Source organism: Micromonospora sp. LOL_014 (assembly GCF_048060245.1).
In the GTDB taxonomy this organism is placed as follows: domain Bacteria; phylum Actinomycetota; class Actinomycetes; order Mycobacteriales; family Micromonosporaceae; genus Micromonospora_E.
On sequence record NZ_JBHMIP010000041.1, the window covers coordinates 1 to 43,753 of the forward strand.

The 43,753-nt window shown below is 69.2% G+C and carries 42 protein-coding genes and 1 pseudogene; 21 read left to right on the forward strand and 22 right to left on the reverse strand.

Annotated features, from left to right (window positions below):
- Together ACFHW1_RS26445 and ACFHW1_RS26450 are read right to left on the reverse strand one after the other, a co-directional pair.
- Positions 1–1,994: hypothetical protein (locus ACFHW1_RS26445; protein WP_416616373.1), on the reverse strand; the 1,994-nt coding region annotated here is incomplete at its 3' end.
- Complete coding sequence (locus tag ACFHW1_RS26450; RefSeq protein WP_416616374.1) at positions 1,991–2,311, reverse strand: hypothetical protein; 321 nt, start codon at positions 2,309–2,311, stop codon at positions 1,991–1,993. The genes ACFHW1_RS26445 and ACFHW1_RS26450, both read right to left, overlap by 4 nt.
- 1,170 nt (positions 2,312–3,481) lie before the next feature.
- On the opposite strand from ACFHW1_RS26450, the gene ACFHW1_RS26455 reads away from it, so the two are divergent.
- Both ACFHW1_RS26455 and ACFHW1_RS26460 read left to right on the forward strand, forming a co-directional pair.
- On the forward strand, positions 3,482–3,721 hold the full coding sequence (locus ACFHW1_RS26455) for a glycosyltransferase (protein WP_416616376.1): 240 nt from the start codon (positions 3,482–3,484) through the stop codon (positions 3,719–3,721).
- Positions 3,722–3,735: 14 nt separating this feature from the next.
- Complete coding sequence (locus ACFHW1_RS26460) at positions 3,736–4,239, forward strand: hypothetical protein (protein ID WP_416616377.1); 504 nt, start codon at positions 3,736–3,738, stop codon at positions 4,237–4,239.
- 77 nt (positions 4,240–4,316) lie between these two features.
- Here the strand turns inward: ACFHW1_RS26460 and ACFHW1_RS26465 are convergent, their stop codons facing one another.
- The 5 genes from ACFHW1_RS26465 to ACFHW1_RS26485 form a co-directional block, all read right to left on the reverse strand.
- Positions 4,317–6,326, reverse strand: a complete 2,010-nt coding sequence (locus tag ACFHW1_RS26465) for a hypothetical protein (protein WP_416616379.1) — start codon at positions 6,324–6,326, stop codon at positions 4,317–4,319.
- On the reverse strand, positions 6,323–7,474 hold the full coding sequence (locus tag ACFHW1_RS26470; RefSeq protein WP_416616381.1) for a purine phosphorylase: 1,152 nt from the start codon (positions 7,472–7,474) through the stop codon (positions 6,323–6,325). The genes ACFHW1_RS26465 and ACFHW1_RS26470 overlap by 4 nt, the downstream gene beginning before the upstream one ends.
- A complete protein-coding gene (locus tag ACFHW1_RS26475) occupies positions 7,471–8,229 on the reverse strand; it encodes an NUDIX hydrolase (RefSeq protein ID WP_416569231.1) in 759 nt (252 codons plus the stop codon). Before ACFHW1_RS26475 ends, ACFHW1_RS26470 begins: the two co-directional genes overlap by 4 nt.
- A 167-nt stretch (positions 8,230–8,396) precedes the next feature.
- Positions 8,397–9,074, reverse strand: a complete 678-nt coding sequence (locus ACFHW1_RS26480; protein ID WP_416616383.1) for a response regulator — start codon at positions 9,072–9,074, stop codon at positions 8,397–8,399.
- Positions 9,071–10,153 carry a sensor histidine kinase gene (locus tag ACFHW1_RS26485; protein ID WP_416557507.1) on the reverse strand — a complete coding sequence of 361 codons (1,083 nt, stop codon included), beginning with the start codon at positions 10,151–10,153 and terminating at the stop codon, positions 9,071–9,073. The genes ACFHW1_RS26480 and ACFHW1_RS26485 overlap by 4 nt, the downstream gene beginning before the upstream one ends.
- Positions 10,154–10,702: 549 nt before the next feature.
- On the opposite strand from ACFHW1_RS26485, the gene ACFHW1_RS26490 reads away from it, so the two are divergent.
- From ACFHW1_RS26490 to ACFHW1_RS26515, 6 genes are all read left to right on the forward strand, one after another.
- Positions 10,703–11,737 (forward strand): lysylphosphatidylglycerol synthase domain-containing protein, encoded by a 1,035-nt coding sequence (locus ACFHW1_RS26490; RefSeq protein WP_416557508.1) that lies wholly within the window; start codon positions 10,703–10,705, stop codon positions 11,735–11,737.
- Between the two features lie 166 nt (positions 11,738–11,903).
- On the forward strand, positions 11,904–13,232 hold the full coding sequence (locus ACFHW1_RS26495; RefSeq protein ID WP_416557513.1) for an aspartate aminotransferase family protein: 1,329 nt from the start codon (positions 11,904–11,906) through the stop codon (positions 13,230–13,232).
- Entirely contained in the window at positions 13,229–14,287 is a 1,059-nt protein-coding gene (locus tag ACFHW1_RS26500; RefSeq protein ID WP_416557509.1) for an NAD-dependent epimerase/dehydratase family protein, read from the forward strand. Before ACFHW1_RS26495 ends, ACFHW1_RS26500 begins: the two co-directional genes overlap by 4 nt.
- A 48-nt stretch (positions 14,288–14,335) precedes the next feature.
- Positions 14,336–15,307: a decaprenyl-phosphate phosphoribosyltransferase gene (locus ACFHW1_RS26505; protein WP_416557510.1), complete on the forward strand. Its 972-nt coding sequence runs from the start codon at positions 14,336–14,338 to the stop codon at positions 15,305–15,307.
- A 56-nt stretch (positions 15,308–15,363) separates the two neighbouring features.
- Positions 15,364–16,410, forward strand: a complete 1,047-nt coding sequence (locus ACFHW1_RS26510) for a glycosyltransferase family 2 protein (protein ID WP_416557511.1) — start codon at positions 15,364–15,366, stop codon at positions 16,408–16,410.
- Positions 16,407–17,639, forward strand: coding sequence for an endonuclease/exonuclease/phosphatase family protein (locus ACFHW1_RS26515; RefSeq protein ID WP_416616385.1), 1,233 nt, complete (start codon positions 16,407–16,409; stop codon positions 17,637–17,639). Before ACFHW1_RS26510 ends, ACFHW1_RS26515 begins: the two co-directional genes overlap by 4 nt.
- Before the next feature lie 210 nt (positions 17,640–17,849).
- Here the strand turns inward: ACFHW1_RS26515 and ACFHW1_RS26520 are convergent.
- Positions 17,850–18,284: pseudogene (locus ACFHW1_RS26520) on the reverse strand (tetratricopeptide repeat protein); the annotation flags it as partial.
- Between the two features lie 98 nt (positions 18,285–18,382).
- On the opposite strand from ACFHW1_RS26520, the gene ACFHW1_RS26525 reads away from it, so the two are divergent.
- Positions 18,383–18,526, forward strand: coding sequence for a hypothetical protein (locus ACFHW1_RS26525; protein ID WP_416557371.1), 144 nt, complete (start codon positions 18,383–18,385; stop codon positions 18,524–18,526).
- 32 nt (positions 18,527–18,558) lie between these two features.
- Here ACFHW1_RS26525 and ACFHW1_RS26530 read toward each other — a convergent pair whose 3' ends face one another.
- Positions 18,559–19,266 (reverse strand): GTP cyclohydrolase II, encoded by a 708-nt coding sequence (locus ACFHW1_RS26530; RefSeq protein WP_416557370.1) that lies wholly within the window; start codon positions 19,264–19,266, stop codon positions 18,559–18,561.
- 146 nt (positions 19,267–19,412) lie between these two features.
- Between ACFHW1_RS26530 and ACFHW1_RS26535 the strand changes: the two genes are divergently transcribed.
- Positions 19,413–20,105 carry a RibD family protein gene (locus ACFHW1_RS26535; protein WP_416557369.1) on the forward strand — a complete coding sequence of 231 codons (693 nt, stop codon included), beginning with the start codon at positions 19,413–19,415 and terminating at the stop codon, positions 20,103–20,105.
- 35 nt (positions 20,106–20,140) lie between these two features.
- Here ACFHW1_RS26535 and ACFHW1_RS26540 read toward each other — a convergent pair whose 3' ends face one another.
- The 5 genes from ACFHW1_RS26540 to ACFHW1_RS26560 form a co-directional block, all read right to left on the reverse strand.
- Entirely contained in the window at positions 20,141–21,160 is a 1,020-nt protein-coding gene (locus tag ACFHW1_RS26540; protein ID WP_416557368.1) for a lysylphosphatidylglycerol synthase transmembrane domain-containing protein, read from the reverse strand.
- Between the two features lie 146 nt (positions 21,161–21,306).
- A complete protein-coding gene (locus ACFHW1_RS26545; protein WP_416557367.1) occupies positions 21,307–22,134 on the reverse strand; it encodes a class I SAM-dependent methyltransferase in 828 nt (275 codons plus the stop codon).
- A 72-nt stretch (positions 22,135–22,206) separates the two neighbouring features.
- A complete protein-coding gene (locus ACFHW1_RS26550) occupies positions 22,207–23,283 on the reverse strand; it encodes a glycosyltransferase family 4 protein (protein WP_416569248.1) in 1,077 nt (358 codons plus the stop codon).
- Positions 23,280–23,678 carry a 6-pyruvoyl trahydropterin synthase family protein gene (locus ACFHW1_RS26555; protein ID WP_416557366.1) on the reverse strand — a complete coding sequence of 133 codons (399 nt, stop codon included), beginning with the start codon at positions 23,676–23,678 and terminating at the stop codon, positions 23,280–23,282. The genes ACFHW1_RS26550 and ACFHW1_RS26555 overlap by 4 nt, the downstream gene beginning before the upstream one ends.
- 3 nt (positions 23,679–23,681) lie before the next feature.
- Entirely contained in the window at positions 23,682–24,665 is a 984-nt protein-coding gene (locus tag ACFHW1_RS26560; protein WP_416557365.1) for a zinc-dependent alcohol dehydrogenase, read from the reverse strand.
- A gap of 247 nt (positions 24,666–24,912) precedes the next feature.
- Between ACFHW1_RS26560 and ACFHW1_RS26565 the strand changes: the two genes are divergently transcribed.
- Complete coding sequence (locus tag ACFHW1_RS26565; RefSeq protein WP_416557364.1) at positions 24,913–25,146, forward strand: TM2 domain-containing protein; 234 nt, start codon at positions 24,913–24,915, stop codon at positions 25,144–25,146.
- A 54-nt stretch (positions 25,147–25,200) separates the two neighbouring features.
- On the opposite strand, the gene ACFHW1_RS26570 is transcribed toward ACFHW1_RS26565, so the two are convergent.
- Complete coding sequence (locus ACFHW1_RS26570; RefSeq protein WP_416616387.1) at positions 25,201–30,000, reverse strand: family 43 glycosylhydrolase; 4,800 nt, start codon at positions 29,998–30,000, stop codon at positions 25,201–25,203.
- Between the two features lie 220 nt (positions 30,001–30,220).
- Here ACFHW1_RS26570 and ACFHW1_RS26575 point away from each other — a divergent pair, with 220 nt between their 5' ends.
- Genes ACFHW1_RS26575 through ACFHW1_RS26585 form a run of 3 tightly spaced genes read left to right on the forward strand, consistent with a single transcriptional unit; the run spans position 30,221 to position 33,016 of the window.
- Positions 30,221–31,741, forward strand: coding sequence for a hypothetical protein (locus ACFHW1_RS26575; RefSeq protein ID WP_416557362.1), 1,521 nt, complete (start codon positions 30,221–30,223; stop codon positions 31,739–31,741).
- A gap of 45 nt (positions 31,742–31,786) precedes the next feature.
- A complete protein-coding gene (locus ACFHW1_RS26580; protein WP_416557361.1) occupies positions 31,787–32,260 on the forward strand; it encodes a DUF4878 domain-containing protein in 474 nt (157 codons plus the stop codon).
- A gap of 42 nt (positions 32,261–32,302) precedes the next feature.
- On the forward strand, positions 32,303–33,016 hold the full coding sequence (locus ACFHW1_RS26585; protein ID WP_416557360.1) for a 4'-phosphopantetheinyl transferase family protein: 714 nt from the start codon (positions 32,303–32,305) through the stop codon (positions 33,014–33,016).
- Here the strand turns inward: ACFHW1_RS26585 and ACFHW1_RS26590 are convergent.
- Entirely contained in the window at positions 32,988–33,587 is a 600-nt protein-coding gene (locus ACFHW1_RS26590) for a DUF1707 SHOCT-like domain-containing protein (protein ID WP_416557359.1), read from the reverse strand. The two genes, ACFHW1_RS26585 and ACFHW1_RS26590, sit on opposite strands and share 29 nt — an antisense overlap.
- Complete coding sequence (locus ACFHW1_RS26595) at positions 33,584–34,123, reverse strand: NUDIX domain-containing protein (RefSeq protein WP_416557358.1); 540 nt, start codon at positions 34,121–34,123, stop codon at positions 33,584–33,586. Before ACFHW1_RS26595 ends, ACFHW1_RS26590 begins: the two co-directional genes overlap by 4 nt.
- Before the next feature lie 184 nt (positions 34,124–34,307).
- Here ACFHW1_RS26595 and ACFHW1_RS26600 point away from each other — a divergent pair, with 184 nt between their 5' ends.
- The gene (locus ACFHW1_RS26600) at positions 34,308–35,234 is read left to right on the forward strand and encodes an acetamidase/formamidase family protein (protein ID WP_416557357.1); all 927 of its coding nucleotides are present in this window, start codon (positions 34,308–34,310) and stop codon (positions 35,232–35,234) included.
- A 14-nt stretch (positions 35,235–35,248) separates the two neighbouring features.
- On the opposite strand, the gene ACFHW1_RS26605 is transcribed toward ACFHW1_RS26600, so the two are convergent.
- Positions 35,249–36,316: an acyltransferase family protein gene (locus ACFHW1_RS26605; protein WP_416616389.1), complete on the reverse strand. Its 1,068-nt coding sequence runs from the start codon at positions 36,314–36,316 to the stop codon at positions 35,249–35,251.
- Between the two features lie 99 nt (positions 36,317–36,415).
- Positions 36,416–36,832 (reverse strand): MerR family DNA-binding transcriptional regulator, encoded by a 417-nt coding sequence (locus ACFHW1_RS26610; RefSeq protein WP_416557355.1) that lies wholly within the window; start codon positions 36,830–36,832, stop codon positions 36,416–36,418.
- A 52-nt stretch (positions 36,833–36,884) separates the two neighbouring features.
- Between ACFHW1_RS26610 and ACFHW1_RS26615 the strand changes: the two genes are divergently transcribed.
- Both ACFHW1_RS26615 and ACFHW1_RS26620 read left to right on the forward strand, forming a co-directional pair.
- Positions 36,885–37,481 carry an NADPH-dependent FMN reductase gene (locus tag ACFHW1_RS26615; RefSeq protein ID WP_416557354.1) on the forward strand — a complete coding sequence of 199 codons (597 nt, stop codon included), beginning with the start codon at positions 36,885–36,887 and terminating at the stop codon, positions 37,479–37,481.
- Positions 37,478–38,722, forward strand: coding sequence for an erythromycin esterase family protein (locus ACFHW1_RS26620; RefSeq protein WP_416557353.1), 1,245 nt, complete (start codon positions 37,478–37,480; stop codon positions 38,720–38,722). The genes ACFHW1_RS26615 and ACFHW1_RS26620 overlap by 4 nt, the downstream gene beginning before the upstream one ends.
- Before the next feature lie 5 nt (positions 38,723–38,727).
- Here the strand turns inward: ACFHW1_RS26620 and ACFHW1_RS26625 are convergent, their stop codons facing one another.
- Both ACFHW1_RS26625 and ACFHW1_RS26630 read right to left on the reverse strand, forming a co-directional pair.
- Positions 38,728–38,940 (reverse strand): phosphotransferase-like protein, encoded by a 213-nt coding sequence (locus ACFHW1_RS26625; protein WP_416557352.1) that lies wholly within the window; start codon positions 38,938–38,940, stop codon positions 38,728–38,730.
- A 2-nt stretch (positions 38,941–38,942) separates the two neighbouring features.
- Entirely contained in the window at positions 38,943–39,164 is a 222-nt protein-coding gene (locus tag ACFHW1_RS26630) for a phosphotransferase-like protein (protein WP_416557351.1), read from the reverse strand.
- A 294-nt stretch (positions 39,165–39,458) separates the two neighbouring features.
- On the opposite strand from ACFHW1_RS26630, the gene ACFHW1_RS26635 reads away from it, so the two are divergent.
- The 3 genes from ACFHW1_RS26635 to ACFHW1_RS26645 all read left to right on the forward strand — a co-directional run bounded on the left by ACFHW1_RS26635 (position 39,459) and on the right by ACFHW1_RS26645 (position 40,822).
- Positions 39,459–39,773: an NADPH-dependent FMN reductase gene (locus tag ACFHW1_RS26635; RefSeq protein ID WP_416557350.1), complete on the forward strand. Its 315-nt coding sequence runs from the start codon at positions 39,459–39,461 to the stop codon at positions 39,771–39,773.
- A gap of 68 nt (positions 39,774–39,841) precedes the next feature.
- Positions 39,842–40,165 carry a hypothetical protein gene (locus tag ACFHW1_RS26640; protein ID WP_281554162.1) on the forward strand — a complete coding sequence of 108 codons (324 nt, stop codon included), beginning with the start codon at positions 39,842–39,844 and terminating at the stop codon, positions 40,163–40,165.
- 6 nt (positions 40,166–40,171) lie between these two features.
- Positions 40,172–40,822, forward strand: a complete 651-nt coding sequence (locus ACFHW1_RS26645; protein ID WP_416557349.1) for a nucleotidyl transferase AbiEii/AbiGii toxin family protein — start codon at positions 40,172–40,174, stop codon at positions 40,820–40,822.
- 52 nt (positions 40,823–40,874) lie between these two features.
- Here the strand turns inward: ACFHW1_RS26645 and ACFHW1_RS26650 are convergent, their stop codons facing one another.
- On the reverse strand, positions 40,875–41,294 hold the full coding sequence (locus ACFHW1_RS26650) for a UTRA domain-containing protein (RefSeq protein WP_416557348.1): 420 nt from the start codon (positions 41,292–41,294) through the stop codon (positions 40,875–40,877).
- A gap of 256 nt (positions 41,295–41,550) precedes the next feature.
- Here ACFHW1_RS26650 and ACFHW1_RS26655 point away from each other — a divergent pair.
- Positions 41,551–43,753: NB-ARC domain-containing protein (locus ACFHW1_RS26655; RefSeq protein ID WP_416616392.1), on the forward strand; the 2,203-nt coding region annotated here is incomplete at its 3' end.

The following is a 43,753-nucleotide window of genomic DNA, read 5'->3' on the forward strand; positions in this document are numbered from 1 at the left end:
GTGGCGGCGTCGAGTGCCGTGGTCAGCTGGTCGGGATTCAGATAGGGCGCCAGGCCGGTCAACGCCCTCGCCCGTGGATGCTCGTCAGCGATTGTGGTGGCGATGTCGAGTGCCGTGGTCAGCTGGTCGGGATTCAGGTGGGGTGCCAGGCCGGTCAACGCCTCCGCTCGTACGTTTTCGTTGGTGATTGTGGTGGCGGCGTCGAGTGCCGTGGTCAGCTGGTCGGGATTCAGATAGGGCGCCAGGCCGGTCAGAGCATCGCTGCGGTGCAGTTCGTCGGCTAAACGGCGGGCGTGTCCTAATGCCCGTCGGACGTTCCATATCCGCTCTTCGACAAGAGCGCACAACAGGTCCGGGTTGATGTTATTGGTGACGGTGTGCACGCTCGCATACATCAACGCGTACCTAAACTCCAGTCCGAACCCAGCCAAGAGCGTACCTACTCCTTGCTGTTCGTTGGTAGCTGCTTCCGCAACCTGACGAGCTAGATTGATGTCTGACAGATAGTCATCGAGCGTCGACGCCCGGTCGTGTGCATCAAACCAGAGATTAATCCGTCGACTACCCGCCGCCGGGTGGTCGCAGAATAGCAATCGATGCAGGTCTTCACCGCGATCTGCTTGCACCAGGTGCCGAGCAGTATGTCGTAACGCGTATCCGCCATCTCGATCTGCCAACTCCGGCTCGACGGCGAGCTTATCCAATCCGTGGTCCAATCCGCCAAACAAATTTAGGTACGTGTCCGCCACGGCGCCATGCGCGCCGACCATTGCCGAGGCGAACTCAATCGCCACAATATGCCAATCGTCTGGATGCTCACCCATGCGAGCTGGCGCCAATTCGCCAGAGAGGAACTGCCGAAAGCTGGCATGGTAGATCGCATACTGCCGCGACATAGTTCCGTGAACTGTCAAAAATGGCCGCACCCAGTAGTCAACACACCGCCGCACTAGCCTTTTGTCACCGATGTCAGCGAATCGCGATAACATCGATACGTCGACCGGCTCGCCCACCACAGCCAGGGCTGCCAATACGGCTCGGAGCTGGGGCCAGTGCGAGGACTTCTGCCATTGATGAACCTGTCGACGGTAGAAACCCCACAGGTCATCTGGCAGGTTCTCGACATCGTCTGCGCGCCGCAAGCCATAGCGAATCTCGGCTAGCAGATATCGCAGGTATACCCATACGCCACCGCACCTCCTTGCCAGCACCTCGCAAAACTCTTGCGTAGAGATGCCCGACTCGGCCAGCCTGGCGATCATTACGTCATCTGAGGCTAGGTGCGCCAGATACCGATGCAGGTCGTGTTGGTTGCGCTGATCGGCTGCCGCGATACGCAATGTAGTCGCTGGACATGCGGCCTCACCCCGTTGGTAACCCGTCCGGTATGTCGCGACCACGAATATCCCCGGCGGCAACACCGGTGGCAGTTCCAACGGCAGCCGGCCTGACGGTGCTTCACCCAGCTCGTCAAGCCCGTCAACAACCACTACCAGTCGGCCACCCGGTCCCGGTGCGGCCTTAGCCAACAAGGAAGCGAAGCCAGGTCCTGTCACAGCCCAGTCGGGCAACATTCCACCCGGTGCTACCGACCTCGCTAGCCCTTGCGTCGTGATCAACTGTGCTGCAAGGTTCTGCATGGCGGATATGGCGCCGCCGCTAGCCTGGCGGCTGAAGTGCGCAACATAGCCTCTTGTTTGCACAAGCCAGGCCGCAAGTGCGGTCTTACCCAAGCCCGCGTCTGCCTCAATCCAGATATAGCCGCACGGCCTGCTTCCGAGAAACTGATCAAGCTGTGCAATCAGCCATTCCCTTCCAACGAAGGTGGACGCCTCCACGTCGGCGAGCACCTGTGCTGGATCGAGATGCGCCACTTCCAGCGGGATCGACGCCGCGCCGAATGACAGAGAGTCGACTACGCCCGATACGGCGAGGTTTACCCCGCCCGTGTTCTTCTGATCTATTCCGCCTGAGCGACGGATGCCCTGTGTCACTTCATCTCATTAGGCAGTCGAACGTCACCAATCACACCCGTGCTGGCCACATTCACGCCACCGGTGTTGTTCTGCGAGATGGAACCACTGCGGGCCGTCCTGAGACCAGCAGCCGGCGCACCCGCAATCGAAGTGCCCGACGGACGCCGCCACGCCAACCACGCGACCGCCAACCCGGGTACCCCGAGCGCCGTCGAGATGAAGAAGCCCACTACCGAGACCCACTGGCCCGCCCGTTCAACCCCCTGATCACGGAGGAACAGCGCGAACCCGCCCAGTGCCAACGCAGTCAGCAGCAGCCCCGCTGCCACGATCATCCTCAGTGTCCTACTCATCACACTCTCATAATCGCGAGTCGGGACAACCATCCACACCGTCCGAACAGCCAGCACCAACGTAGCCGCCAATGTTCATCAGATCCACGCCATGAGTAGGCCACCATCGAGACGATCAACAGTGGATAACTTGGCTCCCGATGCCGACCGCCGGTCCAGACAGCTGCCACGCCCAGCGATCGAACGAGCCTGCGGACCGGCGGCAACCTCCTGGTTGGTCGTGCCGCTGGAGTGCAAGTAGGCCGGATAAATCAGGGACAGCCCCAGGCAGCCAGGGCCTGCGTGACCTGGCCGGTTGGCCTAGTGCGGGCCGGTGCCCGGCGATCTTCAAGCTGACACTCCGGGCGAGGTCCTCCGACGACGCCCATTACTCGGTTGCTGTCGACAGCAGTGGTGACAGCAACCGGACCGGACGTGGGGAGTCAGGGAAGGTGAGTATCGGACCCAAGCGAGGTCAGAGACTTGCGCGGATGGGGCCGGACGTAGTGCGCAGAGCTTGCAAGCGAGAGTTTATGGCCAAGCCGTGCGCAGGCTCTGTGGCAAGTTTGACCGAGGTCGCTGACGCTGGGACCGAGCGTCTAACTGAGCGTCAATCAGGGTGATCTACCCCGGACGTCGGCGGACGGTGGCGGACGTCGGAGCACAGGTCAGCGGCTGTTCTGGGACGGGCCACGGGGCCATGATCGTTACTTGACACGGAAGAGGTCACTGGTTCAAACCCAGTATCGCCCACCAGCCGTACAAGCACGTCGCAAGCCCGTTGCCGGACATCTGGTAACGGGCTTGTTGCTGTCCGTCCTTGCCGGGGAGCGCAGGGGGAGCGTGGCCGCTTTCCAGAGGTGACGTCTTTCGTTAACCGGTTGTCCTGCTCCACACGGGCTTGGCTTGGGCGACCTCGGGAGAGGCGGGTCAGGTGGGGCGGCGCGGTCGACTTGTGCGGAAGTTCGACATGAAGATGGGCCGCACCGCCCCCCGGGTCGCCGCGTCTTGCCGACGAGTAGACCCGCTCACGCAGTCACCTATGGGAAGATCCGATCCGCGTCGTCGCGCGTCTGGGCCCGGAGAAGGGCGTCACGCAGCTGCTCGCCGCCGCCAGCGTCTGCATCGTGCCTTTCCCTGGCCGAGACGTTCGGCCTGGTCGCCCTCGAAGCAATGTCCGTCGGCACCCCCGTCATCGCCCTCGACGTCAACCACCTCCCGACGCTCATCGGCGACGGCGACGGTGGCGTCATCGTCGCGCAGACCAGCGGTCACGCAGGGCTGTGGCGCGCCGCCGACCAGCTCCTGCACGACCCGGTACGCTACAAACGCATCTCCAGGGTCGGCTACTACCGCGCGCGGGACTATCGACCCGCCCACATCGCTGGCCAACTCCTGAAGGTGGTGAGCTGATGGGCGGTCGCCCCATGCAGCCAACGCTCCCGATCCCCGCCGACACCGCAGCCGCCGTGCCGCTGCTGCTCGTCGATGGACACAACCTCCTGTGGGGAGCCACCTTCGGCTTCCCCGCACCGATCTACTCCCGCGACAAGACCCGCCTGCTCACCGGGCTGTTCGCCTTCTTCGCCCTGCTACGGGTCGCGATCCGCAACGAGATCCCCGGCGGCAGCCCCGAAGTCATCGTCGTCTGGGACGGCGAACACGGCTCGCAGGCCCGGCAGCAGGAACACGACGGGTACAAGGCCAGCCGACCCACCGACGACGACGCCCTGCTACCGCTGCGGTGGACCAAGATCACAGCACTCGCCGTCCACCAGTCCCAGCCCATCACCGAGCACTTCGGCCCCATGGCGGAAACCCTGGCCCGCCTCCACGGCGGACGCGCCGGTGTCCGGTACGCCGAAGCCTTCGCCCCCGTACCCGTCCTCGGTCGACTCCCCACCACCCCACTCGTACTAACAGGGCATTAGGGGTAATAATGTGCAAATTACCACCATTCTAGCCGGCTGCAACTTCACCAAGCGGGCAAGTTGGCATTCAAAGCGGGTCAGTCCTCCATCGCCGCGACGAGCCGTCGTAGGCCGGCGCGTTCCCGGCGGTTCTCGTGGGTGATCCACTCCTTGCCCTCGGCGGCGATGCCTTCCAGCAAATGCAGAGTGCGATCGAGGCCCGAGGCGTCGAGGGAGACCTGGGAGGCGATGCGGTCGTCGTCGCCGAGCTCCGGCATGCCTGGCCACTCGCCAGTGATCGTCAGCTCGTCGCGGGGATTGTTCGTCAGGGTCAGGGAGAGCTTCTTCTCGCCGTTGCGGGCATCGACGACGTGCGCCGCCACGACCGAGTTGTACTGGTATGTGAGGCGCTGCTGGTCGCCGAATCCCGTGGTCTCGAAGTCGAGGGTGACTGTGACCTGGCGGACGCCGTCCTTGGTGAGTAGGAAGAGGAAGAGTTTGTATCGCGAGTAGCGCCATGGTCCTTTGCTGACTCGGGCCCGCTTGCACCCGGGCACGGGTGCCTCGATGAATGCGTGCGCTATGACGTCCTGCGCGGCTAAGCGGTAGTGCCGCAGCGTGTCCTGGACAAGGGTCTTGCGATCGCAGTCGAGCCAGTGCGCCATCTCCGCGTCGGTCGGCTTCGATTCCAACTTGCGCACCCACCTGTCGTACGCCGCGCACCGGTGCTCATAGTCGTGCCGGACCCGGACCACGTCGTCCCGGTAGCGGTGGCGCTCGAGCAGGATTGCATGCCAGCCCTGGATGGCGAGGCGAGCCCCGGCCACGACGCCGGCCGTCGCGATCGCCGTCGTGAACGGTGCTTCGACGAGGGCCTGCCATAGGAGAAGTGGCCCGGCAATGACCAGGGCGAACACGGCCGCGCCGAGGGCGGCCCACGTCGGGGGTGGCACTCGCGAGTTCTCGGGATCTGTTGTGAGCTCGCCGCTGAGCCACCGCCGTTTGACGTCGCTGGCGAGGAATCTCACTAGCCAGGCGACCCGCTTGGCGTCGACCGATTGCTCGCGATACAGCTCGACCAGCTCGTTGCGCAGCGACTGCCGGATGCCCGCCGTTTCCGCCAGCCACGTCTCCCGGGCCAGGCCCTGCGGCAGGTAACGTCCGAAGTAGCGGTCGAACAGGGAGTCCATCGCTGAGGCGAACCGGTCGGACTGTGCGGGAACACGCTGTGGTGTGAAGGTGAAACGTTGGCGGACCATTCGCCGTCGATGCTGAGCGAGTTTGATCGTGAATCTCGCCCGGACCGCCACGACGGCGGCTCCAAGAGCGACCATCAGGTAGCCGGCCGAGCGGGGCCACGAGTGCGTCAAAGCGTAGTTGATCACCAATAGGCCCGTGACGAGGAGCAGTGCCGAGCCGCCGATGGCGCGCAGGAAGTCCGCCGCGCTGGTGCGGAGTGGGTGCGGCGGAACCTGCCGAGGAGGTATCGGCTTGGGCTGGAAGAACTTCCAGACGCGCTGCGTCCGGTCGTTGGCCGTCCTGTCCCGCCGCGCGGCCGCGAACGTCTTCTGCCAGGTCCAGTCCTGGTGCGGGCCGGCCAGGAAGACCTCGAGATGGTTGAGGATACTCTCCTGTAGGGACGGGTCGAGCGACTCGAACTCCTTGACCACCGCGCCGATCGCGGCCGGGTCGGGAGTCTCCGCCGTGGTCTGCGGCAGCGAGTCCAGCAGCGAGCCGACGACATCGATGCCCCGGGTCCAGGGATCTTCGGAGCGTTGTGTCGCCCAACGGCGCACCTTTGCCAGCTGCTTGAGTTCCTGGTCCGTCAGGCTCTGCACGGTACGGCCGCTCAGCAGTGCGAGCGCCAGGTAGAAATAGGTGCGGGAGTTCGTGTAGCCTCGGGCGACTGCTTTTATGATCAGCGCCCTCGCCTCGGACTGCGCGCTGATCCCCAGGTAGCGGAGGCCGACCTCGAACTGCCGCTCAGGCGGGTCGTCCTCGCTGACGTGGTACCCGCCTTCGATGTGGACCCATTGGGCCTGGAAACCCACCCGGGCATCGCCGCTCGCGATATTGGTGAACGATGCTTCCTGCGGCCCGGCGCTCATGACAGGGCCCGTAGAGCCGCTGTGAGCCCCGCGACCCGCGTGGAGAGGTCCGTCCAGTCCAGTAGCAGGCCGCGCAGCTTCCGCAGGGCGGTGGTCGCACGGCTGCGTGCCTCGTCGTCGGCCGGAGGTACCTCTGCGGCGGCGGCATCCATCTCGTGCTCCGCAGCGCGGTACGTGACCGTATCGACGTCACCCGCCTCATGGCACTTACGGAGCGCGGCGCGCAAGTCTGCGAGCTGGTCGTGGAATGTCTCCCTGCCGGGACCGCCTGGCGCGCCGTAGACGGTCGCGTGGTGAACGGTATGTGCCTGAAATCCGACGTGGGCGTTGCCCTTGGCGACGTTTCTGACAGAGCCGGACATCGGCGCATCACCTGCTTCTTTCCGAGGACGGCGAGGGGAGGAGCCATACTGCGCCCCGAGCTCCTGAGCGAGCGCGAGGGCGAAGGCCGCGGCGTTGGCGGCGGCACGCGGCTGCCAGTTCTCGCCGTCGGTGTGGACCTTGGTCCCGTCGGCGCGGTCGCTGATGCCGCGGACGACGACGGCCGGCAGAGAGCGGTTCAGGTGGGCGGCCTGGGCGACCCCGGCGGACTCCATCTCCACTGCCAACGCGTCGTTGTAGTGATCACGGATACGCGTGGCCTCGGGCGAGGACGCCGAATCGAGGACGACCTCTCCAGCGGCGATCGGGCCGAACCGCACCTGGGGCACGCCTCCGGAGAGACCCTGCGCCCAGCCCCGCTCCCGCTCAAGATGCCGGGCGAGCTGATCACAGACATGGGGGATCTCCCACACGCGAGGTCGGGTGCGGAACGCGTCGCTCTCGCTGGTGCCGCCGTGATAGGCGTACACGTGGGTGGCCACGACGACGTCGCCGAGGCCGACGGAGGGCCAGAGCGCCCCGGCCACGCCGGCGAAGATGACCGCTTCCGGATCGAACTCGGTCATGGCGCGCTCGGCGATGACAGCGGAGGGATGGTTCCCCTTGCCGACAAGGCCGAGAATGATCTCACAGGAGCCTCCGGCCACAGTTCCACGTTCGAATCGCGTGCCCATCGGATGAACGTGCGGTTCGACTTTCGTGAGACGTTCGCGGACTGCGTTGTACTCGAGGTCCAGTGCGGTGAGCACGACCACAGGTCTGGTCATCTCTCATCTCCTCCGGATGTGACGGCCGAATCCGTGCGGATCATGGGTGGGTAGAGGTTCTGGCACGGGCCAGCGCGGTAGACGCGGGCCGGGCGACCGGTGCCCGTGGCGCGCGGCGGACCGGCGGGGACCACGAAGCCCTTCGTGCCCTGGACCTTGCGGTAAAAGTTGCGGGGGTCGAGCGGCGTACCCCAGACGGCCTCGTAGACCTGCTGCAGCTCCGTGAGGGTGAAGACCTCGGGGCAGAAAGCGGTCGCGAGCCCGGTGTGCTCCAACTTGGAACGAGCACGCTCCACCCCGTCGACGACGATGCGGAGATGGTCGAAGGCAAGCGGTACCCGCGCCGCGAGTACATCGTCGGCCGGAGTCCACTCGGCGGCTGCGGCGTCGGTTCCGGCGATGGGCTCGGGAAGGCGCGGCACGACGGCGAGGTGGGCGACGGAGACTACGCGTCCACGAGGGTCACGGTCGGGGTCGCCGTATGTACCGAGCTGCTCCAGGTGCGGGATGTCGGTGAGCCCTGCCTCCTCCCGCAGCTCCCGGCGGGCGGCGCCGAGGATGTCCTCTCGCTCATCGGCGAGGAATCCACCAGGCAGCGCCGCCTGCCCAGCGAACGGCTCGACGCCGCGCCGCACGAGGAGCAGGTATAGGCGACCATCGCGCAGGGTGAGGATCACGAGATCGACAGTGAGCAGGATCCGGGGCGGTTCCCATATGTCATCGAGCACCACTCGACCATAGCTTTTTGTCGACATGACAAGAAATCATCTGACCTGTCGTATCGTCGACACTCAAAGTAACGACTTGATCATCAAGAAGTGAGCCAACGGTGGCGAGTCAGTCCGGAAACGGTCCGATCGCCGGGCGTCCGATCGGCCCGGCACCGGGGAGCGCCGAAGTGCGGCGATGCGGGCGAGCCCAGTCAGTTGACCGGTGCCTGCGGCGCCGGCTTGATCAGCCGCGCCGCAGTAGCCTTGCGGATCGCGTCGACTCGCGACACCGCGTGCAGCTTCGCGTAGATGTTCGTCAGGTGCCGTTTGACGGTGGCCTCCGTGATGCACAGCCGACCGGCGATCTGGGCGTTGCTCAGCGCTTCGGCGGTCAACCGCAGCACCTCCAACTCCCGTCCTGTCAACGGTGGCGTGGTGCGCGGTCGCTGCCGGTCGAGCCGTTCCACGGTCGCGCGGGACACCGCCAGCAGGACGTTCTGCACGGGCCGGCGCACCACGGACCGGACGGCGGCGACGAGTTCGTCCCGCAGGATCGTCTTGAGTAGGTACGCGACCGCGCCGGCCGTCAGCAGTTCGGACACGAGGTCGGGGTCGTCGTGCATGGTTACCACGACGACCCGGGTCTGTGGGGCGGACCGGCCGACCTGACGGACGACGGCGGCGGCGCCGAGGCCGGGCATCTCCACGTCAAGCAGCAGGACGTCGGGTCGTAACCGGACGCACACGGCCACCGCCTCCGGCCCGGTCGACGCCTCGCCGACGACCGTGAATTTGGCATCGGTGCAGAGCATCTCGCGGATGCCGTCACGCATCAGCGCGTGGTCGTCGGCGAGACAGACCCGGATCTGCGGCCGGTCCGGGGCGGTCAAAGCCCGCTCTTCATCAGCGGGACCCGTACCTCCACGCGGGTGCCCCTACCCGGCTCGCTGACGACGGAGAGTCGGCCCCGAAGCAGCAACGCCCGCTCCCGCATCGACGGTAGTCCGCCGCCGGCCCGGTACGGGCCACTCGAATCAAAGCCCCGGCCGTCGTCGGAGACCACGGCGCGCACCTCGGTGGCAGCTGCATTGACGGTGACGTCCAGTCGGCGTGGTGCGGCGTGGCGTAGCGCGTTGCGGACCGCCTCGCGCAGGATCAGGTAGAGCTCCTCGGTGGTATCCGGAGGCAGGGCCTTGGCGTCGCCGGTGATGCGCAGCGAGACCCGTACCGATGGTGGCGTCGTCACCTTCAGGTATTCGCGCAGCGCGCTCGCCAGGCCCTCCTCGCCGACACAACGGCGCAGTTCGGCGGACAGTTGCTGCACGGTACGCACCGCCTCGCCGAGGTACTCGACCGCGCTGTCGAGATTGGCCCGCGCACGCGCCTGGTCGTGTTCGGCGTAGTGCCGGTTCAGGTCCAGTCGGTGCAGCGTCAGGCTCATGCCGTGCAGCACCCGGTCGTGCAACTCCCGAGCTATCCGTCGCCGCTCCTCCTGCCGGGACTCCTGCAGCTTTGTCATCAGGAACGTCACGTAGGACAGGGATCCGACGGCGACTCGCGCCATGATCGCCTCATGGAACAGTTTGCTGATCCGGGTCGCGCTGATGCTGTCGGTGGGCGCGAATTCGCGACTGATGATTGGCAGGCCGACCTCGAACAACGTGATGGCGGCGCGTAGCGACTCCACCGGGTGGATGCCGTGCTCGGCCCGCTGCGCACCGATTTCGACACTGGGCAGCCGAGCCTCACCCGTCAGTGTTATCCGGAAGGTGTCCGGCAGTCTGAGCTGAGCCGCCACGTCGTCGAGGACCGATGCGACCTGGTCGGCGAGCTGTTCGGCGACCTCCGGCCGGCTGATCAACTGGTTGCCCTGCTGCCGCAGGGCCCTGGTGAACGCGCTGAGGACCTCGTCGAGGATCCCCGTGGTGTCCGTGCTTCGGGCCGCGTCCGCGTCACGCCCAGTTCTCAAGAGGCCTCCCCGCCGACTCCTGTCACGGAGACTTATGATAGCGCTCCCGACTGGAACATCCACCCCTTACGGGGTTTGAGTGTCGGGATTAGATCGTCTCTGCTCAGGCCGCTTGGTTGGTCTCCGTCTTTGATTTTGCTGGCCATAAGCTTTTCTTTAGCAATTTACCCATATAAATCAACTTGAATCCTTACCGGTTGGACCTGGTTGGCCTGTTCGTCGTGCTGCGGTGCGGACGGCGTAATCCCGTCCGACAGCCTCCGCTCCGCCCGCCCGCGTGTCGTCCGACCCGGCGGTGCGCCTGCGCCCCGGCTGCATCCGTACGCGCCGTTGGTCGAGGCGTCGCGCGTCCTTGGTCGTAGCCGGTGCCGCCACCTTCATGGAGCCTGTCGGCGGATGGGGCTCTGCCACCTTGGCCGGCCCGGAAGCCGGCCCCTACCATCGACCCATTGATGATTGTCGTTTTGGGGAGCCTGCTCGGGCCACGATCCGCCCTGTGCGGGCGGCCCGCCGACGAACCATCCGACACGAGGAAAGGAGCAGGCCGTCATGGTCACAGACGCGCCGACACCCGCCGGCCGAGAGCCGGCACCCGGCACTGTCCGGCGTGGTCGCCGGCCCGTCGGGCGGCTGGTCGTCGGGGCGTTCGTGGTCGCCGTCTGCATCGTCGTCGCGTTCGCACTCCGTGACCAGGACTGGTCGACGCTCGGCCAGCTGACCCGTCCCCGGACGGTGCCGGCGCTGGCCGCCGCCCTGGTGGTCACCTCCGGCGGCCTGCTCTGCGCCGCCCGTGCCTGGCTGCTGACCATCTCGACGACCGGCGTGCCGGTGCCGGTCACCGCCGGTGTCCGGATGTTCTTCGTCGGCCTCCTCGGAAAGTTCCTGCCCGGCCGGGTCTGGGGCCTGCTCGCCCTGCTCAAGCTCGGCGAGCGGGCCGGGGTGAGCCATCCCAGAATGGCGGGAATCTACCTGGTGAACGTGGTGGTGGTGCTGCTCAGCGGTGGGGCCGTCGGTCTGCTGGTCGCGCCGGCCCTGCTCGGGGCCCACTCCCTCTGGCTGTTCCCGGCCCTCGGCGCGCTGCTCGGGTTACTGCTCCTGCGGCCGGCGTTGATCGACCGGGTGGTCGCCGTGGCGGCCCGGCTGGCCCGTCGCCCACAGCTGGCCCGGCTGGCCCGGCCCGAGCACCTGCGGCGGTCGATCGGCTGGCAGACGGCCTCGTGGGTGCTGTTCGGGGTGCACGTCTGGCTGGTCGCCACCCTGCTGGGTGCCGCGCCGGTCAAGGCGCTGCCAGTGGCGCTGGGCGCCTTCGCAATCGCCAGTGTGGCTGGCACCCTAGCCCTGTTCGTTCCGGACGGCGTCGGGGTGCGGGACGTCCTGCTGATCGCCGCCCTCACAGTCGTGCTGTCCCTGCCGGCGGCGGTCACCACCGCCATCGCCAGCCGGGTGCTGTGCACCCTCGCCGAGATCCTCACCGCCGGGGCCGCCCTGCTCGTCACCGCGCTGCGCGACCGGCGTGCCGCGCGGGCGGCCGCCGCGTCGACGGACACCTCGGCGGAACGGTCCCCGGCCCCGGCTTCGTTCTGACCCGCCACCGCCCCGCCATCGGCGCGTACCCACTCGCCGCGATCAGAGAGCGAAAGGACCCAGCGAGATGCCACCACTGTTGTCCATCGACGACGCCGAACAGCTCAGCGTCGAGCAGGTGCACGACCTGTACCGCCAGCACGTGAACAAGGGCCAGGTCAGCCTGATGACCTCGTTCGGGTTCGGCCGGGAACTCGCCGACCGGGCCGAAGGCGCCTACATCCACACCCGCGACGGCCGGCGGATCCTCGACTTCACTGGCGGCGTCGGGGTGCTCAACCACGGCCACAACCATCCGCGCATCCTGGCCGCCCGCCGCCGGTTCGCCGAGCGGCAGCGGATGGAGGTGCACAAGACCTACTTCTCGCCGTACCTCGCCGCGCTGTCACACAACCTGGCTGCCGTCCTGCCCGGCGACCTCGACATGTCGTTCCTGCCGAACTCCGGCGCGGAGGCCGTCGAGGGCGCGGTGAAGCTGGCGTACAAGTACCACGGCGGGCGGCGCAACACGATCCTGCGCAGCGACATCAGCTTCCACGGCAAGCTACTCGGCTCCGGCAGCCTCACCGGCAGCACCCAGAACCACTTCACCTTCCCCGGGATCCCCGGGGTGGTGTCGTTCGACTACGACGATCTGGCCGCCGTGCGGGCGGCGGTGGAGGCCAGCCGCGACCGCAAGGGCCGCAGCGACGTGTACGCCATCCTCATCGAACCGTTCAGCGCCTCGACGATCCGGTGGTGCTCGGAGGAGTTCCTGCGTGGCCTTCGCGAACTGTGCACCCGCGAGGACATCGTGTTGATCTTCGACGAGATCTACACCGGCTGGGGCAAGACCGGGACCATGTTCCACTTCATGCGCTACCCCGGGCTGATCCCCGACGTGGTGACCACCTCGAAGTCCTTCGGCGGGGGCAAGTCGTCGATCTCGGCGTACGTGGCCCGGCGGCGGATCTTCACCAAGGCGTACGGCAGCCTCAACGACGCGCTGTTGCAGAGCACCAGCACCACCTACTACGGCTTCGGCGAGGAGACCGCGACCGCGATCGAGGCGATCAACGTGGCGGTCGACGAGGACTTCCCGGCCCGGGCACGGGCCATCGAGCGGGTGCTCGCGCCGGGACTCGCCAGGATCGCCAAGGAACATCCCGACGTGGTGACCGAGGTACGGGGTGCCGGTGCGCTCTGGGGCGTCTTCCTGAACAGCGCCCGCTCGCTGGACCTGGCGGCCAAGGTCGCACCGGGCGGGCTCGCCAAGGATCCGCAGTTCGGCACCAAGCTCGTCACCTGCGCGGTGATCAACGCCCTCTACCGCGACCACGACATCTACAGCTACTACACGCTCAACGGCAGAAACCCGCTGGTGGTGGGGCCACCGCTGGTCGTCGAACCCGCCGAGGTCGAGCATTTCCTCGACTGCCTTGACCGGACTCTCGCACTCGGCATGACCCGGCTGCTGGCCCGCTTCGTGGCCGAGAAGGTGTCGTCGCTGTGGTGAGCGGGGCCGCGGCCGGGACGGTGACCGTGACCGGCGGCAGTGGCATGCTCGGTGGCAACCTGGTGCGATCCCTGGCCGGCGACGGATGGCAGGTACGCAGCGTCGACCTGCGGCCACCGGCCGAACCGGTGCCCGGCGTCGACTACCTGACCGTCGACGTGCGGGACGCAGCCCGGGTCCGCGTGGCGCTGCGCGGTACGGACGTGGTGGTGCACACCGCCGCGGCGCTGCCCAGCTACCCGGAACCGGAGATCCGGTCGATCATCGTGGACGGCACCCGCAACGTGCTCGACGCCGCCCGGGCGGTCGGTGCCGACCGGGTCGTGCACATCTCCACCACCGCTGTGTACGGGCTACCCGGGCAGGTGCCCACCACCGAGGACCACCCGCGTGAACCGGTGGACCCGTACAGCCGGGCGAAGGCCGCCGCCGAGGAGGTCGGTGAGCGGTCGCGGGCCAGCGGGATGTGCGTACCGATGCTGCGACCGAAGACCTTTCTCGGCCCTGGCCGGATGGGTCTGTTCGCGATGCTGTTCGAATGGGCCGAGGAGGGCCGGAACTTTCCGGTGCTCGGCCGGGGCGGCGTGCGGATCCAGATGTTTGCCGTGGAGGACCTGGTTGACGCGGTCCGGGTCGTCCTGCACACCCCCGCCGACCACGCCAACGACACGTTCAACCTGGGCGCGGCCGAGTTCGGCACGCTGCGGGAGGACTTCCAGGCGGTGCTCGACGCGGCCGGGCACGGCGGGCGGGTGGTGCCGGTTCCGGCCCGCCCCGCCGTCGCGGTCCTGCGGCTGCTCGAGCGGCTGCGGCTGTCGCCGGTGTACGGGCGACTCGTCCACAAGCTGTGCAACGACTCGTACGTCAGCATCGACAAGGCCGGCGAGGTCCTCGGCTGGCGGCCGCAGTACTCCAACCGCGACGCGATCCTGCGCACCTACCACTGGTGGCGGGCGGCCCGCTCCGCCGGACCCGTTGCCAGCCCGTCCACCGGGCGGACCAGCCGGGATCCATGGAAACAGGGCGTCCTGAGCCTGGCCAAGGCCGTCTTCTGAACCGTCCGGTAGCTCACCCCGCGCCTCCCACACCCACCGGAGCTCGTCGTGACCATCGCCATCGACCAGCCCGTCGGCCCCGGCCCGACCCCACCGTCGCCCGGGGCCAGCCGGCCCGGCCTGCTGACCGACCTGATCACCCTGATCCGTCCGCACCAGTGGGCGAAGAACCTGCTGGTGGTTCCGCTCGCCCTGATCGATGCACCGGCGTTGGGGCCGGGACCGCTGGCCCGGGTCGGCTGGGCGGTCGTGCTGTTCACCCTCGCCTCGTCCATGGTGTACGTGGGCAACGACGTCCACGACCGGCACCGGGACCGGGCCCACCCCACCAAACGCCGCCGGCCGATCGCCGCCGGTCGGATCAGCGTCCCGGTGGCGTACGCCGTCGGCGTGGCCCTGGCGCTGCTGCTGGCCGCCGCGGTGCTGCTCGGGCCGGCCGTCGCCTGGTGGCCGATCGCCGGCTACCTGGTCCTCAACCTGGCCTACAGCCGTGGCCTGAAGCACCTGCCACTGGTCGACGTGTGCGTGGTCGCGGTCGGCTTCGTGCTGCGGGTCGTCCAAGGCCACCTGGCTGTCGGCGCACCGGTCGGCCGGTGGCTGCTGGTCGCGGTCTTCGCCCTGTGCCTGCTATTCATCCTCGGCAAGCGGCGGCACGAGGTGACCGTCTCCGGCAGCGACCACCGGCCGTCGCTACGCGGGTACTCGGTCCGGTACCTGGACCATCTGATCGTCTTCTGCGCGGTGCTGGCCGTGGTCGCCTTCCTCTTCTCCCTGCAGGAGACGGTGGCCGACCCGTACACCGATCTGGCCCTGCTCGGTTCAGTGCCGTTCGCGTTCTTCGCTGTCGCCCGCTACCTGCAGGTCCTGGTGGTGGACGGGCGTGGCGGGGAACCGACCCGGATCCTGCTGCGTGACCGGGTCATGGTCGTCAACGCCCTGCTGTGGGGCGTGCTGCTGGCCGGCACGCTGCTCGCCGCGCACTACGCCGTGCCGCTCGATCTCACCGCCCGGCTGCGCTGACCGACGGCCGGCCCCACCCTCAGCCGACTACCGCCCCAACCCGACAAGGAGCAGCAATGGCCGACCCGCTCGTGTCCGTCATCATCCCGAACTACAACTACGGCAACTCCATCGGCCAGTGCGTCGACGCGGCACTGGACCAGACGTACCGCCCGATCGAGATCATCGTGGTCGACGACCACAGCACCGACGACTCGCTGGCGATCGCCCGGCAGCGGGCCGTCACGGTGTTGCGGACCGCCCGCAACAGCGGCGTCGCGGTGGCCCGCAACATGGGGGCCGCCGCGGCCCGGGGCGAGATCCTGTTCTTCGTCGACTCGGACGTGGCGCTGCGGCCGGACGCGATCGAGACGGCGGTCGCCGAACTGCGCGCGCATCCCGAGTACGGTGCGGTCTGCGGCATCTACGAAGACGAGCCACTGATCCGCGACAGCGTGGTGGAGCAGTGCCGGGTGCTGCAGGCGTACTGCTGGCGGATGGCCTCGCTCGGCGAGGTCAGTTTCCTGTTCTCGTCGCTTACCGCGATCCCCCGGCGGGTGTTCGACGAGATCGGTCCGTTCAATCCCCGGCTGCGCCAGACCGAGGAGGTCGACTACGGGCAGCGGATGTCCACCCGCTACCAGATCCGGGTCACCGACGCAGTCCGGGGCTGGCACGACGACGACGACAAGCTGCTGCCGCTGATGCGCAAGCTGTTCCGCCGGGCGCGGCTGCGGGTGCCGTTGTTCGCCCGGCGCCGGCGCTTCGCCAAGGGCTTCGAGAGCGCCTCGCGTTCGCTCGCCGCGCTCGCCGCGCTCGGTGTGCTGGCCAGTCTGCCACTGGTCGTGCTGAGCCCATGGGCGTCGCTGGCCACCGGGGCGCTGCTCGCGGTGATGCTCGCCGGTGACGCCGCGATGTACCGCTACGTGCTGCGTCGGCGCGGCCCGGGCTTCCTGGCGGTTTTCACCGCCGTCGCGTTCGCGACCAACGTGGCCATCTCTACCGGCATCGCGGTCGGTGCCTTGCAGTGGCTGGTGTCCGGCCGGTTCCGCCGGCTGTACGACGCTCAGTGGCCGTCCACCGCCGTGCCGGCCGCCCCGACGGTGACCCGGGCGCCGGCATGAGCCACCTGATCACCGCCGCTGGCGGCGCGGCCCGGACCGCCGCGCCGCCAGCGGCGCCAGCGGCGCCAGGGGTGCCAGGGGTGCCAGGGGTGCCAGGAGACGGACCGGCCGGCGGTACGGCGGACCGCGGCCCCGGCGGCCCCCGGCATCGAGGTTGGCCACCGCGTACCCGGCTGGTGTTCGCCACCGTCGCCGGCTGGAGCCTGTTCCTCGCGGTGTTCCTGACGCTCACCGGAACGCAGTGGTGGTGGCGTCCGTTCGAACTGATGCCGCCGCTGCTGTTCGTCGCGGTGCCGTTGCTGCTGGCCCCACTGACGCTGCTGGCCCGCCCGGTCCGTGCCCGGCTCGCCCTGGTGCTCGTCGGTTGCCTGGTGCTCGGTACCGATCTGGCCGGGCTGAACGTGCATGCCCTGCCGGGCGGGCGCACCGCCGCACCCGCCCCCGCCGACGCGGTTCGGGTGTTCGCCTGGAACACCGAGTACTGGCACGACGGCGACGACCCGGAGCGGTTCTACGCCTACCTGGCCGACCAGCGGGCCGACGTCTACCTGCTCAGCGAGCACGTCGGCTGGGATCTCGCCGGGCACCGGCCGGTCCGCGTCGACTACCGTGCCGAACTGCGCGAACGGTTCCCCGGCTACCAGATCGTCGCGGTCGGCGAGCTGCTGACGATGTCCCGGTACCCGGTGGTACGTCACCACGGGCTGGACGCCACGCCGTACCTGACCGACCCAGGGCTCGGCGGTCCGCCCCCCGGCTCCGACTTCCCGGACTACTACCGGTACAAGGTCCTGCGGACCGACCTGCTGGTGGGTGGGACCGTGTTCTCGGCGTACAACGTGCACGTCCCGGTGCAGCTGGACGTCTCGATGGATCCGCGACGGGCCGAGTTCACCGCCTTCATGCGGGCGCAGGAGATCCGTCGGCAGGCCCACTACCGGGCGGTGGCGGCCGACCTCGCCGGCAACCCGGCAGCGGTGCTGCTGGCCGGCGACTTCAACGCGACGTCGGCGATGGGGGAGTTGCGTGCCCTCGGCCGCCGGCTACGGGACGCGTTGCCGGCCAGCCGGGAGATCTACCCGGTCTCCTGGCCGGACGGCGGGACCGTGTTGTGGCGGTTGGACTGGGCGTTCACCGCCGGTCCGGCCCGGGTCCACGACTACCGGATGGTGCCGGGCTGGGGGATGAGCGACCACCGGGGACAGCTCGTCACCGTCTCGGTGAGCTGAGCGGATGCCACCTAGCCGGCGATGCCGGCCGCGGCCAGCTGGCCGTCCACCTCGGTCGTACGGGCGACCGTGCCGCACCGCTCGGACAACCGGCGCGCTTCGCCGACCAGCCTGCCGGCCGCGTCCCGGTCCCTGCGGGCGAGCTCGGCGCGACCCAGCGCGCACCGAGGACCGAAGCCCGGGCGTCGCCGAGCGTAGGGCGACGGTGACGGCCTGCTGGAAGGGCCGGATCGCCGGCTGCGGGCGGCCGGCGAGCAGGTGCGTGTTGCCCAGCGCGCTCAGCGCGTACGGTGCGATCCGGCGGTCCGGGCAGCGGTCGACCACCGCCACGGCACGAGTGAGGGTGCGTAGGGCTTCGTCGAACCGGCCGGTGTCGCGTCGTAACTCGCCGAGGCCACGCAGACAGCGGGTCTCGCTGGCCCGGTGGCCCGCCGCACAGGCCAGCGCGAGTCCCCGCCGGTAGTGCTCTTCGGCCTGCGAATGCCGGCTGCCCAGCCAGGGCAGGTCACCCAGTGCGCGTAGCGTCCGTGCCTGCAGACCGATGTCGCGAATTCGTTCGGCCAGCTCGCGGGCACGATCCAGATGGTCCCGGGCTTCGGCGCTAAGACCCCGGTCGAGCCCGAGCGGTCCGGTTCGGCGATGCACAGCCTCGCCGGCCGTGGCGGCGGAGCGATCGAGGCACCGACGCTGGTCAACCGGGGCGGTTACTACCGCTACTACTACCTGTACGTCTCCGTCGACCGGTGCTGTCAGGGCGCGGCCAGACGGTACTCGCCGACAGCGACGGCGACTACCTCGCCTACCACTACTACGCGAACAACGGTGCCGCGTTGCTCGGCATCAACCGGATCGGCTACGACGCGGCTGGCTGGCCCTACCTGTGCTGACCGCCCAGCCCACGAGTGTCGGGTCGGCTCAGTCAGTCGGTCACCGACAGATCGATGGTGTGCGCGGCGTGGTTCGCCTTGGCGGCCAGGTAGCGGACGTTCGCGGCGGAGACGTGCACGCCGGTGGGGACCTGCTCGGTCACCGTGACGCCGAGCCGGGTGAGCTGCGCCGCCTTGTCCGGATTGTTGCTGAGCAGGGCCACCCGGTGCACGCCGAGCGCGAGCAGCATCTGCGCCGCGACCGTGTAGTCGCGTTCGTCCTCGCCCCGGCCCAGCGCCACGTTCGCCTCGAACGTGTCCAGCCCGGCGTCCTGCAGCGCGTAGGCGTCGAGCTTGGCGTACAGCCCGATGCCCCGACCTTCCTGCCGCAGATAGAGCAGGAAGCCGCCGTGAGCGGCGATCCGCTCCACCGCCTCCCGCAGTTGCGGGCCGCAGTCACACCGCTGACTGCCGAACACGTCGCCGGTCAGGCACTCGCTGTGCGGGCGTACCAGTGGCGGGTCGCCGCCGTCGGTGGCCTGGTCCAACGCCCGGTCCCAGTCGCCCAGGCCCAGCGCCACGTGCTCGCGCTGGTCGGTCAGACCGTCGAAGGTGAAGACCCGGGCACTGGCGATGTAGCCGTCGGCGAACCGCAGCGGCACCGTCACCTGCCGGCGGACCGTCGCCGTCGGCGCGGGACCCGTCCCGTTGGTGGCGGCGCGCTTACCGTTGACTGGAGCGTGGGGCGGCGGTTCAAGCATCGTGCGTCCTATCGGTGATGTGCTGCGCAGAGCGTCGGCACCGGTCCGGCCGGCACCGACACATGAGCCGTACGGGAGAATGTGTGCCGGCCTCGCATGCAGGCTATCTTCCGGTCGTCAAGCCGGTCGTCAAGGAGGTGCCATCAGTGGTTGAGCGACCCTACGTCCTGCTCAGCTGCGGCATGTCGATCGACGGGTATCTGGACAACGCGAGCGGGCGGCGCCTGCTGCTGTCCAACGACGCCGACTTCGACCGGGTCGACGCGGTACGTGCCGACTGCGACGCGATCCTGGTCGGGGCCGGCACAGTGCGCCGCGACGACCCTCGGTTGCTGGTCCGGTCGGCGGACCGTCGGCGTCGGCGGGTGGCCGCCGGCCACCCACCCACCCCGATGAAGGTCACCGTCACCGGCAGCGCCGACCTCGACCCGCAGGCGCGGTTCTTCACGGTCGGCGACGTCGACAAGGTCGTGTACTGCGCCACGGCGAGCCTGGGCAGCGCCCGCAGCCGGCTCGCCGGGCTCGCCACCGTCGTCGACTGCGGTGACCCGGTCGACCTGCGACGGGTCGTCGGTGACCTGCACGTCCGGGGCGTCGGCCGGTTGATGGTCGAAGGCGGCGGACGGGTGCACACCCAGTTCCTCACCGCCGGCCTGGCCGACGAACTGCACCTGGTGGTCGCCCCGATCTTCGTCGGCGACTCCCGGGCACCCCGGTTCGTCGGCGACGGCAGCTTCCCGTGGCACGCCGACCGGCGGGCGACGCTGGTCGAGGTCCGCCAGATCGGCGACGTGGCCCTGCTGCGCTACGCCCTGTCGTCCCGGTTCGGCGAGCAGTAGCCGACCAGCCCGTCCCGCCGTCACGTTGCTGGCCGTCACGTTGCTGGCCGTGGTCGCAGTCGCAGCCGCAGCAGCAGCGGCGGCCGCTGCCGGACCGCCGGCAGCCGACGCACCCAGCGGACCGCCAGCACACCGGCACCCGGCAGGCTCGCCGTCAACGCCAGCAGGCCGTACACCACCGCGACGGTCAACCCGAGGCCCGCGCCGAGCCCGGCCGCACCGAACGCCCACGCGGTCACCCCTTCCCGCGGTCCCCAGCCGCCGACGTTCAACGGCACCGCCATCGCCAACAACGCCAGCACCATCAACGGTGCCAGCTGGTGTAGCGGCGCCGTCGACCCGGCGGCGCGGGCGGCGACCAGGAAGGTGGCCAGGTGACCGGCCAGCGCGGCTACCGACAGCAACGCCACCCCCGGCCAGGTCCGTCGGGCCAGCAGACCGCTGCGCAGGTCGGCGACGGTCCGCCCGACCGCGCGGGTCCACCAGGATCCGCCCGGCCCGGCGGCTGCCGTTCGACGAACCCGTGGCCGACGGCGGCGTACCGCCACGAACAGCGCCACCACCAGCGCGGCCGCCGCGACCATGGCCGCCGCGACCTGAGCCGCAGTGACCAGCCGCGCGGGTGCCGGCACCGGCAGCGTCAGCAGCACACCCGCAGCGACCGCGAACAGCACCAGCTGACCGGCGGTCCGTTCCAGCACCACCGCGCGTACTCCCCGGCCCACGTCGGCCACCTCCCGGCCGTGCCGGACCGCGCGGTGCACGTCACCCAGCACCCCACCGGGCAGCGCGGCGTTGAGGAAAATCGCCCGGTAGTAGTCGGCGACCGCCCCGGCCAGCGGCAGCGCCAGCCCCATCCCCCGGGCGACCAGGCACCATCGCCAAGCGCTGCAGACCGTGGTCAGCAGCCCGATCCCGACCGCCAGCAGTAGCACCCGCGCGTCGATCACCCGCATTCCGTCCAGGAACGCGTTGGTGCCGAGCCGGCAGGCCAGCAGCCCCAGGATGGTCACCCCACCGGTCAGTCGTAGCCAGGCCCAAGCCTTGCCCTTCACTGTGCGTCACGGCCGGTGCCGGCCGTGCGCAACGGGCTCTCCGCCCTGTGCATTACGTGCCCCCCTCGATGAGCCTCCGCCGACAGATACGCGACGGTGCCGCCTCCGGTTCATCTGCCCGGCACCGGAAGTACGCCGTGCAGACCTCAGCTGGGCACGACCAACATGTCCCGGTGTTCCACGGTGACCCCCAGCTCACCGGCGGCGGCAGCGGCGAGCCGGCGGCGCCGGTAGCCCCCTGGCCGGGCGGCCAGCTCCGGCCGCTGTTCGTACGCCGCCGCGATCCAGCCGCCCAGCCATCGTTCGGTCAGCTTGGCCCGCTCGGGGCCGAGCAGCCACGGACTGGGCCGCACCAGCACGGTGGCCCCGTGCCGGGTGAACGCCTCGGTCGCCGCCTCCACCGCCGACGGGCCGAGTAGCGGACGACCTGCGGTGCGCCGCCGCTGATGGTCGTTGAACGCGGCCGTCAGCTCACCGTCGAGCGGGTCGGCGGGATCGAACCATACCTCACCGACCACGGTCAGGGTCAGCAACGCCGGACAGGCGACCGCCCGGACGGTTGCCGCTAGCCGGTCCACCTCGTCGGCGGTGAGCAGGTCCAACAGGGCCGACGCGGTGACCAGGTCGGCGCCGGCGAGGTCGTCGACGGTGAGCGCGGTGAGGTCGTCGCGGCGTACCGTCGCGGTGACCGGTGCGCCGTCGGACGCCGCCGGGGCCATCCGGGCCTCGGCATGGCGCAGCAGTTCGCGGTCGCGGTCGTGCAGCACCCAGTGCTGGGCACCGGGCAGCTGCGGGGCCAGCCACCGGCCCATCGACCCGGTGCCGCAGCCGAGGTCGTGTATCTCGGTGCGGGCGGCGCCGGTCAGTAGCCGGCGTACCTCGGCGACCAGTTCCGCCGAGCGCGCCTGCGCGTCTGCGGGCTCCCGCAGCCCCAACCACGCCGGGCTGTACCCGGCCGACTCGATCGTCTCCATGAAGTCTCCCTCTGCTGGTTGGCGACGCCGTTACCGGGGCGGGGCTGGGTGGGGCTGGGTGGGGCGCCGCCGTCAGCGCCGACTCAGTTCGTGTAGTACCGCACCAACTGCGGCGGCAGTGTCCGCCCAGCCGGGCAGCCCGGCCCGGCGCGCGACGGCGGCCGCCCGCAACCGCTCCCGCTCGCCGCCGTCGGTCAGCCAGCGGCGTACCGCCGCACCGAGCGCCGCCGGGTCGGCGGGCGGCACCAGCCGGCCCGGTCGCTCACCAGCGTAGGTGCGACCCAGTGCCTGCGGCACCCCGCCGACGTCACTGGCCAGCACCGGGATGCCGCAGGCCAGCGCCTCGGTGACCACCATGCCGTACGTCTCGGCGTGCGACGGCAGGATCAGCAGATCGGCGTCGGCGTAGGTGCCGGCCAACGTCGTCGCCGCGCGGGGCCCGGCCAGCGTGACACGGTCCCCTATCCGGTGGTACGCGATCCGCTGCCGGACCCGGTCGACGTACGCGGCGGCGGTCAGCGCTCCCACGCAGAGACATTCCCAGTCCAGGTCGGCGACGGTGGCGAGCGCCTCGACGAGCACGTCGTGGCCTTTACGGGGGGTGACCGACGCGACGCAGAGCAGCCGTCGGCCGGTCGGGTCCCGGTTCGCCAGGGGCGCCGGTGGGACGCCCGGCACCGCCACCCGGATCCGGTCGGCGGCCAGGCCGTGGCGGGCGGCGAGTTGGCGGGCCGTCGCGTCGCTGGTGGCGATCACCGCGGCCGCCGCGCTGAGCGCCGCGCGTTCGGCCAGGTCCAGCTCGGCAGCCTCAGCCGGGTCCAGCCCGGTCTCGTCGGCGAGCGGCAGGTGAACCAGCACGGCCAGCCGCAGCCGGTCGGCGTGCGGTCCGATCACCTCCGGCACCCCACAGGCGACCAGGCCGTCGATCAGCATCACCGTGCCGTCGGCCAGGGTGGCGAGGAGGTCAGCGAGCGCGGCCCGGCTGGTCCGGTCCGGGCACGGCCAGTCACCGGGGACAGCGATCTCGCGCACCGGCCATCCGGCCGCGGCCAGACCGGTGCAGACCTGCCGGTCGTAGACATTGCCGCCGCTGGGGGCGGTCGGATCGTCCACGTTGCCGGGCAGCACCACGACGATCATCGACGTCAGAGCGCCCGCTCGTAGCTCGCCCAGGCGATGTGCGACTCGTGCAGGGTGACGCCGATCCCGGTCAGACCACGGGCACCGGCACCGAGATCGCCCGCGTGCACCCGGTCGGCCAGCCGGTCGGCGATCAACTTGGCCAGCCATTCGGTGGAGGTGTTGATCCCGGCGAACGCCGGCTCGTCGTCGAGGTTGCGGTAGTTCAACTCGGCCAGTACGGCCTTGAGCTGCTCGGTGGCCAGACCGATGTCGACGACGATGTTGTCGCTGTCGAGGTCGATGCGCTTGAAGGTGGCGTCAACGACGAAGGTGGCCCCGTGCAGCCGTTGCGCCGGGCCGAACACGTCACCGGTGAAGCTGTGGGCGACCATAATGTGGTCACGTACGGTGACGCTAAACATTTCTCATCCTCCAGTCGGGTAACGGATCACGTGGCACAAGGCCGGCAACTCGCCGGCGGCCAGCCGGGGCAGCACTCCGGGCAGGTCGGTGAAGTCGCTCTCGCCGGTCAGCAGCGTGTCGAACCTCTCGTCGGCGAGCAGGTCCAGGGCGAGAGCCAGCCGGCCGGCGTACCCGCGCCGCTCGCGCCGGGCCGGGGCTACCCGGCCGACCTGGCTGCTGCGCACGGTCAACCGGCGGGCGTGGAAGTGCTCGCCGAGCGGCACGGTGACCGGGCGATCGCCGTACCAGCTGAGGTCGACAACCGTGCCCTCGACGGCGAGCAACTCCAGCGACCGGGCCAGCCCGGCCGACGTGGCACTGGCGTGGAACACCAGGTCACATCCGTCGGTGGCGGTGTCCGGGTGGGCGAAGCCGACGCCGAGCGCGGCGGCGGTGGCGGCTCGTGCGGGGTCGATGTCGACCAGTTCGACCCGTACGCCGGGGAACCGGGCGGCGAGCGCGGCGACGGTGGCACCGACCATCCCGGCGCCGACCACGGCGATCCGGTCACCGAGCAGGGGAGCGGCGTCCCACAGAGCGTTGACCGCAGTCTCCACCGTGCCGGCGAGCACCGCCCGGCGGGCCGGCACGCTGTCCGGAACAACGGTGACCGCGTCGACCGGCACGACGTAGCGGGTCTGGTGCGGGTAGAGGCAGAAGACGGTACGGCCGACGAGCTCGTCCGGGCCCTGCTCGACCTGCCCGACGTTGAGGTACCCGTACTTGACCGGGGCGGGGAAGTCGCCGTCCTGGTACGGGGCGCGCATCGCGGCGTACTGGCTGGGTGGTACCTCGCCCCGGAAGACCAGCGTCTCGGTGCCCCGGCTTAGCCCGGTGAACCGGGTCCGCACCAGGACCTCGCCGGATGCGGGCGGTTCGACGTCGGCCGACCGGATCTCCCCGCTGCCGGGGGATCGTAACCAGAACGCTTGATCGCGCAGCGTCATCTACCCGCTCCCCTCGTCTCGTCGGTGCCTCGCCTCGCTGGCCTCGGTAACGATAGCCGGGTGCGGATCATGACAGCTGGTGACCGGCCGCCCTGGTGAGCCCGCGCGCCGGTGGACCAGTCCCCCCGCGCGTCCCGTTCTGCGGTAATCTGCCGTGTCGCTGTCCAGACCGACCGGTCCTGGACGACGAACCACCACATCGGCCACGGGGGACCGCGTGCCGATCGTCTATTTTGGAAGGTATACCATGTCGCAGACCACGGCCGTTCCGGCCACCGGGCAGAAGTCCTGGCTCGTCGCGGTGCTGCTCAGCTTCTTTCTTGGCGGATTCGGGGCGCACCGGTTCTACGTCGGCAAGATCGGTACCGGTGTGCTGATGCTGGTCACCTTCGGCGGACTCGGCCTCTGGGCGTTGATCGACTTCATCGTCATCCTGATCGGCAAGTTCACCGACAAGCAGGGCCAGCCGCTCGCCAAGTGACCGGCGAGGCTTGCGCGCCGGGGCGCCACCCGTACGGGTGGCGCCCCGGCCGCGTCATCGGACGTCGACGACGACCGCCCCGCCGCCGAGCGCGGTTGTGTCGGCGTTGATCCGGCTGTCATAGACCACGGTCCCGGTACCCGCCTCCCGGATCCGGATCCAGAACCGGTCCTTGCCCTGCTTCCGCAGCGCCTCGTCGTTCAACCCGACCATGTACTCGTAGTCGCCTGCGCCGTTGACCGTGCCCCGGCCGTTGAACCGCACCTGCGGGCCGTCCACCACGTACCCCCGGTGGCTGGTCGCGGCGAACTCCCACTCGCCGACGCGCAAGCGCAGCGCAACCGGGCCCGGCCCGGTCGCGTCCGGACCGGCCGTCGCTACGAACCCGAACTCGGCCCGCCCGGCCACCTGCTCGTCGGCGACGTACGCCCCGGCCGGTGAAGTGATCCAGCCGGAGCCGGCGACGTGCCCGCCGTCGGCCCGGTGCACCGCCAGATGGCCGCCGGCCAGGGTGTGCGCGGCATCCCGGTCGTCGATCACCGTGACCGTCGGCCGGTACACACCCGGTTCGGCGTAGCTGTGCGCCGCGACGCAGGCCGACCCGTCGATCACGCCGGCGTCGACGGTGCCGTCGCCCCAGACCACCACGCACCGGTGGGTGTCGTCCGAACCGGAGTCGGTGAACGTCGCCGTGACGCTGACCTCGGTGCCGGCGGCGACCGGCCCGGCCGCACCGGTGACGGCGATCACCGTCGGCGCGGAGTTGACCGGCCGGATCGGCGCGACGCTCTCCAGGGTCGGCACCACCGGGACGATGGAGCCGTCGGGGGCGAACTCCAACCGGTCGATGGTGGTCTCCCGGTGTGTGCCGTCGCCGTCCGGGATGGCGAACCGGTGGTACGCGATGTACCAGTCGTCGGTGCCCGGCACCCGCACCACCGAGTGGTGCCCGGTGCCCTTGATCCCCAACGACAGGTCCTTGCGCAGGATGGTGCCCCGCCGCTCGCTCCACGGCCCGAGCGGCGAGTCGCCGACGGCGTACGCCACCTGGTAGTCCTCACTGCGGGTGTCGTTCTCCGACCACATGAAGTAGTAGCGGCCGTCCCGCTTGATGACGAACGCGCCCTCGTTGTATCCGGACGGCCGGTGCGAGGTCACCTCGGCCGGGTCGAACGACACCATGTCCTCGTTGAGCTCGACCTGGTAGGCGTTGCCGTTGCCCCAGTACAGGTAGGAGCGTCCGTCGTCGTCGGTGAACACCGCCGGGTCGATCATCTGACCGGGGTACGTCCCGGCCGGCACCAGCGGCTCGCCGAGCGCGTCGCGGAACGGCCCGGTCGGGGAGTCGGCGACCGCGACACCCAGGTGCTTGCCGGTGTCGCCGGTGGCCTTTCCGCCGCTGAAGTAGAAGTACCACTTGCCGTCGCGTTCGGCGATGGTCGGTGCCCAGGCGCTGTTGTCCGCCCAGTCGACGTCGGTCTCCAGATCCAGGATCACCCCGTGGTCGGTCCAGTTGACCAGGTCCGCCGAGGAGAACACCGAGAACTTGGTGCCGCTCCAGCCGGCGAATCCGTCGGTGGTGGCGTAGAGGTAGAACCTGTCGCCGAAGACCGCGATGTTCGGGTCGGCGTACAGTCCGGGCAGCACCGGTGAGCGCATCAGGTGGGCCTCAACGGTCCAGGTCGCGGTGGAGCCGTCGGCGCCGGTGACGGTGTACGTCATCGGTGTGCTCAGGTCCCGTACGGTGCCCGACTCTGGTGCGACGGTGGCGCCGGGGGCGAGGGTGAACTCCGGTGCCAGGGCGGTCAGGTCGGTGTCCGGGTGGACCGGCAGGACGATCCGTCGGGTGTCGGCGTCGACGATGGCGTCCACCTTGAGCTGCGCCACGATGGCACCGGTGATCGCGGCCGGGGCGCCGCCCAGGGCGTACACCTCGTCGGCGGTCAACGCCCGGTTGTAGATCCGGAAATCGTCCACCTCGCCGGCGAAGTACGGGTCAGCGCCGTAAAGCGAGCGGCCGACATATCCGGCATAATCCCGGCTCGGGTCGTGCAGGTCCGACGGGCGGATCGCAACGTCGGTGGCCCGGGCGATCTCGACCCCGTCGAGGTACATCACGGCGGTACGGGTGGTCGAGCCGACGGTGACCGCCAAGTGTTTCCACTCGCCTCCGGTGAACGCTGCCGACGCCCGAAGCTGCTTCTCGGCCTGCCAGCTGCCGGTGGTTATCGCCGAGAACAGCACCCCACCGCCGTTGCGCGGCGTGCTGAACAGGTAGCGGTTGCTGTTCGGACCCAGCCCGTAGATCCACTGGTTGGCGGTGCTGGAGGCGTCCCACTTGACCCATGTCGCCACGGTGGTGCTGGAGACACCGGCGTACACCCCATTGGGGATGGTGACGTACGGCGCGGTGGTCGAGCCGCTGGCGCCGCCGCTCATCTTGAACGAACCGCCCTCGACGCCGGTGCCGAACTCCGGGGTCCGCTCGTAGCGGCCGTGCCGGCCCTGCCCGGAGGAGTCGGTGGCGACGGTGCCGCCGGTTTCATCGAACTTGTAGTGCAGCAGCAGCCCGTCGGCCGGTGGCTCCGGCCCCGGGTCAGGCCCGTAGGCGGCGAGCAGCGCGTCGTACTCGGCCTGGGTGACCGGCAGTACAGTGCCGTGGCGTGGGTGCGACGGCAGCGTGTAGTCACTCGACGGTGTCCACTCGCCGGAGGCAAGGTCGGTGGTCTCGAACGGGATGTAGCCGCGTCCGCCGAACTCGTCGATGAACAGGTACCACTTCTCCTCGGTGTTCGACTTGAAGATGGTGGGTCCCTCACCCTGGGACATCGAGCCTTGGCCGATGCAGTCGGTGAGGAAGTCCCATTCGGTGTCGCGCAACGACGTCGCCGTCTCGGCGAGGATGAACTTGCTGCACGGCGTCGACGAGGAGTTGTTGCGCTCGTCCTTGGTGAACCGGTAGTAGACGCCGTCGTGGTCGATCACCGTCGAGTCGATCACCGAGTAGCCGGGATCCACCCACACCTGCGGCTCGGAGAAGGTGTGGAAGTCCCGGGTGGTGGCGTACAGCATCTTGTTGTAGGTGCTCCCGGTGTGGTCCGGGTCGTTGGCCGCGTACAGCTTGGAAGCCCAGAAGACGACGTACGCGCCGATCGACGGGTCGTAGTACGTCTCCGGTGCCCAGGTGTTGCCGGCGGTGTCGGGGGAGACCTGGACCAGGCGCTGGTCGGTCCAGTTGACCAGGTCGGTGGATTCCCACACCATGATCGACTTGCTGCCGTGCCGCTGCGCACCGTCCCAGTTGCCGTTGCCGTGGATCCGCAGGTCGGTAGCGATCTGGTAGAACTTGTCACCCTCCGGGGAGCGGATGATGAACGGGTCGCGCAGCCCTTTTTCGCCGAGCGTCGAGGTGAGCACCGGCCGGCCGTCGTTGAGCTGCTGCCACCGCAGCGGGTCGTTGCCCTGGCTGAGGGCGAAGTAGACCTGTTCGCCGTCGGCGGTGCCCTCACCGGTGAAGTAGCTGAACAGGTAGCCCGTGCGGTCGGCTGGTGCCGGCAGTTCGGGGACGCTGGCGGTGAACTCGCGGGTGGCGCTGGCCGCGTTGCGAGTAACGGTGGCGGTCAGCGTGACAGTGGTGTCGCCGGCTCCGGCTGCCGGTCGGTTGACCACGCCGTCCGTGGCGATCACCGCCGGGTTGTCCGACGCCCAGGTCACTGTCGTGCCGTCGGCGCCTGCCGTGGGCAGGGTCAGGTTGCCGCGCACGTCGTCAACGTTGTGCACGGTCAGCGCCGTGGCGGCGTCGGCGACGATCTGCGCGTCGTCGAACTCGGCCAGTACGGTCACCTCGAAGGTCCTGGTATCGGTGGCGGTGCCCCGGCTCAGGGTGGCGGTGAGCGTGGCCTGCGCGTCGGGCTGGCCGACGGCCGGTCGGGTCACCGTACCGTCGGTGGCGACCACCGCCGGGTCGCTGGACGTCCAGTCGATGGCCGAGCCGCCCGGCCCGGTTGCCAGCAGTGGGAGGTCGGCGGTGACCCGGCTGGTGTCGCCGAGGTCCAGCTCGGCCGCGTCGTGGGCGACGACCGCGGCCGCCGCGCGTGCACCGAGCTGGGCAGCTTCGTCGGCGGTGACCGCCCGGTCGTAGATGCGGAAGTCACGCACCCGACCGGCGAGGTAGCGGTCGCCGGTGTAGACCGAACGCCCGATGTAGTTTGCGGTGGTGGTGCCGCCGCCGATCGACCCGGGGGTGATGGTGACCGCGGTGTTGCGGCCGACCTCGACCCCGTCCTCGTAGAGCACTCCGGTGGTGCCGGACTGGGTGTAGGTGAGGTGCTTCCAGACCCCGCGGGCGAGGTTGCGGGTCGGGTTCGGCCGGGTGTTCTGCTCGGTGGACCAGTTGCCGCTGGCGATCGCGGCGCGGAACTGGTCGCCGGTGGCGAACAGGTAGCCGTCGCCGGTGCCGCCGCTGGTGTTGCCTATCCCGAAGATGAAGTAGGGGGTGGCCTGCGCCGGGTCGATGAGCACGTCCATCGTCACGGTGACCGAGTCCAGGTCGCGTAGAACGTCGTCGGGCAGATCCACGTACGTGTCGGTGCCGTTGAGGCCGAGTCCTTCTTCACCGGACCAGTCGGCGGTGCCGTGCACGGTGCCGTGCCGGTCGTTGCCTGAGGCGTCGGTGGCGACGGTCCCGGCGGTGGCATCCAGTTCGTACCAGAGGACAAGTCCGTCGGTCGGTCCGGCGGCGGTGGCGGTGGTCGGGCCGGCGGCCAGCAGGCTGGCGGTGAGGGCGAGGGCGGCGAGTGATGCCAGGGCTGTTCGTCGTGGTCCGGCGGTACGCGGTCGATCCCGCTGCGGCATGACTGTCTCCTCCAGGGAGGTGTCCGATTTCTTGTTTGAGATCCGGTATCAGTTGTTGTTAGCGTTAACAAAAATTGGTGGACAGGAGCCGGGTCGTCGGTTCCGATTCGCTGCCGCGACACGGCTGTTGCGAGAGTGTTAACCGGGTCGTACCTTGTCGTCAAGGGTCGACGACCCGGCTTCCCGCCGCCGGCACCAGCGGACGGTAAGGTCGCGCGGCATGAGAACGGTCTACACGACAGCCGACTCCGACACCTTCCACCCGGCCCGACAGCGGCTGGTCGGCCAGGTCGGGAAGTGGGCGCGTCGGCAGGGGCGTGCCGGGCTCGACCCATTTGTGATCGAGACGCTGCTGGAGCACCGGTGGAGCCACGGCGACGGTCTGTTCGGACGGTGGCACCCCGACGACCTCACCGCCGCCCTGCTCGACTGGTTCCCCCGACAGGTCACCATGCACCCGGACGACTGGGACGCCGTCGTGCCGAGCGTACGGGGATTCGTCGACTTCCTGTTCGACGAAGGGCTCGCCGACCGGCACTGCGCCGACCGGGACCTGCTGCACAGGACGCTTGACGAGCTGACCGGACCGGTCGCCGAGGCGCTGGCCGACGAGCGGCGCTACGGCCCGGCGAAGTACTGGGCCACCCGGATGATGCGCGACGGCGTCGACCCGACAGACAACGCGGCCGCCCAGGCGTTCATCGCCGACGTGCACGCCGGCCGGATCCCCGTCGACCGGGACCTGCTCAACCAGATCATGGCCAACCACCTGGCCGCGTCCGACCGCGCCCAACGCCCACCGACCCTGCCACTGGTGGTCGTCCCGGACGACGCCGAGCTGCGCACGGCGGCCGAATCGTCGACGATCCTGCACCAGGTCCGGCAGTTGGTGACCTGGATGGGCCAGGGCCGTACCCTGACCCCGAACGGCAACCTTCGGCTGGCCGACGCCCGGGAACTGGTCCCGCTGCTCGGCACCGCCGACGTGATCGACCCGGCCATCGGCGACCGGGTGTTCAAGACCCGCAGCAGCGAGGAGCTGTACGGGCTCTCGGTCGTCGTCGCCTGGGCCCGGGCCGCCCGAGTGGTTCGGGTGGTCAAGGGGCGGCTCGTGCCGGTCAAGAGCGCGGCCAAGCTGCTGACCGACCCGCTCGCCCTGGCCCAGCGGCTGTACGCGGCGCTGCCCGAGATCGGGGCGGCCGTGTGCGGCAGCGGCTGGAACGAGTCGTCGATGCGGTGGCGGTTCGACGACGCCGTCGTCATCGCAGCGCTCACCGTCTACTCGTCCGCCGAACCGTTGCCGGTCCCGGCCCTGCGTGAGCTGCTGCACCAGTCGCTGGAGGAGTCGATGCTGGTGCCGAACGGCGGCACCGAGGAGCAGCAGCAGGCGTGGCGACGGCTCGCCCACGACGACGCCGACCGGCTGTTCGCGCGGCTGGCCGATCTCGGCGCGGTCCGGCTCACCGACGACGAGATCAGCCTGACGCCACTCGGCGCCGCGCTGGTCGGGTACCGTCTGCGCGAACAGGGCGTCGTGGTGCCGACCGTGGCTGAGCTGCTGGACGAGACCGCCGAGGTGGTGGTGGCGGTCGCCGCCGACAGCGATCCGGACAGCGCCGAACGACTGCTGACCGCCTGGTGCGCCCACCAGCCGCAGCGCGGTCCCGCTGAGCTGCGGGCGCTCGCCCGGCGTACCGACGACCGGATACACCAGCGTCTCGCCCGGGCCTATGCGGGGTAGCCGTGCCGGGCCGGTAGGTAGCGGGCGGCCTCTAGCATCCGGATCATGAGTTACCAACCACCGGGGCCGTCACCACCGCCACCATCGTCCGCCGGGCCGAGCCGTAGCGGGCGGACGATCGTGATCATCGTCGCGGTCGTGTTCGCCGTCGTCCTACTCTGCTGCGTCGGTGTCGCCGGGGGTGGCTTCTGGCTGTACCGGACCGTGTCGGCGGCCACCGGTCCGGCCCGCGACGCCACCACCGCCCACTTCGACGCGCTGTCCGTCGGTGACTACGCCGGTGCCTACCAACGGCTGTGCCAGGACCGGAGGGACACCCTGTCCGAGACGCAGTACGTCCAGCAGGAGTCCGCCGCCGGACAGATCGCCGGGTACGACATCATCGGTGTCACTGTGTCGACCACCAACGTGCGGACGACCGGCACCGTCACCGTCGAAGTCACCTACGACGGTGGCGCACAGCGGCAGGAGGCCGTCAGACTGGTCGAGGAGAACGGCGAATGGCGGGTCTGCCAGTGACACCCGACCACCTGCCACGACGGTGACGGAGGACGGAGCGGGATGATCGAGGCACTGCTGCCGGCCACGGCGGTCGCCCGCGAGGCGTTCGACGACAACGTCCCGGTCACCCTGTTCCCCGAGGAGTCCGCGGTGCTCGGCAACGCGGTCGACAAGCGCCGTCGTGAGTTCGGCACCGCACGCCGCTGCGCCCATGAAGCCCTCGCCGAGCTGGGCTTCCCCGGCGTACCAGTGCCGTCCGGTGCACGCCGCGAACCCCGCTGGCCGGCCGGGGTGGTCGGCAGTATCACCCACTGCGCCGGCTACCGCGCGGCGGTGGTGGCCCGGTCGGTCGACCTCACCACGGTCGGAATCGATGCCGAACCGCACGAGCCGCTGCCCGCCGGCGTCCTGAACAGCATCACCGTGCCCGACGAACTCACCTGGCTGACCGCCCGCCGGGACAGCCACCCGCAGGTGCACTGGGACCGGCTGCTGTTCTGCGCCAAGGAAGCCGTCTACAAGGCGTGGTACCCGCTGGCGGAACGCTGGCTCGGCTTCGAGCAGGCGTACGTCGAGGCGAACCCCGGCCCCGACGGCACCGTCGCCCCCGGTTCCAGCGGCGCCGCCACCGACGGGGACTTCACCGCCCGGCTGCTGGTGCCCGGCCCAGCGTTGCCCGACGGCACGCCGCTGACCGGGTTCACCGGCCGGTGGCTGGCCCGCAACGGCCTGATCGTCGCCGCGATCAGCGTCCCGGCCGGCCCCGACGCTTGACCGTCACACCGCCCCAGAACGCCAACCCGCTGATGTGGATTCTCGGCCCGCCGGGGCTGCCCAGTCCGGCGGCCCGCTGACCAAAGTCGCCCATCACGCCCACCCCGGTGATCGACACCTCGGCGTCATCCGGCACCACGATCTCGATCCCGCCCATGATCGCCCAGGCCTGGATCCGGATCACGTTCGCGTCGAGCTGCGCTTGTCGCAGGTCGAACCGGCCACCGCCCCAGAAGGCGAGCGCCCGCAACCTGCCCGGTGCCACCCACCGGCCCCGGCGGTCGACCCCGCTCATCACCGCGACCGCCCACTGCGACGGCCGCGACGGCTCCAGACCGTGATCGCCCCGCCGGGCGACCGAGTCGGACACCGCACGGGGAATGTCCCGGGTCAGCGGCTCCAACTCCGCGTACGTCCGGGCGGCGTACACCCGACCGAGTCGTTCGTCCAACTCGGGCAGATCGATCCGGCCCTCGGCGGCCGCGGCCCGCAGCACCTCCGCCACCTGCTCGCGGTCGGCGTCGGAGGCCCGCAGCCGGTCTGGGGGCAGCCGGTCAGGAAGGTCACTCACGCCCACAGCGTACCGAGCGTCGCCGGGTTCGTCGGATCAGTCAGGTAGCGCGCCAGCACCTCGGTGTGCAACGGGAACGCCAACCTGACCGGCTCGGTCACCACCAGCCACTCGGTGGCCTCCTCGGTCGCCACCGACACCGGCAACGTCTCCGCCGGTCGGGGCGGCAGCACCCCGAAGATCAGCAGGCTGGCGCCGTTCGGCACGCTGCGCACGGCGTACAGTCGCACCTGGTCGGACCGCCCGGCCAGCCCGGTCTCCTCGCGCAGCTCGCGGACCACCGCCGTCCGCCAGTCCTCGCCGTACTCGATGAAACCGCCCGGCAGAGCCAGCTCGCCGCGCGCCGGCTCGATGTCGCGGCGCTGCACCACCACCCCGATCCCCTGTGGACTCGTCACCGGCACCAGGGCAACCGCCACCGGCGTCGGGTTGCGCCACACCTGCTGCCCACAGTGGTCACAGGACCGGGGCCAGTCGGCGTCGGCCGGGTAGCGGGCACCGCACGACGAGCAGAACGAGTAGGGCACGCCAGTCACAGCGTCCGACGATACGCCGGTCGCCGGGCCGGGCCCGCTGTCACCTATCCGACCGCCGGCGGGCACCCGCCGGCCGCGCCCGGTCGGGGATCCTGACCCGCTGGGCCCGGCATCTGGACACCACCAGCGCAGCTACCTGCGCCGGTCGCTGCGCTGGTTGGACCGGCGGCGGTAGCCTGCGGCGATGCGGCACACCTTGGAGCCGAACGCCCGGACCCTGCACGGCTACCTCTCACCGGACTATCCACCGGTGCTGACCATCGACCCCGGAGACACGGTCACCTTCCGTACCCTGGACTGTTGGTGGTCGGCCGGGCCGTACGCCGGCGGCCCGCACGACCAGCGGCCCCGGCACGCGGCGCACCGGCCGGGGTTCGGCCACGCGTTGGTCGGGCCGGTCGCGGTGCGCGGCGCCCGGCCCGGGACCACCCTGTCGGTACGCGTCGACGAGGTGCTGCCGGCCGACTGGGGCACCACCCTGGCGGGCAGCGCGTTGACCCCGCACAGCGAGCGGTACGGGATCGCCGGCACCGAGACGGTGCACACCTGGCAGCTGGACCCCGCCGCCGGCACCGGACGCAACCAGCTCGGCCACACCGTGACGTTGCGGCCGTTCCTCGGGGTGCTCGGCATGCCACCGGCGCAGCCCGGCGAGCATTCGACCATTGCGCCCCGGCGTTGCGGCGGCAACCTGGACTGCAAGGACCTGGTCGCCGGCAGCACCCTGCTGCTGCCGGTCACCGTCGACGGCGCGCTGTTCTCCGTCGGCGACGGGCACGCAGCCCAGGGCGACGGCGAGATCTGCGGTACGGCGATCGAATGCCCGATGGACCGGGTCCAGCTCACCTTCGATCTGGTCGACGACCGACCGTTGACCGGCCCGGTGGCCCGGGTCGACGGCGCCTGGCTGACCCTCGGCCTGGGCGACACTCTCGATGCCGCGGCCGCCGACGCCCTCGACGCGATGATCACCCTGATGTCCCGCCGGCACGGGCTGTCCCGGGGTGACGCGGTCGCCCTGGCCAGCATCGTCGTCGACGTACGGGTGACGCAGATCGTCAACGGCGTCGTCGGCGTGCACGCCCGGCTCGCCGACGACGCCCTCCGCTGAGGGTGCCAGCCGGCTCAGCTGGGCGGTAGGAGTGATGGGCGGCGGCGGGCGGCGACGTCCTCGACCCAGCCGACAGCCAGCACCACCGCGACCAGCAGCACGGTGCCGACGCCGAGAATGGCCGCCTTGCCGGCGTAGAGTCCGGACAGCGTGAGCAGCCCACCGGCGGCGTACAGCACCGGCAGATGCCAGATGTAGATGGTCACCGCGCGGGCGTTGATCATGCGGATCAGTCGGGCCAGCCACGGCACCTGCGCCAGCCAGTCCAGCCGGGGCCGGGCCCGCATCAGCAGCAGCACCGCCGCCCAGCCCCACACCAGCGCGCCGAGCCGGTCGTCCTCGCCCCGCTCGGCCAGCCACATCATCGCGACGAGCGCCAGCGCGCCGACGCCGAGCGCGTACCACCGCAGCGGCACCCGATCCAGCAGCCCGGTGTGCCGGGCGAAGCCGATCAGCCAGCAGCTGCCGTACGCGGCCATCGACCAGACCACGTCGGTGACCGGGTTGACCGGTAGGTCGACCAGCGGCGACGTCAGCAGCACGGCGAGTGCGGGCAGGGTCAGTAGTGTGCCGACCGGCCAGCGGCGGAACGCCCACCACAGCAGCGGGGAGAGCAGCACCAGCCACAGGTAGGCGCGGATGTACCAGAGTCCGAGGGAGAACGGCCCGCCCCATTCGCTGTTCGGCGGGTTCCGCAGCGGCACCACCCACCAGGTCACGTCCAGCAGGCTGGGCCGCCAGCCGACCAGGACCATCAGCGGTACGGCGACCGCGGCGAGCGCCCACAGCGGTGGCAGCAGCCGGCGCAGCCGCGAGCCGACCACCCGCAGCGGCGTACCCCGGTCCAGCGACACGGCCGTGAGGTAGCCGGCCAGCGCGAACATCACCGGCATCGCCGGGAAGACCATTGGCAGCCAGGTCAGCCACAGCGTGTGCAGCAGGTACACCCGCAGGATCGCCAACGCCCGCAGCGCATCGATGTACGGACTGCGCTCGCCGGCGCGGGCCGGCGCGGCCGTCGGGGGAGCGACGTCGGGGTCCCGGCCACCGTCGCGGTCACCCAGGAGCCGGCTGACACGCATGAGCGCGAACGCTAGCCCGGCAACCTCGGTACCCGCGCAACGCCCGGTTGCCGGCCGGCGACAATCCGGTTAACGCCGTGCCGTTGTGCCGGTCCGATCTCAAGCGGCCGGTGATCCGGCGGAGCTGCGTCCTCGACGTCCGTCCGTCGGCAGCTTGCAGAGCGGTTCCCCGGAGGCGATGTCGTCGAGCGCGTCGTGGAGTTCGGCGATGCGGCGCTCCGCTTCGGCGACGAGCGCCCGGGTGAGGTGCTGCCATTCGGCTTCGGTGGGGTTGGCCGGCAGGGCGGCGAACAGGGCGACGATCTCCTGCACACTGAGCCCGACACGTTGGGCAACCCGGCAGATCCGCACCACGCACGGGGCGAACTTGTCGTACCGGCGCTGGTTGCCACTGGTGCGGACCGAGGTCAGCAGCCCCTGACGTTCGTAGAACCGGATGGCCGAGGCGGCGACTCCGCTGGCCGCCGCGACCTCACCGACGCTCAGGGCCGCCGGGGCGACGATGGAGTTGGGCATGGGCGCATCGTCGCTTGACTTCAACTAATGTTCAAGTTCTAGCGTCGGTGGCATGGAAACGGACAACATCATTGTCCCGAATGGACCGCTGCGGGTCGGCGTGATCGCCGGCAGCACCCGCCCTACCCGGCGGTCACCCGCTATCGCACAGTGGGTGGCATCGGACCGCAGCCAGCCGGAGCTCCGCCTGGACGTGGTCGACCTGGCCACCGCCGACCTGCCGATGCTGGGGGAGCCGCTCGCCGCCGTCTTCGGCAGCTACGAACATGAGGCCACGCGCCGCTGGGCCGCCGCGATCGCCAGCTATCAGGCGTACGTCATCGTCGTCCCCGAGTACAACGCCTCCTTCCCTGGCGTGCTGAAGAACGCCCTGGACCACCTGTACGCCGAGTGGGCCGACAAGCCGGTGGCCTTCGTCGGCTACGGAATGTCCGGCGGCGGCCGAGCGGTGCAGCAGCTGCGCCAGGTGGCCGAGGAGCTGCGGATGCGCCCGGTCGCTACGTCGCTGAACCTTTCGCCGCACCAGGTCGTCGACGGCCGGTACGCGGCGAAGGCCGTCGATGCCGAGGCCCGCGCCCGCATGCTGGCCGAGTTGGCCGGGGCGCTCAGCGTCCCGCACACCCCCGCCGCCTACGGCAGCGTCGGATGAGCGCCGACGCTCCGGCGGCGGTCCTCGACTGGCTGTCCACCCACGCCCGACCGATGCGACCGTACGGCGACACCCCGTGGCGGGACGTCGTGACCGACATCGCCGACGAGCTTTCGCTGCGCCGAGCGGACCGCGACGCGGCCGCCGCGCCGACGGTCATCGGACTCGCGCCGACGACCCGTGAGAGCGCCGAGGTCTGCGAACTGCAGGCCGACCTGCTCCAGGCACTGGTGGCGGGAGGCGTGCGTACCGTCGTCCTGCAGGACACCACCGAGATCGGCGAGCGGCTCGACCGCTGGGCCAGGGCCGGAGACCGGTCAGCGAACGGCCCCGAGGCGATCCTCGCCGACGCCTGGGGGCCGTGGCGCACCGAGTCGCTGCGCCGCGCACTGATCTGGTTGCGTGCCCACAACGCCACCCACCCGGCAGACCAGGTGGAGATCTGCGGAATCACCCGCCCGACAGCGGTGCCCACCGACTACGACTGGGTCCTCGCCCTGACGGCGGGCACCCCCGACCACGAGCAGATATCAGCGCTCCTGGCGACGATCCGGGTCGCACACGACGGCGGCGAACACGTGGAACGCGCCCACGGCAGGTGGACCGGCGCGCCCTTCGTCGACCTGGCCCGGCAGGCCCGTGCCGCGACGGCAGCCGTGCTCGCACCCGACTCCGACGCCGCGACCCGTGCGATCGCGGCGCTCGACCGCATCGTGCAATTCCACGCCACCTCCCTCAGCCAGGGCCACGACGGCGAGGACGAGGAGGCGGTCGCAGCGGACCGACTGGTCGAACACCTGCGGGCCACCGGCCGGCAAGCCGTGGTCTGGGACGGGATCGGGCATCTCGCCGCCCGGGGGACCAGCTTCGGCTCCCGACTACGTGGGCACCTCGGGTCGCGCTACCGCTGCCTGCTGACCACCTTCGGGTCCGGCCGCATCCGCGACTTCCACCTCCCGGCACCCCGCCCCGGCAGCCTGGACAAGACGCTCGACCAGGTCGGGGCCAGGCTGGGCGCGGGGTACGCGGTCGACCTGACCGGCTTCCCGAAACCCGAAGGTGTCCGGCGGTGGCTGGCCGGCCGGCACGCCGTACGGGTCATCTCTGGCATGTACCACCCCGACGAGGACGAGCGGCACTACTCCGCGCTCGACGACCTCGGTCGATCCGTGGACGTCCTGCTGCACCTGCCGACCATCAGCCCGGTCAGGTACATCGAGCATCCAGAGCCGAAGGACTGACCCGCTCAACCCTCCGGCGGCGCGGCGGTCACCCGTGCGGCGACCATCCGGGCGCAGTCCAGCGACTCCAGGTGGCTGGTGTCCACCTCGATGCCGTAGCCGACTCCCTGATGGACGATCTCGGCCTGCGACGCTGCCATTCCGACCACCCGGTCACCACGGGCGATCTCCCGCGACGCCGCGATGTCCGCAGCGCACCGCACCCCGACCCACAGCACGGTCAGACCTTCCAGATACCGGCGGGCCTGCTCCTGGAGGCGCCGCCGCCGAGGATGGCTTCGCCATGCGCACCGAACGTCACCATGGCCGGCGGTAGCCGCTCGATCAGGTCGTCGATCCCGAGACTGATCCACGGGTCGGGCAACAGATGCTTGAGGCACCGGACGATCCCGGACTTGCCGGAGCTGGAACCACCGTTGAGCACGATGAACTGCGTCGCCATGTGATCGGGTCACCTTTACCGGTCGGGCTGCGGGGTACCGTTTCGACTCTATCGAGGGTCCGGCCGCCGGCCCGACACGATCGCTCACACCCAGTGGATCAAGATGATCGTGCCGTACGCGGGCGGACCCGGCCATGGTCGCCGGTTCGGTGGCTCTGTGGACCCATGACCTCGACGACGGGCCGGTGTCCGAGATCGGGTGGATGGTGCTGCCCGAGTTCCAGGGCCGCGGGCTGGCCAGCTGCCAGGCGTATGTCATGGTCGTCCCCGAGTACAACGCCTCCTTCCCCGGGCGTGCTGAAGAACGCCCTGGACCACCTGTACGCCGAGTGGGCCGACAAGCCGGTGGCCTTCGTCGGCTACGGAATCTCCGGCGGTGGTCGCGCCGTGGCGCAGCTGCGCCAGGTGGCCGAGGAGCTGCGGATGCGTCCGGTCGCGACGTCGCTGCACCTCTCGCCGCAGCAGGTCGTCGACGGCCGGTACGCGGCGGAGGCCGGCGATGTCGAGTCCCGCGCCCGCCTACTGGCCGAACTGGCCGGGCGCTCGACGTCACCGCGCGCCCGCCGCCGAGGAAGCACCCGATCAGCGCTGAACATACATGCCGGGTGACACGCCGGCAGCCATCGCCGGTCTCCTCCATGCGGTGAATCAGCACCGACGTGAGCGATAATGGCGGCATGGCACAAGCGCGGGTGCTGTACGAGGATGGCCGGCCGTACACCGTGCCAGACTCGCTGGAGGAGCTGGCCGGACCAACCGGAGGTGTGGTCGAGCTGCCGTTGCGCCTGGACTGGTCTGAGCAGGGTCGTTACGACCTGTCCGACGATCGCCAGCGCAACCTCATGTACGAGCGGGTGATCCGGGAGTCGATGCGGGTCGAGGATCTCCGCGCCTTCGTCCATGGTCCGACCCTGGCCAGGGTGTGGCGTCAGCTGTGGCTGCCGACCAAGGTCCGGACGCTGTGGGAGTCTCGCTTCCCGAATCTCCCCAGGGCAGCCTGAGCCGTGATGGACCCGTTTCACCAGCGACTGGCTCGGGTCGCGTTGAAGGCGGCAGCCGAGTACGGATTCTGCCTGGCCGGTGGGTACGCGGTGCAGGCGCACGGCTTCGTGGACCGGGTCTCCAAGGACGTGGACCTGTTCACCACCATGGCGGCAGTGTCTGACTTCCCGGCAGCTCAGGCCGCCGTGGTGGCGGCTCTCAGTGCCGATGGTCTGGACGTCGCCGTGGAGCGGGAGGGAGCCTCGTTCGCTCGACTGGCAGTGGCGGACCCGGCCACGGGCAGCGCCAGCACGGTAGAACTTGGTGTCGACTGGCGGGCGTACCCACCGGTCCAGCTCGCGATCGGCCCGGTCCTGCATCCCGCCGACGCGGTGGCGAACAAGCTGTGTGCTCTGTTCGGTCGGGCGGAGGTCCGTGACTACATCGACGTACACGGGATCCTTCAAGATGGCCGCTTCGACACCGGCGAGCTAATGCAGATGGCGGCCGATCACGATCCAGGCTTCGACCCGTCGATCTTCGCGGAGGCGCTACGCGCGGTACGGCGATTTCCTGACTCCGCTTACGAACCGTACAAGCTCACCGCCGAACAGGTCGCCGCGCTGCACGCGCGGCTGCTTGCCTGGGCCGATGAGGTGGAAGCCGCCGCTCCTTAGCGGCGGACAGAACTCGGCGGCGGTCTGGTAAGTGTCGCGGGGGGCGGCGAGGTCAGCCTCCCTGTGGTCCGGGCAGGAGGTATCTGGCCTTGTGCCGGTGGGCGGCTTTGATCATTTCGGTCACTTCGATCGGTTCGCCGTCGGTGGTATAGACGGTGCGGAACTGGCGCAGCACGGGCATGTCGTCGGGCATCTGCAGGGCGATGAACTCGTCGATGGTGGGCATGGTGGCTTCGACGTCGTCGATGGCTGGTCCGGCGTGTTTGCCGAGTTCGGCGAGTACACGGAGCGATCCGCCCTTGGTCAGGCGGTGTTCGGTGAGCGGGGCGCCGCGTGCGAGATCCGTCCGGTAGTAGTTGGTGACCAGCTCGGCCGGGACGCCATCGAGCAGCAGCCTCCGGCGGACGACACGGGTGTCGGGTTCGATCCGGAGACTGCGATCATCATCCGGTCCGGAGGTCTGGGCCAGCATTGAAGAGCGACCTTGACGCCTTTGCGATCATCATCTGGCTCGTGCAGGGCGCAAGTGGTTACGTCACCACCGCAACATCAAGTCGCCACAGACCTCCGGCAGACGTTCGACCCAGTCACAAGGTGTCCGTTAGCCTAGATGCTAGACACGAAACTAAATGATCTAAGACGTCAGTGTACCTGCTAGCAGAGTCGGCGTTGAGATCTTTGCGACGGCCGCCGGTATTTATTGGTCTGGTTTGATCTGGATGGTCTACATGCGGAGTCCGTTCAAGCGCCGCTGGCCATGGATCGCGCTGGCTGGCGTTGGCGTGGTTGCGCTGGGTTGGAACCCGGCCGCTGAGGGTATTGCATCCTACATCAATTCAGATCTTAGTGACCGAGATGCATATAGCAGTGTTTACGCGTTGCCGGTCTCCTTGCTGTCCCTGCTGGTCGCGGTAATTGGGCTCACTTTTCAGTCGAAGCAGGCGCGAAGAGTTGAGAAAGAAGCTTTGATAAGTGCCGATCAACCAAGAGCAGGAATGACATCGCTGGCCGTTCCAGGGCTAGTCGGCGCCGACCAAATTCGCGGTCGTGACCGTGTAATCGGGGAACTTGTCCATCTATACGAACGGAACGCCGATCCTGCACTTAGAGTGCATGTACTGCACGGGATGGGTGGGGTAGGAAAAACCGCGATCGCGCAACACGTGGCAAAAGTCTTACGTCAGCGCGGCATCACTGTCTGGTTTATTTCCGCCGCCGAAGCGAGCAGCCTACACTCCGGCATGCGGGAACTTGCCATGAGCCTAGGGGCAAGTAGCTACGAGCTCGACCGAGAGTGGACTCACAACGCGCCTGATGTCTTATGGCGGCGTCTCAAGGCTTACTCGCGCCGATGGCTCATCGTAATCGACAATGCTGATGACCTAAGCGCACTTGCGCCGGTCAATCAGACCGTTGCGCAAAGGAATGGTTGGATTCGCCCGACTGGAACCCGCAATGGTGCAATTATAGTCACAAGTCGTGACGGCACTAAAAGTTCCTGGGGAAACTGGTGTCGGATGCATCAGATTGGGATCCTACCTGTTGCGGACAGTGCGCAAATGCTCATCGATATAGCGGGCAGTAATTGCGGGTCGAAAGAGCAGGCAGCGGATCTCGCAGGCAGACTTGGCGGCCTACCGCTGGCCCTACATCTCGCCGGCCGCTATCTTGCCGACGCTCGACTGGTGCCGGTATCCGGACAGATAACCACCTTCACCGACTACCATGCGGCACTTGATCGCCATGGGGTTTCTGCTGTCTTTCCGGATGGTAACGGTGTAATGACGGTAGCGCGCGCGATATCCGTCATCGCGGAGACTTGGGAATTGTCTTTGACCTCAATGGAGCGAGGTGGCAGATATAAGGCGCGAAACTTGCTTCGGCTCTTGTCAACCATGGCTGATGCGGAAATTCCGTACCACGTCTTGCTCGATCCTAGCGAAATGGCCACCTCGGACATGTTTCGGGGACTCACTCCAGGCCGGCTTCGAGAACTCCTGCAAAGCCTCAGTTCCTTCGGTCTGATTGAGCTAAAAGTTGACGGGGAAGTTCCAATGGCGACGGCGACGCGTGACCTACCACTTGGAACGCTGAGCCTGCACCCATTAATCAGGGATGTGAGTCGGCACCATCTACGGGTCGGCGGAAATATGGGCGCGGCGATCGAAGTGGCTGCGAGGCTACTGCATCGCGCCGCCATCAGATACGACGATCACACCGAACCAAAGAACTGGCCAGTGCTCAAGCTCTTGGCGCCTCATCCGCTCCACCTATTAACCTTGGCGGCAGCGGAGTCGGACCTGCGTGCAGAGGTGACCAGCGATCTTACGCAGGCAGCGAGCATGATAACTAGGTACATGGCGGCCATTGGTCTATATGCAGCCGCTGTTTCGGAGGCAAAGTTGATCCGGGATTTGGCGGTGGGAATCTTAGGCGAGGAGCATCCTGACATTCTGCAGGTCAGTGCCGATATTGCATCCTTCACCGGAGGAACTGGTGATGTTCATTCTGCGCGCGAACTGTATGCTGGACTGGTGCTCGTGAGCGATCGAGTCCTGGGAGCTGAGCGCGAAGAGAGCTTGATGTACCGAAGCAATCTTGCCTTCTTCACTGGCGTGGCGGGAGATCCGGCAGCCGCACGCAGTCAATGCCTTAAGCTACTCCCCGTGGCGAGTCGGGCGATCGGTGTCGAGGGAAATGCTGCTCGGGCGATCCGGCGGAATCTAGCTCTATTTTCCGCCGAGCTAGGGGATTTTGAAGCCGCACAACATCAGATCGAAGCTCTGAATCGATTCTATGGAAATAATGAAGATTTTTCAATGATTGTCTTCAGAGTGCGGTTTGCTTGCCGTATTGGGCGTTCGGGTGACTATTCTTCCGCGAGAGACCAGTTGGTTGAATTGCTGCCTACTCTGCGAAAGGTGTTAGGCG

What these genes read in the sequence shown, in the direction of transcription:
- ACFHW1_RS26645 (WP_416557349.1), top strand. Translation starts at nt 40,172, where the DNA reads ATGGACCCGTTTCACCAGCGACTGGCTCGGGTCGCGTTGAAGGCGGCA.
- ACFHW1_RS26610 (WP_416557355.1), bottom strand. Translation starts at nt 36,832, where the DNA reads ATGCCCAACTCCATCGTCGCCCCGGCGGCCCTGAGCGTCGGTGAGGTC.
- ACFHW1_RS26490 (WP_416557508.1), top strand. Translation starts at nt 10,703, where the DNA reads ATGGTCACAGACGCGCCGACACCCGCCGGCCGAGAGCCGGCACCCGGC.
- ACFHW1_RS26470 (WP_416616381.1), bottom strand. Translation starts at nt 7,474, where the DNA reads ATGACCAGACCTGTGGTCGTGCTCACCGCACTGGACCTCGAGTACAAC.
- ACFHW1_RS26605 (WP_416616389.1), bottom strand. Translation starts at nt 36,316, where the DNA reads ATGCGTGTCAGCCGGCTCCTGGGTGACCGCGACGGTGGCCGGGACCCC.
- ACFHW1_RS26600 (WP_416557357.1), top strand. Translation starts at nt 34,308, where the DNA reads ATGCGGCACACCTTGGAGCCGAACGCCCGGACCCTGCACGGCTACCTC.
- ACFHW1_RS26615 (WP_416557354.1), top strand. Translation starts at nt 36,885, where the DNA reads ATGGAAACGGACAACATCATTGTCCCGAATGGACCGCTGCGGGTCGGC.
- ACFHW1_RS26465 (WP_416616379.1), bottom strand. Translation starts at nt 6,326, where the DNA reads ATGAGCGCCGGGCCGCAGGAAGCATCGTTCACCAATATCGCGAGCGGC.
- ACFHW1_RS26450 (WP_416616374.1), bottom strand. Translation starts at nt 2,311, where the DNA reads ATGATCGTGGCAGCGGGGCTGCTGCTGACTGCGTTGGCACTGGGCGGG.
- ACFHW1_RS26570 (WP_416616387.1), bottom strand. Translation starts at nt 30,000, where the DNA reads ATGCCGCAGCGGGATCGACCGCGTACCGCCGGACCACGACGAACAGCC.
- ACFHW1_RS26455 (WP_416616376.1), top strand. Translation starts at nt 3,482, where the DNA reads ATGTCCGTCGGCACCCCCGTCATCGCCCTCGACGTCAACCACCTCCCG.
- ACFHW1_RS26510 (WP_416557511.1), top strand. Translation starts at nt 15,364, where the DNA reads ATGGCCGACCCGCTCGTGTCCGTCATCATCCCGAACTACAACTACGGC.
- ACFHW1_RS26555 (WP_416557366.1), bottom strand. Translation starts at nt 23,678, where the DNA reads ATGTTTAGCGTCACCGTACGTGACCACATTATGGTCGCCCACAGCTTC.
- ACFHW1_RS26585 (WP_416557360.1), top strand. Translation starts at nt 32,303, where the DNA reads ATGATCGAGGCACTGCTGCCGGCCACGGCGGTCGCCCGCGAGGCGTTC.
- ACFHW1_RS26620 (WP_416557353.1), top strand. Translation starts at nt 37,478, where the DNA reads ATGAGCGCCGACGCTCCGGCGGCGGTCCTCGACTGGCTGTCCACCCAC.
- ACFHW1_RS26495 (WP_416557513.1), top strand. Translation starts at nt 11,904, where the DNA reads ATGACCTCGTTCGGGTTCGGCCGGGAACTCGCCGACCGGGCCGAAGGC.
- ACFHW1_RS26565 (WP_416557364.1), top strand. Translation starts at nt 24,913, where the DNA reads ATGTCGCAGACCACGGCCGTTCCGGCCACCGGGCAGAAGTCCTGGCTC.
- ACFHW1_RS26560 (WP_416557365.1), bottom strand. Translation starts at nt 24,665, where the DNA reads ATGACGCTGCGCGATCAAGCGTTCTGGTTACGATCCCCCGGCAGCGGG.
- ACFHW1_RS26575 (WP_416557362.1), top strand. Translation starts at nt 30,221, where the DNA reads ATGAGAACGGTCTACACGACAGCCGACTCCGACACCTTCCACCCGGCC.
- ACFHW1_RS26640 (WP_281554162.1), top strand. Translation starts at nt 39,842, where the DNA reads ATGGCACAAGCGCGGGTGCTGTACGAGGATGGCCGGCCGTACACCGTG.
- ACFHW1_RS26580 (WP_416557361.1), top strand. Translation starts at nt 31,787, where the DNA reads ATGAGTTACCAACCACCGGGGCCGTCACCACCGCCACCATCGTCCGCC.
- ACFHW1_RS26530 (WP_416557370.1), bottom strand. Translation starts at nt 19,266, where the DNA reads ATGCTTGAACCGCCGCCCCACGCTCCAGTCAACGGTAAGCGCGCCGCC.
- ACFHW1_RS26460 (WP_416616377.1), top strand. Translation starts at nt 3,736, where the DNA reads ATGCAGCCAACGCTCCCGATCCCCGCCGACACCGCAGCCGCCGTGCCG.
- ACFHW1_RS26475 (WP_416569231.1), bottom strand. Translation starts at nt 8,229, where the DNA reads ATGTCGACAAAAAGCTATGGTCGAGTGGTGCTCGATGACATATGGGAA.
- ACFHW1_RS26545 (WP_416557367.1), bottom strand. Translation starts at nt 22,134, where the DNA reads ATGGAGACGATCGAGTCGGCCGGGTACAGCCCGGCGTGGTTGGGGCTG.
- ACFHW1_RS26630 (WP_416557351.1), bottom strand. Translation starts at nt 39,164, where the DNA reads ATGGCGACGCAGTTCATCGTGCTCAACGGTGGTTCCAGCTCCGGCAAG.
- ACFHW1_RS26650 (WP_416557348.1), bottom strand. Translation starts at nt 41,294, where the DNA reads ATGCTGGCCCAGACCTCCGGACCGGATGATGATCGCAGTCTCCGGATC.
- ACFHW1_RS26515 (WP_416616385.1), top strand. Translation starts at nt 16,407, where the DNA reads ATGAGCCACCTGATCACCGCCGCTGGCGGCGCGGCCCGGACCGCCGCG.